Origin of the sequence: Methylobacterium oryzae, assembly GCF_021398735.1 — a bacterium.
Classification (GTDB): Bacteria; Pseudomonadota; Alphaproteobacteria; order Rhizobiales; family Beijerinckiaceae; genus Methylobacterium.
The window spans coordinates 3,305,001-3,361,240 of sequence record NZ_CP090349.1; the positions used below are offsets into that span (position 1 = coordinate 3,305,001).

A 56,240-nucleotide genomic window follows, 5' to 3' on the forward strand; every position below is an offset into this window, starting at 1 on the left:
ACAGGCGTGTGACGCCCGATTCGCCCTCCCGTTGAGCGTGCTCAGGCCTCGAGGCTCAGGGTCATGCCGTCATAGGCGGGCACGATGCCCTCCGGCAGGCGTGCCGCGAGGGCGCCGAAGTCGAGATCCGTGTGCAGGTTGGTCAGGACCGCGCGGCGTGGCTGCACCGACTCGATCAGCGCGAGGGCGTCCGAGACCGAGAAGTGGGTCGGGTGCGGGGTGTCCCGCAGGGCGTCGATGATCAGCAGGTCGAGACCGCGGAGCCGGGCGAGGCTCGCCTCCGGGATCAGGCTGACGTCGGGCATGTAGGCGGCCGCGCCGAAGCGGAAGCCCAGGGCCGCCTCGTTGCCGTGCTCCACCGGGAGCGATTCCACGGTGATCGCCCCCCCCTCCCCCTCTAGGGTCAGGTCGCGGCCGGCGGCGAGGTCGCGCAGGTCGAGGATCGGCGGGTAGGCGCTCCCGGGGGGCGTCTCGAAGCAGTAGCCGAACCGGGCCGTGAGCAGCGACCGCGTCAGGGCGTCGGCGTAGACCGGGATGCGGGCCCGCATGGCGATCACCAGCGGGCGCAGGTCGTCGATCCCGTGGGTGTGGTCGGCGTGGGCGTGGGTGTAGAGCACCCCGTCGAGGCGCGTCACGCCGGCGTCGATGAGCTGCTCGCGCAGGTCCGGAGAGGTGTCGACCAGGAGCGTGGTCCGCCCCGCCCCCGACGCGCGCTCCACCAGGATCGAGCAGCGCCGCCGGCGGTTGCGCGGCTCCGCCGGGTCGCAGGCGCCCCAGCCGCTGCCGACCCGCGGCACCCCGCCGGACGAGCCGCAACCGAGGATGCGCAGGGTCAGGCTCGCCATCCGGATCTCCCGCTCCGACTCGTCACGCAGCGCCCGGGCGCGTTCCGGCGGCCTTGTCGAACAAGGTGAAGAAATTCGCCGTCGTGGTCCGGGCGAAGTCCTCGGCGGTCAGCCCCAGGGTCCCGGCCAGCGACCGGGCGGTGTCGGCCGTGTAGGCCGGCTCGTTGGTCCGTCCCCGGTGGGGCTCGGGGGCCAGGAACGGCGCGTCGGTCTCCACCAGGATCCGGTCGAGGGGCACGGCCCTGGCGATGTCGCGCAGGTCGTGCGAGCGCCGGAACGTGACGATGCCCGAGAAGGACACGTACAGCCCCAGCTCCACCCCGGCCTCCGCCAGCCGCCGCCCCGACGAGAAGCAGTGCAGCACCGCCCGGAACGGCGCCCGGCCCATCTCGTCGGCAAGCACCCGCTCCATGTGGTCGTCGGCGTCCCGGGCGTGGATCACGAGCGGCAGGCCGGAGAGCCGGGCCGCCGCGATGTGGGCGCGCAGCACCCGCTCCTGCACGGCCTCGGGGGCGGCGTCGGCGTAGTGGTAGTCGAGGCCGGCCTCGCCGATCCCGACGCAGCGCGGGCTGGCCTGGGCGAGGCCCGCGATCGTCTCGGCGGCGACGTCCGGCTCCTCGGCGGCCCCGTGGGGATGGGTGCCGACCGTGTGCCAAACCTCGGGATGGGCCTTGGCGATCGCCCGGTAGGTGTCGGCCTTGGCGACCCGGGTGGCGATCGTGAGCATGCCGGCGACGCCCGCGGCCTTGGCGCGGGCGATCACGCCCGGGAGGTCGGCGGCGAAGTCCGGGAAGTCGAGATGGCAGTGGCTGTCGATGAGCATCGGGTCTCGGGGCCGTCGGGCGGCAGGGTCCTTCAAGCGGCAAGGTCCTTCAGGCGGACGGAGTCTCGGGGCGCTCGAAGCGCGGGAAGATCGGCGCGGGGGCGGGGAGCGCCGTGCCGGGCACGAGCCGGCCCCCCTCCCCCACATCGGCGAGGCCGCGCCGGTCGGCCGGCACCGCCAGCAGGTCGAGGAGCTTGGCCGCCGCCCCCGGCACGAAGGGCTGGGTCAGGATGCCGAAGACGCGCAGGGATTCCAGCGTCGTGTAGAGCACCGCGTTCATCCGCGCCGGGTCGGACTTGCGCAGTTTCCATGGCTCCTGGGCGGCGAAGTAGCGGTTGGCCTCGGCCACCACGGCCCAGATCTCGGCCAGGACGGTGTGGAGCGCCAGCTCGCCCATGAGGGTCCGGGCCCGTGCCGGCAGGGCGTCGGCCTGGGCCAGCAGGGCCGTGTCGGCCGCGTCCAGGCTGCCCGGATCCGGCACCGCGCCGTCGCAGTTCTTGGCGACCATCGTGAGCGAGCGCTGGGCGAGGTTGCCGAGATCGTTGGCGAGATCGGCGTTGATCCGGCCGATGATCGCCTCGTGGCTGTAGCTGCCGTCGCCGCCGAACGGCACCTCGCGCAGCACGAAGTAGCGCACCGGGTCGACCCCGTAGGTGTCGGCGAGCTCGAACGGGTCGAGGACGTTGCCCAGCGACTTCGACATCTTCTCGCCCTTGGAGAGCAGGAAGCCGTGGCCGAAGACGCGCTTCGGGAGCGGCAGCCCGGCCGACATCAGGAAGGCCGGCCAGTAGACCGCGTGGAACCGGACGATGTCCTTGCCGATCACGTGCAGGTCCATCGGCCAGAATCTTTTTTGGGGGTTCTCCGCGTCGGGGAAGCCGGTGACGGTGAGATAGTTGGTGAGCGCGTCGACCCACACGTACATCACGTGGTTCGGATGCCCCGGCACCGGCACGCCCCAGTCGAAATTGGTGCGGCTGACCGAGAGGTCCTTGAGGCCGGAGCGCACGAAGCTCGCCACCTCGTTCCGGCGCGTGTCCGGCCCGATGAAATCCGGCTGATCCGCGTAGAGTTCCAGCAGCCGGTCCTGGTAGGCGGACAGTCTGAAAAGGAAATTCTCCTCCTCCATCCACTCGACCGGCGTGTCGGTGGCGAGGCTGCGGCGGCTGCCATCCTCCAGGAGCCGGGTCTCGGACTCGTCGTAGTAGGCCTCGTCGCGGACCGAGTACCAGCCGGCATACTTGTCGAGGTAGATGTCGCCGTTGGCCTCCATCCGCCGCCAGATCTCCTGGGCGGCGGCGTAGTGGTCGGGCTCGGTGGTGCGGATGAAGCGGTCGTAGGCGCAGTCCATCCGGTCGGCCATGGCCTGGAACCGGGCGGCCGTGCCGTCGACGTAGGCGCGCGGGGTGGTGCCGGCCCGGGTCGCGGCCTGCTGGATCTTGAGCCCGTGCTCGTCGGTCCCGGTGGAGAACAGCACGTCGTAGCCGTCGAGCCGGTGGAAGCGCGCGATCGCGTCGGCGGCGATCACCTCGTAGGCGTGGCCGATATGGGGCGCGCCGTTGGGGTAGGAGATCGCGGTCGAGAGACCGAACGTCTTTCGGGGATTCGCCGGGGCGTTGGACGTCACGTCTGTGGTGTTCCGGATGAGCGCGGGAAGCTGCCCGCGTTGTCGCGCGGCCGGCGCCGGGACGCAACCGTCGCCGCCTGCGGGCGCGACGGCGATCCTCCGCGGCGGCCGGCACCGGACACGCGTGATCGTCCGCGCGCGCGCGTGGCGCCGGGGGCATGGCCCGGGAGACGGCACGAGGGACGCGGGACGCCGCGGGAACCCAGGTGTCGGCCAAGTACGCGCGGGATCCGATCCCCGCGGCGCCCCGCGGCATCGACCGGGCATGGTCCCCAGCCGCTGCCGTCTGTCTCGTCGCGGCGTCTCCGACGTCCCGGTCCTGCGACTCCCCGTGAGCGGTCTCGGTCGCGGTGCGCGCACGCCGTGCCCGCACCTCCGGAACCCGCATCGGCGCCGTGGCCTTCCAGCCGTCCCCCGCCTCGTAGTGGGCGGGTCCGCAGGTCGCTCAGGGTCGGCCCAGAGGCGGGTCGGCGCGGGGGCATTTCCTCACCCCGCCGGGCACAGTGCCGCCCGGTCTCACGCCCGCATCCGAGGCACGCCCCGCACCGGTCCGTCGCCCGGGGCGATGGCGGCTGAGAGCCACCGACGCGGGCGCCGCCCCGTCCCCGGACCCGCACGGTCAGCCACCGGGCGGGCCCCCGAAGGACGCCCCGGGATCGCTCCCGGGCCGCCGCGGACAGGTGCGGTCAGGAAGCACAAAATAGGAACATTGTCAAGGGAAGCTGAGCCGCGCGCTGCGGTCGACGCGCACCTCTCCGTCATCGCGAGCGCAGCGAAGCGAGCCAGGGCGGCGCAACATCGGCAAGGTCGCGCTGCTGGATTGCTTCGCTCCGCTCGCAAGGACGTCGGTGCCGAAGACTCATCGGCCGCGGGCACCGTCACATGGGCCGAGCCCTGCCGGCGTTCCGTCGCGCCGCCGGATCGGTGCACCACGCACGGCTGCCATCGACGTCACATCGGCCCGGAATGCCGAGCGCCAGCGGACGCAGATCCGCTCGCTAAGTTATTCTCGGAGCTTGAGGGACGCAGGAGCGTGACATATGAGCGATTCGAATCGGTATTGCGGGGTCTTTGTCGACGAAATGTATATAGAGATCGGACTTATGGCCGTACACGGTTCGATATATTGCGAATAACAGAGACAATAAGTCGATTATTGCTGAATTGGTCGATCGAATATGGGGGCGATGTGATCTATCTTTCGTTGATGTCTTGTCTTCAGGTCACGCTCCGGGGCATCCGGCTCCGCGCAACGGACGGGTTCTCCGGAGGCCGCGCGCCGGCGCCTCTCCGAGCGGCCTGAGCGCCGGGTCTTCTCGACGGCCGGGACACATCCCCGGACGCGCTTCAAGCTCTGGCAGGAGGTCGTCGCCGAACGGATCGGGCCGATCGAGCAGCGCCGGCGCGCCGACGGGCCGTTCGCGGGCGAGATCGAGATCGGCGCCGTCGGCCCGCTGACCTTCAGCCGGATCACCCAGAGCGCCCTCACGACCACGATCACCGCCGATACGGTCCGGCGCCGGCCTGACGGGCTGATCCGCTTGAACTTCCGTCTCGTCGGCGCGTCCACCTTTCAGCAGCACGGCCGCGAGGCGGTGCAGGGGACGGGAGACCTCACCGTCATCGACCATCACCCGGGCGTGCTGGACGCGCGCACGGATGGCCAGACCCTGGTCATGGCCCTGCCGCGGGAGCGCCTCGAGAGCCTGCTCGGACCGGCCCGGCTGTTCGCGGCCCTGACGATGCCCGCCGGATCGGCCACGACCCGCCTGGTGACGACCTTCTTCGGGGATCTGCTCCGGGTGAACCGGCAACTCTCCCCCGAGGCAGCGGAGCGCATGGCGACCATCGGCGTGGATCTGATCGTGGCCGCGCTCGCGGATCGGATGGCCCGGGAGGTGCCGCATTCCCTGCACGGCAGCGTCGTGGTCCAGCGCGCCAAGGCCCATGTCGAGGCGAATCTCGGCGACCAGACCCTCGATCCGCCCCGGCTCGCCGCCGCGATGGGCGTGTCCCTGCGCCGGCTCCAGGAACTGTTCCACGAGCGCGGCCAGCACATCTCCGACTGGATCTGGGAGCGCCGCCTCGCGGCGGCGGCCAGGCGCCTCTCCGATCCGGTCAGCCTGCACCGCCCGATCGGCGTCGTGGCCTACGAGTGCGGCTTCGCGACCCAGGCCCATTTCGCCCGGCGCTTCAAGGACCGCCACGGCCTGTCGCCCCGCGCCTACAGGGAAGCCGCGATCTTGCGCCTGTCCGGCAGCCGGCCGGATCCGTGAGACGCCGCGACTCCGGTGCCGGTCGCGGGCGGCCGGGACGCGGCGCCGGGACGAGGGGCGGTGCCGTGCCCCGGGGCACGGCTCCGACGTCGCGGCCCCCGCCGCCCTCACCCGGCGCAAGCCGCCTCCGGCCGCACCACTTCCCCGGCCGCGCGCCCCGCCGCGTCGAAGAGCGCGCGGCAATACGCGATCAGGCGATCGGTCCGGTCCGCGCCGCTCCGGAAGGCGATGTGCCCGTCCGGGCGCACCAGCACGAGCGCCGGCCGGCCCTCCAGCCCGTAGGCGCCGTGTGCCCGGCCGTCCAGATCCGACAGGACGGGCATCTCCGCCGCGATCAGGGGGCCGGCGAGGACGAGCCGCGGACGCAGCCAGGGCCAGGGCGCCACGGCCTGGACCGCCTCCAGAAGGAAGGGCGCCGCCTCCGGCGACCGTCCGTCGAAGCACAGGAGCGCCCAGCCCGTCGTCCATCCGTCCGGGTTGTAGAGGAACGGGAACAGGCGCGTGCGCACCCCGTCCCGCGTCACCGGCGCGTCCGGCGCGCGCTGGCCCGGCTTCGGCCCCGGCCGCAGCAGGTGCGTCAGGTTCGCGAGGCCCGACAGGTGATCCGCGTTCAGGAGGCTGCCGGGATAGGCGACGCCCATCTGCTGCATGTCGTCCGTCCCCTGCAGCAGGGAGCCCAGGTTCGGCAGCGCCTTCGCGGCCAGCCCCAGCACCGTGTCGGTGACGGGGCCGCGATAGACGGTCCACCGGAACCCGCGCACCTGCTGGGCGCTCAGCCGGGCGTGCTCGCCGCCGCGCTCGCCGTCGTAGGAGTCGAGGATGGCGGGCGCCGCCTCGCCCCGCAGGGTCATGGCCAGCCGCCACGCGATCTCGACCGCGTCGTGGAGGCCGGCATTCATCCCCTGGCCGCCGATCGGCAGGGACAGGTGCCCGGCATCGCCCGCCAGGAACACGCGGCCCCGCGCGTAGCCGGGGGAGACCCCGTAGGCGAAGCGGCTGTGGGTGAGCCATTGCGGGTCGCTCAGGGTGAGGGTCTCGTCGCCGGTGACCTCCCGGGCGAGGGCCTGGATCTCCGCGAGCGTCGGGTCGCGGTCCGGCACGCCGGCGTCGTCGGCCAGGAAGAACAGCCGGTGGTAGCCGCCCCAGACCGGCATGATGCCGGCGAAGCCGCGCGGGTAGTAGAAGAACCAGAGCTGGTCCGGCTCGGACCCGCGGCGCCAGGACAGCCGGGCGTCGACCTGCCGGTTCATGCAGCCCGCGAGCCGCTCGGGCTCGAAATCCAGGCCGAGCCGGGCGCGGACCGTGCTCCGGGCCCCGTCGGCGGCCACGCAGTAGCGGGCGCGCAGCCGCGTCTCCGGCCCGTCCGCGCCCCGCCGGAGGGTCACGGTGACGCCCGCCGCGTCCTGGTCGATGCCGGTCACCGTGCAGCCCCGGTCCAGCCGACCGCCGCGGGCCTCGAACGCGTCGATCAAGGTCCGCTCGATCACGTCCTGCCCGCTGTACAGGACGTCGGGATAGGGGCTGGCGACGTCGGCGATGGGGATCGGCGTCGTCGGCGCGCCGTCGACGAAGAAGTTGATGGTGCGGACCGCGTAGGCGTTCTCCGCCAGGGCGTCGCGCAGGCCGATGCCGGCGAGCAACTCCTGCGGGCGGGCCCAGAGATTGTTGGCCCGCGAGTACGCCCTGACCTCCGCGCGCTGCTCCAGGATCAGGCACGACACGCCGTGATGGCGCAGGGCGCAGCCCGCGGTCAGGCCGACGGGGCCCGCGCCGACGACGATCACGTCGGCGTCGTAGCCCGGGGCGGCGTGGGCGTCGGTCATCGGTCGGTCTCCTGTCGGCTTTCCTGTCGGGTCTCGTGCGGGGTCTCGTGCGGGGTCTCGTGCGGGGTCTCGTGCGGCGTCTCCTGCCGGGCCTCCGCGGCGATGGACGCGATGGCGGCGTGGGAGGCGCCGATCCGCCGCTGCAGGCCCTGCAGCAGCGCGGCGGCGGCCTCGACGGCCTCGGGCGCGAGGCCCTCGGTGAGCCCGTCCGACCAGAGGGCGTTGCGCGCCATCGCCTGCCGATAGGCCCCCGCGCCCCGCGGGGTCATGGCGACGAGGGGCGCGCGGCGGTGGTGGGGGTTGGGCGCGAGCCGGATCAGCCCGTCGGCCCGCATCTCGCCGACGAGGCGCTGCACCGACTGGCGGGCGAGGCCCATGTTGCGGGCGATGTGGGCGACGGGCAGCGGCGCCGGCGCGAGGGCGATGGCCCCCAGCACCTGCCAGCGGGCGCTGGTGAGCCCGAGATCCTGCACCAGCGTGTCGCCGGCCGCGAGCAGGTCGCCGTTGAGGCGGAACACCGCGACCACGAGGTCCGACAGGGCGTGCCGGGTCCGGTCGCGGTCGCGGGCTGTCCGAGGCGGGTCGGGCTCCATGGGGCACGTCCTGACGGCAGGATGTTGTCAGAATGACAGTATGCTGTCATCGCGCGGACAACGGCGCCGGCGCCGGACGGTTCCACGCCGGCGGCGGGCCGGATCCCGATGTCGGATACGGGGACGGGTGCCCGCCGGGCCCTAAGCCACCGCCGCGAGATCCCCGAACAGCGACAGCACGACCGGGCGCCGGTCGAGGTTGTAGATCGCCGCCTCCCGGGCGGCGCGGCCGAACCGGTCGGCGACCTCCACCAGGGCCGCGAGGCGGGCGGGGGGCTCATCCCGGCGCCGGTCGATCTCGGCCGAGACGAAGCGCAGCACCGCGTCCTGGGCGGCCTCGAACCGCGCCTCGGCGTCGCGGCCCGCCAGGGTCTCGGCGAGCTTGAGCACCCGGCCCCAGTCGGGCGTGCGCGCCCGCGCCAGCAGGGTCTCGATCTCGGCCACGAGGCCGGCGGTGACCGGATCGAGCATCGCGAGCGCGCGGGCGACCGAGCCCTCGCACTGGGCCAGTGCCCGGGCCAGGGCGGTCTCGTCGGGCTGCGCGAAGGGCTCGGGCAGGCCGCGCACCACCCGGGCGACGTCCTCGGCCGGGAGGGGGCGCAGCATCAGCGCCCGGCAGCGGGAGCGGATGGTCGGCAGCAGCCGGCCGGGCTGGTGGGACAGGATCAGGAACAGCGCGCGGGGCGGCGGCTCCTCCAGCACCTTGAGCAGGGCGTTGGCGGCGTTGGCGTTCAGGTCCTCGGCGCTGTCGAGGATGCAGACGCGCCAGCCCGAATCCGCGGCCGTCGAGGCGAACAGGTCGAGGGCGCGGCGCACCGCGTCGACCGAGATCTTGGTCGGCAGCGTCTTGGCGCCGGCGCTCCGGTGGCGGCGCAGGACCACGAGGTTCGGGTGCGACAGGCCCGCCACCTTGCCGAGGACGGCGTCGCCCGCCGGCACGGCGAGGCCCATCGGGCCCCCGCCCCCCGGGTAGGCGAGCAGGCGCCGGGCGACCCGGTAGGCCAGGGTCGCCTTGCCGATGCCGGGGGCGCCGCCGATCAGCCACGCGTGGTGCAGGCGCCCCGCCGCGATGGCGGCCGCGAAGGCGTCGGCCGCGGCCGCGTGGCCGACGAGCCCGAGGGTCTCGCGCGGGCGCGGGATCCCGGCGAGGTCCCCGGGCTCGACGTCGTCGGCGGCGCGGTCGGTGGGCTTCACGGGGCGGGTCTCATGGGGCGGGCTTCACGGGCGGGCTTCATGGAGTGGGTCTCACGGCGCGGGCCGGCGGCCTCCGATCTGGGCGGCGCGCCCGCGCGACTGCTTACACGGCCGCCGGCCAGGATGGGACCGGTCGGGACGGGACCGGCCCCGCCCGTACGGCCGCTCACGCGGCGTCGCCGCTCCGGCCCGCCCCCGCCGGCCGGTCGGGCAGGAGCGCCGGCAGCCGGGACGCGACGGCGGCGCGGATCGCCGCCTCGACCGTGTCGGGATCGCGGGACGCGTCGATCACCGCGCAGCGCCCCGGTTCCGCCCGGGCGATCGCCAGGAAGGCCTCCCGCAGCCGGACGTGGAAGTCGAGGGCCTCGGCCTCGAACCGGTCGGCCCCCTGCCCCGTCCGGGCGCCGCGCCCGGCCGCGCGGGCGAGGCCGGACTCGGGGGCGAGGTCGAGGATCAGGGTGAGATCGGGCCGGGTCGGGCCGACGACGACCCGCTCCAGGGCGTCCACGAGCGCGGGATCGAGCCCCCCGGCGGCGCCCTGGTAGGCCCGGGTCGAGTCGATGAACCGGTCGCACAGCACGGTCTCGCCCCGGCGGAGCGCCGGGCGGATCAGCCGGTCGAGATGGTCGATCCGGGCGGCGCTGAACAGCAGGGCCTCCGCGAAGGGGCCGTAGGGCTTGGCGACGCCGTCGAGCAGCGCCGTGCGGATCTCCTCCGCCCGCGGCGAGCCGCCGGGCTCGCGCGTCACGCAGACGGGCCGCCCCGAGCGCGCGCGCAGGGTCGCGGCGAGGCGGGCGATCTGGGTCGACTTGCCGGCCCCCTCCCCGCCCTCGACGGTGATGAAGGTGCCGCCCGCCCCGGCGGGATCCCCGGACAGCGGCCCGGTCACGCGCGCGCCGTCACGACGGGTTGGCCGCCCCGGCAGCACCCTTGTCCCCGCCCTTGTCGGTTCCCTTGCCGGCCCGGTCGAAGGCCTTGCGGACGAGGCCGGTGCCGAATTCCAGCGCCGCGTCCATCGCCCGCTGCGACAGGGTGCCGGGCTCCACCGCGGCGCCGGCGAAGAGCGGCTGGTCGAGGGCGACGGTGTCGCCGCGCTGGACGCGCAGGATCCCGACCCGCTGGCCCTCCTCCACCGGGGCGATGAGCGGCCCGGTATAGATCGCCCTGGCGCTGACCCGGTCGCTGGAGCCCCGCGGCAGCAGCACCCGCACGGGCTTCTTCGCCACCAGCGGCACCGAGCCCGACTGGCCGCCGAACACCGAGGCCTCGGCCACGGTCTCGCCCGGCGCGAAGACCTGCCGGGGCTCGAAGGCGCGGAAGCCCCACTCCATCAGCTTGCGCGACTCGGAGGCGCGGTCCCGGGCGGTCTTGAGCCCCGAGACCACCAGCACGAGCCGCTGGCCGTTCTGCACCGCCGAGCCGGTGAGCGCGTAGCCGGATTCCTCCAGGTAGCCGGTCTTGAGCCCGTCCGCGCCGATGTCGAGGGCGAGCAGCGGGTTGCGGTTCTGCTGGCGGATCTTGTTCCAGGTGAACTCCTTCTCGGCGAAGATCTTGTAGTAGTCCGGGTAGGTGTCGATGATGTGCAGCGCGAGCTTCGCCATGTCCCGGGCCGTGACCTTCTGGTCGGGCGCCGAGTAGCCGGTGGCGTTGCGGAAGGTCGAGTTCGTCAGCCCGATCTCCTTGGCGCGCTGGTTCATCAGCCCGGCGAAGGCCTCCTCGGAGCCGGCCATGTTCTCCGCGATGGTGATGGCCGCGTCGTTGCCCGACTGCACGATCAGGCCGCGCAGCAGGTCCGACATCTTGATGCGGCTGTTCACCTGCGCGAACATCGACGAGCCGCCGCCCCCGGCCCCGCCGCGCTTCCACGCGTCCTCGGTGACGGTGAACTCCGTGTCCATCGACAGGCGGCCGGATTTCAGCGCCTCGAACACGATGTCGGTGGTCATGAGCTTGGCCATGCTGGCCGGCGAGAACCGCTCGTCGGCGGCCTTCTCGAACAGGACCGAGCCGGAATCGGCGTCGATCAGGATCGCGTGCGGGGCCGCGGTCTGGAAAGTCTGCGCGGCGGCGGCGGCGAGGCCGGCGCCCAGCGCGCAGGCGGCCGCGAGAAGGGTGAGAAGGGGTCTGCGCATCACCGTTCCGTCCCGCGCCTGCCGTCGGGCCGGAAGCGTCCCGCCCGTATCCCAATAACAAGCGTGACCATATTACGGTTTCGGCGCCGGATCGAATGCGAAATGCCGCATCGGCCGCCACATCGACCGCCACATGGGCCGCCGGACCCGTCGGGCGGCCGCGGGTCGGCCCGGGCGCCGCCGTCAGTAGATCCCGGCGAGGCGGGCGTGTCCCGCCTTGCCGGCGGTCTTGGTGGCCGGCCCCTTGGCGGCGGGGGCCTTGGGGGCGGTCTTGGCAGAGGTGGTCGCGGAGCCGTTCGCGGCCGGCGCACCGGCCTTCGTGGCCGACGCCCTGGCCGGCACCGCGGCGAGGCGCGCCATGGCGAGCTTGGCCGAGGCCGGCATCGCGGCGGGTATCGCGGCCGGGGACGCGCCGTGCGGCGCGGAGGACGGGCCCGACGACGCCTTGGCGAGCTTCACGGTCCCGGGCGCCGGGACCGCCCGGCGATGGACCTCGGCGAGGGCCGGGCCGGCCTTCGGGCCGGCCTTCCCGGCGGCATGACCGTGCGCTGGCGGCGCGGCCGGGGCGAGGCCGGGGGTGTGGGCCGGGTTGAGACCCGCGACCTTCAGGGGCCCGGCCCCGAGGCCGCCCCTGGCGGCGACGGCCGGCACGGGGGCGGGCCGGAACTCGCGCACCCGCGGGGCGGTGGGCTGCACGGCCGCCGGGACCGTCACGGCGGCCGAGGCCAGCACGATCGGCGCGCGCACCGGCGCCGCCCGCTCGGGCCGGGCGGCCGGGGCCTCGGCGGGCGCCTTCCCGGCCGCCGTCCCGGCCTCCGTCCCGCTCTCCTCCGCCTCCTGGGCGGGCCTGAAGGCCAGAGCCGGGGCTGAGCGCGTGTAGCGCTCGGTGTCCTCCGTCGGGCCGAGATCGGCCATCATCACGGTCGAGCGGCCGGCCGGCCGCCCGTCGGTGCGCAGGCTCGCGAGGAGCTTGCGGTCGTCGCTGCCGGCCACCGAGGCCTTGCCGACATACTCGACGCGCACCCGCGCGGTGCCCCTGCGGTGGAAGCCCAGCGCTTCGGCCGCATCCTCCGACACGTCCATGACCCGGCCGGCATGGTAGGGGCCGCGGTCGTTGACGCGCACCAGCATCGAGTAGCCGTTCTCGAGGTTCGTCACCCGGGCGTAGCTCGGCAGCGGCAGGGTCGGGTGGGCGGCGGCGATCGAGTGGCGGTCGAAGACCTCGCCGTTGGCGGTCATGCGGCCGTGGAAGGCCGAGCCATACCAGGAGGCGAGCCCCTCGCGGACGTAGCCGCTCGGGTTCTCCTTCGGCACGTAGGTCTGCCCGGCCACCACGTAGGGCTTGCCGGTGTAGCGGCGCCCGCCGCCCTTCGGGATCACGTCGCCCTCGTTGTAGAGGCGCGGGCTCGCCTTGACCCCGTATTTCGGGTCGATCCCGTTCCCGGCGGCGAGCTTCTGCTGGGGCGAGGTCGCGCAGTTGGCCGTGGCCAGGGCCACGCCCGAGACGGCGATGAGCCGCAGGGCGAGGCGCGCCGGCCGGGGAAGCGTCGTGCGCACCATCGTGGGGTTCACCAAACTCTACGCGTGAGCGGGGCCCGACCGGACCGGAGCCGGCCGCGTGCACGGGGCCGCGATCGGTCCACCCAGATTTGTAGCGGTCGCGTAAAGGAAGCCTGAACGATGGGCTGCGGCCCGGTTCAGGAAGCAGGCCGCGCGGCCGGTCGGTTCTCGAGCATTGCGCGCGGATCGACGGGCAACATCTTGTTCGGGAACGGATTTTTCAAATTCTTACTGGCGCGCCCGTCCGACCGCCCCCGGGCGCGGCGCTCCACTTTTCCGTGTGGGAGCGGGGCCAGGATCGCGATGGCTCGGGACCGAGCCGGTGCGGAGGCCGCGGGCCGCGCTTGATCCGCGCCGGCCCTCCGCGGCGCCGCGGTCCCGGAGGGCCGGAAGGCGCCGCGCGCAGCAGCGGCACGCTCCGGAGCGGCCGCGCCGCCCCGGGTGTAATAGGCCGAAGGCCGAGTTCGCCCTCAGCGGGACTGCGTGTCGGTGAGCTGCCCGATCGACTGGGCGCCCCGCTGCTTGAACAGCAGGTCGAGGCCTTCCAGCATCAGCGCGTGCATCTTGGTCCGCTCGGCGTAGGCGAGGTCGCGCAGCTGGTCGTAGACCGGCGGCTCCAGGTAGACCGACATCTGGCGGGCGCGCTGCTTGAGCGTGGCCGCCTGCTTCGGCGCCTGGGGCGCGAGGGTGAGCGACACGATCTCGGCGCCCTGCGGCCGGGCCGCCTGGGGCCGGGCCGGCGGGCTCGCCGAGGCCACGATCGCCGCGAGGCTGAGCTTAGGCGGCTTGGACATGCTGGCCCGTCCTCAGGGACTGCGTGCGGCGCTCGATCCACGACCAGAGGCGGCGGACCTCGCCGGCGGCCTGGCCCTTGGGGTTGAACTCGGTGACGCCCTGGCCGAGGCCGATCGCGTCCTGGTGGTCGGTGCGGGCGACGATGTTCACGTCGGGCAGGATGCCGAGCACCGCGAGCCCGTCCGCGGCGTCGCGGACCCGGTAGGAGCGCGGCGGGGTCTGGTTCAGCACGAAGGCGAACTTCTTCTCCAGCCGGTAGACGGCGGCCAGGGTCGGCTTGAACGCCCGCAGGTCCGCGGGGGTCGGCCGGCACGGGATGATGCACAGATCCGCGGCGCGGATCGCCGAGAGGGTGCCGGTGGAATCGACGCCGGGCGTGTCGATGAACACGTAGTCGTAGGCGGAGTCGCGCAGGCGCTCCATCACGGCGTCGATCTGGGTGGCGTCGATCTGCGCCACCTCGGGACCGTCGGCCGTGCGGTGGTCCAGCCAGTCGGAGATCGTGGCCTGCCGGTCCATCTCCAGGATGCAGACCGTGTGGCCCGCCTCCCGGGCGGCCACCGCCAGGGAGATGCACAGCGTGCTCTTGCCGCTGCCGCCCTTCTGCGTGACGAAGGTGATCGCTTTCATCCCGGGCGTCCTCCAGAAGGCCCCATGCATCCGTCCGGGCGCCCGCAACTGCCGGTCGCCGCGCCGTCTGTGCCAACCTCAGGTATGGGATTCGCGGCGTGCCGCGATCCTGTGACCCAAGGATGTCGGGGCACAGGTTGGGGCCGACATGGTTAACGAGCCGTTAAGACAACGGTCCCTCGCGGATATCCCCGCCCAGTGCGGCAGCAGGACAGCAGTCTAAACTTCAAGTTAAGATTCTTGGCATATAGAGGGTTAACAGCCTTTCCAGCGACGCCCGGATACCGTAGCGTGAGCGCGGGTGAGACGAGGAGCTTGGTGGGGGTGAAAACCTCAAGTTTAAAGACAAGGATCGCCCTATCGAGGAATGGCATGTCCGAAGCCCCGATCCCGCAATCCATTCTGGAGGCCTCCGGCGTCGTGGGCACCTGGGCCCACGATTACTGGGCGGGGCAGCTGGCGCTCTCGGCCCCGCTCGCGGATCTGCTCGGCCTGGACCCCGAGGCGGCCGCCGCCGGCGTGTCCCTGGAGGCCTTCCTCGACCGCACCCATCCCGAGGACCGCGTCCGGATCGAGAGCTATCTCCACGCGGTGGCCGAGACCGGCGGTCCCGTCGAGGCGGAGTTCCGCACGAAGGACACCCGCACCGGGATCCGCACGCTGCTGATGCGCGGCCGGATCGAGCGCGACCCCGCCGGCGGGGCGACCCGCGGGCGCGGCATCGCCATCGACCGCACCGAGGAGCAGGCCGCCAACCTCGTGCAGAGCGAGCGGGTGGTGAACCGGATGGCCGAGCACGTCATCGCCCTGCGCGACCTCGCCCGCGCCCTGCACCGGCCGTCGCTGACCGACCGGATCGAGCACCTGATGATCGAGATCGGCTTCGAGCTCGCCCGCTTCCTGCCCGAACCCGAGGACGAGCCGCGCCACTGAGCGCGCCACTGAGAGCGCGACGGGACGCGGAAGCCCCGCCGGACCGATTGATCGCGCCCGTTCCGGCAAGCTACTGTCCCGGCAACACTTTGCCGGGAGGACGGGGATGGCCCGCGACACGATCTACGACCGCGACCTCGACCGCGTCCCGGCCAACCACCAGCCGCTGACGCCCCTGCTCTACCTGGACCGGGCCGCGCGGGTGTTTCCCGACCACGTCGCGGTGGTCCACGGCCCCCTGCGGCGGCCCTACCGGGAGGTCTACGCCCGGGCCCGCCGCCTCGCCTCGGCGCTGGCGGCGCGCGGGATCGGCCGCGGCGACACCGTGGCGGCGCTGCTCGCCAACACCCCCGAGATGATCGAGTGCCACTACGGCGTGCCGATGACCGGGGCGGTGCTCAACACCCTCAACACCCGCCTCGACGCCGACGCGATCCGCTTCTGCCTGCAGCACGGCGAGGCCAAGGTGCTGATCACCGACCGCGAGTTCTCCCGGACGGCCGCCGGGGCCCTGGAGGGGCTGGAGCCCAAGCCCTTCGTGATCGACGTCGACGATCCCGAGTACGACGGCCCGGGCGCCCGCCTGGGCGCGACCGACTACGAGGCCTTCCTGGCCGGCGGCGACCCGGAGCACGACTGGCGGCTGCCGGACGACGAGTGGGACGCGATCACCCTGAACTACACGTCGGGCACCACCGGCGACCCGAAGGGCGTGGTCTACCACCATCGCGGGGCGGCGCTGCTGGCCCTCGGCAACGTCATCACGGGCGGGCTCGGCCAGCACCCGGTCTATCTCTGGACCCTGCCGATGTTCCACTGCAACGGCTGGTGCTTCCCCTGGACCCTGTCGATCGTGGCCGGGACCCATGTCTGCCTGCGGCAGGTGCGGGCCGAGACGATGTACCGGCTGATGGCCGAGCACGGGGTCACGCATCTCTGCGGCGCGCCGATCGTCATGCAGATGCTGATCAACGCCCCCGATGCCGAGCGCCGCGACCTGCCTCGGCGCGTCGCCTTCTTCACCGCCGCGGCCCCGCCGCCGGAGGCGGTGCTAGCCGGCATGTCGGAGGCCGGGTTCGACGTGACCCACCTGTACGGCCTGACCGAGAGCTACGGCCCGGCGGTGGTCAACGCCTGGCACGCCGACTGGGACGCGCTGGCGGCCGACCAGCGGGCGGCCCGGAAGGCCCGCCAGGGCGTGCGCTACCCGGTGCTCGAGGCCCTCGACGTGCGCGACCCGGAGACGCTGGAGCCGGTGCCCGCCGACGGGGCGACGATCGGCGAGGTGATGATGCGCGGCAACGTGGTGATGCGCGGCTACCTCAAGAACCCGGCGGCCACGCAGGCCGCCTTCAAGGGCGGCTGGTTCCGCACCGGCGACCTCGGGGTGAAGCACCCGGACGGCTACGTGCAGCTCAAGGACCGCTCGAAGGACATCATCATCTCGGGCGGCGAGAACATCTCGTCGATCGAGGTCGAGGACGCCCTGTTCAAGCACCCGGCGGTCGCCGCGGCCGCGGTGGTGGCCAAGCCCGACGCGAAGTGGGGCGAGACGCCCTGCGCCTTCGTCGAGCTCAAAGCCGGCGCGACCCCCACGGCCGACGAGCTGATCCAGTGGTGCCGGGGGCGGCTGGCCTCCTACAAGCTCCCCCGCCACGTGGTCTTCGGCGAGCTGCCGAAGACCTCCACCGGCAAGGTGCAGAAGTTCATCCTGCGCGAGCGGGCCCGGCAGGACGGGGCCTGATCCGCGCCCGGCCCGGCACCCGTCGATCGGAGCGGCGGGCCGGTCAGGCCTGCGGCGGATCCCGGCGGTCGACGCGCACCGGCACCGGCACGGGCTTCGGGGCGGACCCGGCGTCGCGGAGGTCGGCCAGGATCTGGGCGACGAACGCCTGGAGCGACACGAGGCTGAACAGGGTGATCGACGCGACCAGGGCGGCGGAGACCAGGGTCTTGGCGGTTTCGGGATCCACGGCGGGAGTCCTTGGCTTCGCCCCGCCGCGGGCGATCCGGGCGGGGGGCGCCGCTGTGGCGCCGGTGCCTCCCCAAAGTGGGCGCGCCGCCCGCGCCGCGCCAGCGCCGCCGCGGTCGCGCCTGGCATGCGCGGAGGGCCGGGCTCGGCCGCGATCCCGGTCGCCGCGACGCTTCGTCCGGCCGGGGATGATCGCGCGGGACCGTGCAGCTTTCCTGGCTGGTGGAACGTTGCGTTTCCCGCAATAAGCGCCGGCGCGGAGCGGCGCGCATCCGGGAGAGACGGCATGGCCGGCAGCGGCATCGCGGGCGGCATCGCGAACGGCACCCGCGCGGCGCTGCTCGCCGTTCAGGGGCTGATCCTGGCCGCCGGGCTGGGGGCCGGGCTGGTTCCCGGCCCCGCCCGGGCGCAGGGGCCCGTCCCGGCCCAGCCCGCGCCCCAGCCCGCCACGCCTCCGAACGCCCCGCCCCGGAGCGCCGCGCCCGCGCCGGGAGCGCCGGGAGCGCCGCCGCAGGCGGCGGAGCCGGGCCTGGCCGAGCCGGTGACCCGCGCCGGCTACTTCTACATCGGCGGCCGCTACCAGAAGCTCGGCGACAAGACCGTGATGGTCGGCCAGATGTTCGTGCAGTCACGCACCCCGGCCCGGGTCACGCAGCCCTACCCGGTGGTGATGGTCCACGGCCTCGCCCAGACCGGCGTGAACTACCTCGCGACCGCGGACGGCCGCCCGGGCTGGGTGCAGCGCTTCGTCGAGAAGGGCTACCAGGTCTACGTGGTCGATCAGGTCGGGCGCGGGCGCTCGGGCACCAACCCGGAGGTCTACGGTCCCTACGACCGGCTCGGCACCCGCAGCCTGGAGCGCACCCACACGGCGCCCGAGGTCTACGACCTCTACCCGCAGGCCAAGCTCCACACCCGCTGGCCGGGCGGGGCCGGCGTGCAGGGCAACGCCGCCTTCGACCAGTTCTTCGCCAGCCAGGTCCCGTTCCTCGCCAACAGCCAGCAGACCGAGGAATGGGTCGACCCGGCCCTGGTGGCGCTGCTGGACAGGATCGGGCCGGCGATCCTGCTCACCCACGGTCAGGCGGCCCTGTTCGGCTGGGCGGCCTCGGACGCGCGGCCGGACCTCGTGAAGGCCCATGTCGCCGTCGAGCCGAACGGCCCGCCCTTCTTCGACGTGCAGTTCCGCGGCGGCAAGGAGTTCTGGGAGAAGACCGGCGACGGGCGCGCCCGCGCCTACGGGCTGACCCGCATGCCGCTGACTTTCGACCCGCCGGTCCGGGCGCCCGAGGACCTGACGGTGGCGCAGGCGGCCAAGGGGTCCGAATCCAAGTCCGACAGGGCCGCGGACGGGCGGATCCGCTGCTGGCTGCAGGGCGAGCCCGTCCGGTCCCTGCCGAACCTCGCCAAGGTGCCGGCCGTGGTGGTGACCGCGGAGGCCTCCTTCCACGCGACCTACGACGACTGCACCGTCGCGTTCCTGACCCAGGCCGGCGCCAGGCCGGACGTGGTCCGGCTGGCCGACCGCGGCCTCCACGGCAACGGCCACATGATGATGCTGGAGACGAACAGCAACGCCGTCGCGGACGTCCTGGCCGGCTGGCTCGCGGACCGGGTGAAGTAGCCCCGCGGGACCGCCCCCCGCCGCACCACCGATACGTGTCGCTACGGCAACAGGCGTCGCCTTCCGCGTGAAGGCCGCTTGCGGCCGCGTCCGGCTGCCCGTAGTCCGGATGGAGAAAGATCAAGTTTTACAGTACTTTATCACAATTCTAAACAGCGCGGCCGAGACGCCGGGGTGGGTCCCGGCGCGCGCGGTCGGCTGCCCGCAGCGTCGCATCCGGCAAGAGACCATGAGAGCCGTCCACCCCCTCCCCGGCATCACCCTGCGCGCCCTGCTCGCCGGGGCCTCGCTCGCCGTGCTGGCGCAGGCCGCGCCGAGCCTCGCCCAGGACGCGCCGCGCCGCGGCGGCGCCGGCCCGACCGCCGGCGGCAGCGTGCAGCTCGAGGAGCTGAGCGTCACCGGCCAGGGCGGCGGCCCGGCCTCCGGGGGCCCCGCCGGCGCGCCCGTGCGCGGCGCGGAGAGCCCGACCGGCCCGATCGACGGCTACGTGGCCCGGCGCTCGGCGACCGCGACCAAGACCAACACCCCGCTGATCGAGACGCCGCAATCGATCAGCGTCGTGGGCCGCAAGCAGCTCGACACCCAGAACGCCCAGACCCTCACCCAGGCGACCCAGTACGTCGCCGGCACCTACGCGGGCACCTTCGGCGCCGACACGCGCCTCGACTTCTTCCAGCTCCGCGGCTTCGTGGTCAGCGATTACGGCCTCTACCTCAACGGCCTGCAGCTCCTGAACTACGGCTTCGCCTACAGCCGCGTGAACACGTTCGGGCTGGAGCGCATCGAGGTGCTGCGCGGCCCCTCCGCGGTGCTGTTCGGCGCCGGCAATCCCGGCGGCCTGATCAACCAGATCAGCAAGCGCCCGACCGAGACCCCGTTCGGGCTCGTCGAGGTCGGCGGCGGCTCCTTCGACCAGCGCTACGCCGCCTTCGACGTCGGCGGCCCGGCCGACGCCGAGGGCCACTGGTTCGGCCGCCTGACCGGCTACGCCCGCAACGGCGGCACGCAGGTCCAGGGCGCGCCGGACGACAGCTACTACATCGCCCCGGCCTTCACCTATAAGCCGGACGGGTCGACCAAGTTCACGGTCCTGTCGAGCTTCCAGCACGACAACACGGCCGTGACGGCGAACTTCCTGCCCTATTACGGCACGGCCCGGCCGACCGTGCTCGGCCTGCGCATCCCGCGCTCGCTCAACGTGGGCGATGCCGGCTTCAACACCTTCCGGCGCGACCAGGCCTTCATCGGCTACGAGTTCGAGCACGTCTTCGACGACACCTGGGCGGTGCGCCAGAACGCCCGCTACGGCTACACGCAGAGCTTCCAGAACTCCTATATCGGCCAGCTCGGCTACACCGACCCGCTCCAGACCCAGCTCGGCCGCTACTTGTTCCGGGATTCCGCCAAGATCGCGCAGCTCGACGTCGACACGCAGGCCGAGGCCAAGTTCTTCGACGGCTTCTTCCGTCACGACTTCCTGATGGGCGTGGAGTACCGGAACTTCCAGATCCACGACAACCAGGCCTCGGGCTTCCCCGGCCCCGACCTCAACATCCTCGCGCCCGCTTACGGCCCGCAGGCGGTCTCGGCCTCGCCCTACCTGATCAACGCCAACTCGTTCCAGCAGGTCGGCCTCTACTTCCAGGACCAGATCAAGCTCACGCCGGAGCTGACCCTGATCCTCGGCGGCCGCCAGGACTTCGTCCAGAACACCGTCTACGACCGCCTGACGCCCGCCAACACCAACGGCCGCAACGACAGCGCCTTCACCTACCGGGCGGCGGCGATCTACAACTTCGACTTCGGCCTCGCGCCCTACATCATGTACGCGACCTCGTTCCAGCCCCAGATCGGCGTGGACATCAACAACCGCACCTTCAGGCCCGATACCGGCGATCAGGTCGAGGGCGGCGTCAAGTTCGAGCCGCCCGGCCAGGGCTACTTCCTGACGCTGGCGGGCTTCGACATCCACCGCAGCAACGTGCTCACCCCCAACCCGGTGAACACGATCTTCCAGACGCAGGTCGGCGCGGTGCGCTCCACCGGCTTCGAGGCGCAGCTCGTCGCCAACGTCGCCGACGGCCTCAACCTCGTGGCGTCCTTCACCAAGTTCGACTTCACCACCGAGCGGGATGCTGATCCGGTGCGGGTCGGCAAGACGCCGGTCAACATCCCCCAGACCCTGGCCTCGCTGTTCGCCGACTACACCATCCCGCTCGGGCCGTGGCGCGGCTTCGGCTTCGGCGGCGGCGTGCGCTACGTCGGCAGCTCCTTCGCGGACGTGGCCAACACCCTGCGGGTGCCCGACTACGTGCTGTTCGACGCGCAGGTGCACTACGATTACGAGAACTGGCGCTTCCAGGTGAACGCCTCGAACCTCGCCGACCGGCGCTACGTCGCCTCCTGCCAGTCGAACGTGTCGTGCTTCTACGGCGACGCCCGGCGGGTGCTGGCGAAGGTCAGCTACAAGTGGTGAGGCGGTCCGGGAGGTTCTTGTTAGCGGCCGCCCGCAGCATGGTGACCAGCCCCGTCATCGCGAGCGCAGCGAGGCGATCCAGGGAAGCGCGCCATCGGCGGGCGTGGCGCTGCTGGATTGCTTCGCTCCGCTCGCAACGACGGCGGCGCTCCGATCAGCCGTCCGCAGCCTCCGCCCCGGTGATCGGCTGCGGCCCGGAGAGCCGGGTCGGCAGGGTGTCGATCCGCAGGGACCGGCGGAGCGCCCGCGAGAACGCGTCGACCGCCATCGTCACCAGCGCGGTGGCGGCGATCAGCACCAGGGCCACGTCGAGGCGCAATTCCGAGATCGCGGCGTCGACATAGAAGCCCAAGGTCGTGACCCCCAGGATGCCGAAGATCGCGCTCTCCCGCAGGATCAGCTCCCAGCGGTAGAGCAGGTAGGCCAGGAACTGCCCGTAGAGCCGCGGCACGGTCTCGTAGGCGTAGAGGTCGAGGCCCCGCGGCGCGTCCACCCGGTAGGGGATCGCGTCGGCGTGGCGGCCCATCAGGTAGGCGACGATGCCGGCATTGTGCAGGGCCAGCGCCAGGATCGCCGGCAGCATCGAGGGGCCGAGCAGCTGCAGGGCGACGTAGGCCAGCATGTATTCCGGCGTGGAGCGCACCACCACGAGGAGCGCCCGCCCCAGCGGCCGCCCGATCGGCCCGGCGAAGCGCCGCGCGGTCAGCGGGAACAGGACGAGGGCCCCGAGGGCGGTGGCGGCCAGGGCGATCTGTGCCAGGATCAGGGTCTGGGCGGTCCCGGGCAGGACCTGCTCGGTCAGGATCGGGCGCAGCCACGACCAGAGCCGCGCCCAGGTCTCGGGCTCGGCGAGCGGCGCGCCCCGGAGCGGCGCCGGCACGACGTCGTGGCCGAGGAAGCGGGCGAGGCTCGGGCCGATCGCCGCGCTGCCGACGGTCGGCGGCAGCGCCAGCACGGCGCCGACGAGGAGGAACGGCAGGGTCCGGGCGCGCACCCAGAGCCGGCGCGTGCCGATCAGCGCGTAGAAGATCAGGAGCAGCGCCCCGGCCTCGGCGTAGCGGCCCTGGCGGAAGGCGGATTCGAAGGCGAAGCCCATGGTCGGCAGGCCGATGAAGCCCAGCACGAGGCTGGAGCGCAGGCCGCATTCGAGGCGATAGAGGGTGTAGTCGCGCATCCGTCCGGCCACTTCGGGCAGGCGCGCGTACAGGAAGGCTGAGACCGCGCCGGTGCCCGCGGGCAGGACGCGGAGCGCCGCGAGGTCGGCCTCCTCGATCAACTCGGCGTAGACCTTGGCGCAGATGCCCGCGTAGGGCAGCGCGATGGCGAGGACGCCGGTGGTCGCCGACAGGCCGAAGACCTGCATCAGCAGCAGCGCCCAGAACAGCTCGTGGACGGCGCGCAGGCCCGCGCAGGCGAGCCGGACGGCGCGCGAGCGGGCGAAGGGGACGGCGAGCAGCAGCCCCGTCCCGGCCCCGAGCCCGACGCCGAGCATCGCGAAGGCCACGGTGTAGAGGACGCTCCAGCCCTCGACCGCGAGAAAATCGGGCCGGATCAGGCCGCCCAGCAGCCGGGCGAGGTCGGCGAAGGGATGGAGGGTCGTGACCTGCAGGTCGGCGACCAGCAGGCCGGCGAGCGCCGCCGCCAGGAACCAGCGGCTCACCGCCGCGTAGCCCGGCCGCGGCAGGAACCCGGCCTTGCCGGCGAGAGCGCCCATCAGGCGGCCTCGTAGAACGGGCTGAGCCGCGCCGGATCGAGGCCGGCCGACGGCGCGTCGAGGACGATCCGGCCGGCCTCCAGCACCACGATCCGGTCGGTGTGGGCGAGGGCCAGGGCCACGTCGTGGAGCGCCAGGATCAGGGTCTCGTGCCCGCGGGCCAGCTCGGCGAGGACCCGGCCGCCCTGCTGGCGGTCCAGCGCCGAGACCGGCTCGTCCGCCACCAGGATCGGCCGTCCGTTGTAGAGGGCGCGGGCCACCGAGACGCGCTGCTGCTGGCCACCGGAGAGTTCCCCGGCCCGGTCCCAGAGCCGGTCCGCGAGCCCGACCCGGTCGAGGACCGCCGCCACGGCGGCGACGTCGGCCCGCGCCGGCCGGACCAGGGTCCGCAGGTTGTGCAGGGTCGAGCGCCGGTCGAGGCGGCCCATGTAGACGTTGTGGAATACCGAGAGCGGCCGCACCAGGGCGGCCGCCTGGGGCACCAGGGCCACCCGCCCGGGGGCCTGCCCGTGGATCAGGCCGATCAGGGTCGACTTGCCGGCCCCCGAGCGCCCCATGAGCGCGACCCGCTCGCCCGCCCGCACGGTCAGGTCGAGGCCCGACAGAACCGGGCGCCCGTCATGGGCCGCGGAGGCGTTCGCCAGGACGATGGCCGCGCCGGACCCCGCGCCCGACTCCTCGCCGGCTGCCGCGCCGCGCGACACGCGCGTCAGTCCAGGAGGCCGGTGGAGCGTCCGACCTCGACGAGGGGCTCGTAGGCCGCGTTGGTCACGGGGATGAACTTCGAGCGCCCGAACGGCTCCAGGATCGCCGGGTCGGCGATGCCTGTCAGCGCGGCCCGCAGCCTGTCGGTGAAGCCGGCGCCGTAGGTCTGCTCCACGTCGCCCCGCACGGTCCACTGGTAATCGGGGAAGGTTGGGCTCTCCCAGATCACCGAGACGGCCTTCGGGTCGACCTTGCCGGCCTTCGAGTCGAGGTCCCAGACCGAGTAGTCGACGGCGCCGACCGCGAAGGCGCCGGACTGGACCAGCTGGATCGTCCGGGTGTGGTCGCCCGAGAAGCCGACCCGGGCGAAGACCTGCTCCGGGGTCTTCCCCGGGAAGGCCTGCCGGACGAAGTACTCGGGCATCAGCCGCCCGGAGGTCGAGGCGCGGGCGCCGAACGTGAAGGTCCTGCCCGCGACGGCCTTCGGGAAATCCTTCTCCGGCTTCAGCCCGGTGGCGGCGTTGGCGATGAGATAGGTCTTGAACGCCGCGTCCTCGGCGCCCTGCGCGATCGCCTGGGAGCCCGGCACGGCCTTGCGCGCCTGGACGCCGGTGAAGCCGCCGAACCACGCGAGCTGCACCTGCCCGTTGGTGAAGGCGGTGACCGCCGCCGGGTAGCTCTTCACCGGGATGTAGCGCACCGGCACGCCGAGCTCGGCCTCCAGATAGGCGGCGACCTTGCCGAAGCGCTCGACCAGCCGGCTCTCGTCCTGGTCGGGGATGCCGGTGAAGACGAGGGGCGGGAGCGCCTTCGCGGCCGGCTTCTCCTGCGCCCGCGCCGGCCCGGCGGCGGCCAGGGCCGCCAGGACGCCCAGGGCGAGCCGCCCCAGCCAGCCCGGTCCCGGCTTCGATCCCGACCTCGATCCCGGCTTGGAGCCCGGCTTGGAGCCCGGCTTCGATCCCAGCGTCGATCCCTGCATCGCGTCCTCGTGGCACCACGCCCACGCACGGTGGGCTCGCAACACGGCGGGCGTAGCAGAAGACGCCGCGCGCGCCAGCCTCGATCCTCGCGATCCCGGCGCCCTGCGGCGCCGGGAGACCGCCGAGACGCCGCCGGGATCCCCCCGGGAATCCGTCTCAGGCGCCGGGCGCCACCGCGATCGCCGACAGGGTGAGGTGCTCCGGCAGGGCGGCGTCCGGCACCGGCACGGCCCGGATCCCGGCCGGGAGCACGCCGCCGAGCAGGTCCAGGAAGTCTCCCGACGCGGCGATCTCGATCTCGGCCGCCTTGGCCTGGGTCTCGATCCGCGCCAGGGCGTTCATCGCCGGGCCCAGCACCGTGTACTCGGCCCGCACGCCGTCGTCGAAGACCCCGACCAGCAGGTCGCCCGCGTGCAGGGCGACCACGACCCGCAGGGGGAACAGATTCTCCCGGGCGCGGGCCGCGTTGAGCGCGGCGATCCGGTCGCGGATCGACAGGGCGCAGGCGAGCGCCGCGCGCGCCTGGACGTCGGGATGGCCGACGACGAACTGCACCAGCACCGCGTCGCCGATATACTTGTCGACGAGGCCGCCCTGCTCCGCCACCGCCGCCTGGGCCGCCGCCCGGACCCCCAGCAGGGCCGTCACCATGGCCTCGGGCGGGTGCTCGCGGGAGAGCCGCGAGAAGCCGCGGATGTCGAGGATCATCAGGCAGGCGTGGCGCCGGTGGATGCCGAGGCCGGAATCGCCGTCGTCGGCGGCGAGGTCGAGGGCGACCGTGTCGGGCACGAAGCGGGCGAGCTGGGTCCGCTCGTGCTCCATGCGCAGGGCCCGCACCACCGCGGCGCGCAGGCGGACCATGCCGTCGACCACCAGGAGGCCCGCCGCCATGAAGGTGGCGAGCCCGGTGAGCTGCGCGGTCGGGAAGGTGTCGGCGTTCGGGAACAGGTCCGGATGGATCAGGCCGACCAGGAAGGCCGCGCTCCAGCAGACGGTGACGAGCCCGCAGAATAGCAGGGTCTGCGCCACCCGCATGCTCAGGCCGGTCTGGAGCAGGAGCAGGAAGGCGGGCAGGCGGCTCACCGCGTCGGCGCCGAGCCCCGCCCCGCCCCCGGCCAGCATGTGCTCGATGATCACGTAGACGGCGAGCCCGGCATTGAGGCCGGTGCCGGCCCAGCTGTAGACGGTGGCCGCGGGGCCGCCGCCCCGCTCCCGCAGCCCGAACCAGATCGTGCCGAGGCCGTACAGGCCGAGGATGAACCAGTGGCTCAGGGCGTGCAGAGAGCCGTCATAGGCCTGGGCCGCCATCAGCAGCACCAGCACGATCACCACCCGGAGGCCGAGCAGGCGCAGGCCGCCGCCGGCCTGCATGGTCCGCAAAACCGCCTCGTCGTCCGATCCGGGATCCGCCCGGCCCTCGGCAGGAGCCCGCGCGGGCCGCAGCGCGGAGAGCGTCGGGTTGCCGGCGCTGCCCGAGGCCATCAACCGCCCCGGCCGAGGCGCCGGGCCGCCGCGAAGCGGTTGAGGAAGCGCGGCTCCTTCTCGGGGGCGATCCGGATCGCGAGATGCAGAGTGCCGTCGGCCTCCGACCGGCGGTCGAGGATCTCGGCGTTCTCGTAGAGCCAGTTCAGCGCCGCCCCGTCCTCCGGCGGCAGCGCCACCGCGAAGCTCGCGCGGTTGCGCCCGATCCGCGCCTCGATCCGGGCCGACAGCGCGGCGAGCCCCTCCCCGGTCACCGCCGAGACCAGGACCGGCGCGGCGCTGTCGCGGTCGTTGCGGGCCCTGGCCTGGCCGCTGAGGTTCAGGAGCCGCGCGCGCTCGTCGTCGTCGAGCAGGTCGGCCTTGTTCCAGACCTCGATGATCCGGTCGGTGCTGGTCTCGATGCCGAGCTCGCGCAGGACCTCGCCGACATCCTCGGCCTGGGCCTCGGAATCGACGTGGGCGACGTCGCGCACGTGGAGCAGCACGTCGGCCTCGATGGCGTCCTCGAGCGTCGCCCGGAAGGCCGCGATCAGGGGCGTCGGCAGGTCGGAGATGAAGCCCACCGTGTCCGACAGGATCACGGTCTCGCCGTGGGGCAGCTTGGTCGCCCGGGCGGTGGGGTCGAGGGTCGCGAACAGCATGTCCTTGGCGGTGACCTCGGCCCGGGTCAGGGCGTTGAACAGGCTCGACTTCCCGGCGTTCGTGTAGCCGACGAGCGCGACGATCGGGTACGGCACCCGGGCCCGGCTCTGCCGGTGCAGGCCGCGGGTGCGCACCACCGCGTCGAGGTCGCGCTCGATCCGGGTCATGCGCTCCTGGATCATGCGCCGGTCGGCCTCGATCTGGGTCTCGCCGGGGCCACCTAGGAAGCCGAAGCCGCCGCGCTGGCGCTCCAGGTGGGTCCAGGAGCGGACGAGGCGGGACTTCTGGTAGGCGAGGTGGGCGTGCTCGACCTGCAGCGTGCCCTCGCGCGTGGAGGCGCGGCGCCCGAAGATCTCCAGGATCAGGCCGGTGCGGTCGATGACCTTGGCGCCCCAGGCCTTCTCGAGGTTGCGCTGCTGCACCGGCGACAGGGCGCAGTCCATCACGACGAGGCCGATCTCGCGGGCGCGGATCAGGCCGGCGATCTCCTCGACCCGGCCCTTGCCGAGATAGGTGGAGGGCCGGATCCGCGGCAGGCTGACGGCGAGGCTCTCGACCACGTCGAGCTCGATCGCGGCGGCGAGCCCGGTCGCCTCGTCGAGGCGGGCCTCCACGGAGCGCGACGGCGCGGCCGGTCCGGGGCCGGCCCCCGCCGCGCCGCGGGCGAGGTAGGGGCCGATCACCAGGGTGTGGGTCGCCGCGGCGATCTCGCCCTCGGGGGCGGCCTGCGCCTGGAGGCGGGCTTCGCCGGACGTCAGCGTTTCGGTCATACGGCCTTCGGCGCCGCCGCCCCGGGCGACGGCTTCGTTGGAGAGGTCGGAGTGTCAGAATGGGGATGCGGGCGGGCCGGGCCAAGATGCCGGCCGCGAACGGGCACAGATATCCGTCGGCGGGCGGGGTATCCGCCCTCCCCCGCCGCGGCCGCGCCGGTCGCGCGGCGTCGCCCGCGCGGCGCATCGGGCCTCCGACCCGCCCGATCCCCGGCTTCCGGCCCGCTAGGCGCCGGGGCCGCCGGCCCTCACGCCTTCTCGGCGGTCTCGTCCGGCTCGAACAGCTGCACCGGGTGGCCCGGCATGATCGTGGAGATCGCGTGCTTGTAGACCAGCTGCGAGTGCCCGTCCCGGCGCAGCAGCACGCAGAAATTGTCGAACCACGTCACCACGCCCTGCAGCTTGACGCCGTTGACGAGGAAGATGGTCAGCGGAATCTTGTTCTTGCGGACATGGTTGAGAAAGGTGTCCTGAAGGTTCTGTGCGCGTTCGCCCGCCATCTTCTTGGCCTTCTTGTTGTCCCGGCTCGCTCGGTCCGGGAGGAGTATGCCGCGGGCCGGATCGTCCGATCATCCGGTCCAGGGCCGTGTATACCAACACCATGACGACGTGAAAGCGTGGGTGCAAGCAACCCCCGTTCCAGCCGATCCGTGACGGATCGGCCCCGCCCTCAACGCGCGCCCCGGCGCCGCGGCCTCACGGGCCGATGCCGAGGGACTTCAACTTGCGGTGCAGGGCCGAGCGCTCCATGCCGATGAACTCGGCGGTGCGCGAGATGTTGCCCGAGAACCGCGCGATCTGCGCCACGAGGTACTCGCGCTCGAAGATCTCGCGGGCCTCCCGGAGCGCGAGGCTCATCAGCTTCTCGCCGCCCGCGCCGCCCGGCGTCGTCGGCACCAGGGCGCCGATCTCGGAGGGCAGCATCTCCGAGGTGACCTCCTGCTCCGGGTCGGCCTGGGTCAGGATCATCAGCCGCTCGACGTTGTTCTTGAGCTGGCGCACGTTCCCCGGCCAGTTGTGCGACTGCAGCACCGCCATGGCGTCCTCGGCGATCCGGCGCTTGGGCAGGCCGGTCTGGGACGAGATGTTGTCCATGAAGAACTGGATCAGCTCGGGCACGTCCTCCCGGCGCTCCGACAGGGCCGGGACCCGGATCGGCACCACCGACAGGCGGTGGAACAGGTCCTCGCGGAAGCGGCCGGCGGCGATCTCCTCCTGAAGGTCCCGGGAGGACGAGGAGATGATGCGGACATCGACGTGGACCCGCGTCGTGCCGCCGACCCGCTGGAAGTTCTGGTCGACGAGGACGCGCAGGATCCGGTTCTGGGTCTCCCGCGGCATGTCGGCGACCTCGTCGAGGTAGAGGGTGCCGCCGTGGGCCTCCTCCAGGGCGCCGACCCGCCGGCCGCTCTCGCCCTCGACCCCGAACAGCTCGGCCTCCATGGTCTCGGGCAGGATCGCCGCCGCGTTGAGGAGCACGAACGGGCCGTTCGAGCGGGCCGAGGCCTTGTGCAGGCTGCGCGCCGCGAGCTCCTTGCCGGCGCCCAGCGCCCCGGTGATCATCACCCGGGCGTTCGTCGGCGCCACCCGGTCGAGGGTCTGGCGCAGCTGGTTGATGGCGAGCGACGTGCCGACGATGCGGTTGGTGGCGCCGGAGCGCGCCGTCAGGTCGCGGACCTCGCGCCGGAGCCGGGAGGCCTCCAGCGCCCGCTCGGCCACCAGGATCAGCCGGTCGGCCTTGAACGGCTTCTCGATGAAGTCGTAGGCGCCCGCCTTGATGGCCGAGACCGCGGTCTCGATGTTGCCGTGGCCCGAGATCATCACCACCGGCAGGTCGGGGTTCGCGGCCTTGATCAGGTCGAGCACCTGCAGGCCGTCGAGCCGGGAGCCCTGCAGCCAGATGTCGAGGAAGACGAGGTGCGGCCGGCGCGCCTCGATGGCGGCGAGCGCCTCGTCCGAGCCGCCGGCCGTGCGGCAGCGGTGGCCCTCGTCGTCCAGGATCCCGGCGACGAGGTCGCGGATGTCGGCCTCGTCGTCGACGATCAGGATATCGGCGCTCATGCGTGCATCTCCGCGATCCGGGGGGCCGTCGGCGCGGCGCCCTTCTCCTCTGTCGTGACGGGACTGGTCTCGGGGGCCGCCGCCGCCGGCTCGGGCCCGTGCTCGCGCGGGACCCGCATCCGGACCTGGCCGCCGCGGCCGGCGGGATTGTCGTTCAGCTCGATCCCGCCGCCGTGCTCCTCGAGCACCTTGCTGACGATAGCAAGCCCCAGCCCGGTTCCACCCTCGCGGGTGGTCATGTAGGGCTCGAGCAGGCGCTGGCGCCCCTCGGCCGGGAATCCCTTGCCGTTGTCGGTGACGGCGATCACCGCGAACCCGTCCTCGACGGCGAGGTTCAGGCTGATCTTGCCCTTGCCGAGCTCGGCCTCCGGCACCTCGGCCACCGCCTCGACGGCGTTCTTGAGGATGTTGGTGATCACCTGGCTGAGCAGCCGGATGTCGAAGGCCGCCACGATCTTCTCCGCACTGCCCGCGCCGCCCTGGGCCGAGAACGCGAAGTCGATGTCCGGGTGCGCGACCCGCATCATGAACAGGTTCTGCTTGGCGATCTCGGTGAGGTCGTTCGGCGCGATGGCGGGCTTCGGCATCCGCGCGAAGGCCGAGAACTCGTCGACCATGCGCTTGATCTCGTCCACCTGGCGCACGATCGTGGCGGTGCACTGGTCGAACACCTCCTTGTCGGCGGTGATGACCTTCCCGTACTTGCGGCGGATCCGCTCGGCGGAGAGCTGGATCGGGGTCAGCGGGTTCTTGATCTCGTGGGCGATGCGGCGCGCCACGTCGCCCCAGGCGGAGCTGCGCTGCGCCTGGACGAGGTCGGTGATGTCGTCGAGCGTCACCACCGAGCCGCGGGACGCCCCCTGCGCCTGCTCGCTCGTGACCCGCACCGTGATGGTGCGCTCGCCCCGGGACCGGGTGAGCTGGACCTGCTGCTGCTGCAGGCTGCGCGGGCGCGCCTCGCTCTCGGCCAGCACCGGCGCGAGCTCCGGCACCGCGCGGGCCAGCGGCTCGCCGACCAGGGCGTCGCTCGCGAGGTCGAGCATCCGCTCGGCGGCGGGGTTGGCGATGGTGACGAAGCCCGCCGCGTCGAGACCGATCACCCCGGGCGAGACCCCCGACAGCACGGCCTCGGTGAAGCGGCGGCGGGTGTCGATCAGGTCGCTCGCGGCGATCAGGCCGGCGTGCTGGCGGCGCAGCTCCTGGGTCATCTTGTTGAAGCTCTCGCCCAGGTGGGCGAGGTCGCCGCTGGTCTTCTTGGTCGGCACCTGGGCGTAGAAATTGCCCGACGCCACCTGGTCGGCGGCGTTGATCAGCCGCCGGATCGGCGCCACGAACCGGTTGGCGAAGTTCATGCCGAACCAGACGGCCGAGAGCAGCGCGATCAGCGCGATCAGCAGGAACACCGACGCGAAGGTGATCTGGATCGAGCGGCGCAGCGAATCGTAGGTGAGGTACTCGGCCGCCGCCGCCCGGGACACGCCGGGGAACTCGATGGCGAGCTGGCTCACCTCCCGCTGCACCATCAGCACGGCGTCGTCGTAGGCCGGCATGCGCAGCAGCGCGGCGAAGACCCGGCCCTCGGTGGGCAGGAGGCAGATCGGATCGGCGGAGTTCGCCGCGTCCTCGAAGGCCGCCGCCGAGGGCAGGCGGTTCGTCTTCAGGACGTCGATCTTGGCCCGGGCCACCACCTCGGTGGGGCCGCGCATGATCTGCGCCACCGGCAGGCCGAGATTGGTCGCCCGGGTGGTCAGGAAGGTCTGGAACCAGTCCCGGTTCACGTCGAAGTTCGGCCGGGCCCGGGTGAGGTCGTCGGCGAGGATGCGGATCTCGCGGGCGAGGCTCTGGCACTGGTTCTCCTGGTAGGCGTCGGCCACCTCCACGGATTTCAGCACCACGTCCCGGACCCGGTCGGTGAAGCCGAGCGACAGGCCCCGGTCGATCGTCACCGAGGCGACCACGGCGAGCAGGATCGTCGGCAGGATCGCGATCAGCGAGAACAGGCCGACGATGCGGGTGTGCAGGCGCGCCACCGCGGCGTTGGCCTTGCGGGCGTGCAGGAAGACCCGCGCCTCCCAGGCGATGATGACCGCGAGGCCGAGCACCAGGGCGGCGTTGATGGCCAGCAGCGTCACGCCGTAGGCCGGCGTCGGCGTCACCCGGATCACCCCGGCCAGGATCAGGAAGGTCGCGAGCGCCGAGACCAGGGCGGTGATCACCATGGCGGCGCCGATCCAGCCGGGACCGCGCGGGCCCGGCCGCAGCGATTCCGCCAGGGGCGTGCCGGACGGCTGGGACGCCTCGGGGCCCGCGGGCGTGCCCGCGTCCCGCTGATCCGCGTCCCGCTGATCCGCGGCCGGCTGGACAGCGTCCTGCTGGACCGCGTCCTGGCCCGCCCCGTCGGCACCCCTCTCGGGGACCGACGCGGGGCCTTCCTCTGTCCGTGAGCGTCTCAGGAACGGCATGACTGGTGCAGGGCCACAACAGTGTGGCGGAATTAATACGAATCCAGGCGTCCGGGCGGCGGATCGGCGGCGCGATCCGCCGCACGCGGCCGGCCTTGACCCCGCCCCGCCCCGCCCGTACCCCCGGTCGCGGAGGCGAACGGGGTCTGGTGGCCCTCCTGGTCTTCAAAACCAGCGGTACGCCAACAGCGTACGGTGGGTTCGATTCCCATCCGCTTCCGCCACGCTTCAGACAATCGAAACCGATGAACCAGTGTTCGCCGATATTCAGGCGACACGTGCGATTAAATTCGCGATACTGCTTCATCGGAACTGTGGGGGTGCCGGCTCGTTTCCCGCGATCGATCCCGCACGGGTGCCCGCGTGAAGAACCGATCCGCCGCCACCGTCCCGTTCCCGCCGGCCGCGGCCGGCCGCGCGCGCTGAGGCCGGCCATGCTGGACAGACTCGTCACGCTCCTCCCGCCCGGCGCCCGCGAGGCGCTGCGAACCCTCGCGGTGCGCCGGCCCGTGCGACTTCCCGCGGGACTTCCCCCGCGTCGGCCGGGCGCCGAGGCCACGATCCTGCCGGGGCTCGACGCGCGGCCCGCCCCGATGGCGCCGCTGCACCCGCCCGCCGCCATCAACGACAATCCCCTCCAGGCCCTCCACGACGCCGTCGAGCGGGACCTGCGCGCCAGCGGCCACCTGCGCTGAGCGCGGGCCGCGCGGCCGACCGTCAGCGCTTGGCCGGTGCGGGGCCTTCGGGAATCGTCCCGGGCGCGATCCAGTGGCAGGCCGTGGTGCCGCGCACGGCGGCGCAGTCGTAGCTCGCGCCGCCCAGCGTCACCTTGTCGACGATGCCGGCGAGGTCCGTGCGCGCCAGCGCCGCGCAGCCGAGATGGTCCGCCTTGGGGTCGGCCAAGTGCGCCGCGGCCGCCGCCGCACCGTCGCGCATCAGCATGCGGTAATTGGCCAGCGACGGGCAGCCGATCACCGGCGGCCCGGCCCGCCGGTCCGGGACGCTCCTGTCGGGGCGGGGCGCGCGGGGCGCCTGCTGGGCCTGGACCTGCGCCGCGCCGAGGCCGAGGGCCAGCGCGACGAGGACGGCGTCGGGGAGGAGGCGGCGTGTCATGGGCCGCTCGTAGCACGGCGCGTCCGGTGTTGCGCATCCACCGCGCCGCTACGCTCAGCCCCCCGGCCGGCCCCCTCGCCCGGCCCCCTCGCCCGGCCGCCGCAGACCTGCGGCGGATTCGGGGCTCGCCTGCGGATGTTCAGGCTTGACCGCGGGCCCGCCATTTGCGAGCGCCGCGCAGGAACGGAGGACGGGCCATGACGACGGAAATCGACAGCGACCAGAGACTGCACTTGGTGTTCGGCGGTGAATTGCAGGATCTCGACGGGGTCCGGTTCCGGGACATCAAGAACCTCGACATCGTCGGCATCTTCCCGGACTACGCCACCGCCCAGGCCGCGTGGCGGGCCAAGGCCCAGGCCACCGTCGACAGCGCGCAGACGCGCTACTTCGTGGTGCACCTGCACCGGCTGCTGGAGCCGCCGGCCCCCTGAGGGGACCGGGCGCGCGGGGATCCGAACCCGGGTCCGGGGCCGGGTCCGCCGCGCGCGTCCGCGGTGAGAGCGGGGTAAGAGCGCGGCCGTGAAGGCATTGTGACACTTCCGGCCCGCTGCTAAGAGCCTCGCCCGTCATCGGATCGTTCCGGCTCCTCGGGAGACCGGTCTGAACAAGAGCGGCGGGAGGTCCGGCCGCGAGCGAGCGGCCGCCCATGAAATCCTCGATCAAGATCATCGCCGGGAATGCCAGCCGGCCCCTGGCCGAGGCGATCGCGGCCTATCTCGAATTGCCGCTCGCCAAGTGCATGGTCCGGCGCTTCGCCGACATGGAGATCTTCGTCGAGCTCCAGGAGAACGTGCGCGGCGAGGACGTGTTCATCGTCCAGTCGACCTCGTTCCCGGCGAACGACCACCTGATGGAGCTGCTGATCATGATCGACGCCGCGCGCCGGTCTTCGGCCCGGCGCATCACGGCGGTGATCCCGTATTTCGGCTACGCGCGGCAGGACCGGCGCACCTCCGGCCGCACCCCGATCTCGGCCAAGCTGGTGGCGAACCTGATCACGGAGGCCGGCGCCGACCGCGTCCTGACCCTCGACCTCCACGCCGGCCAGATCCAGGGCTTCTTCGACATCCCCACTGACAACTTGTTCGCCGCCCCCGTGATGGTACGCGACATCAAGGAGCGGCTGCCGAGCGCCGACCGGATGGTGGTCTCGCCGGACGTCGGCGGCGTGGTCCGGGCGCGCGCCATCGCCAAGCGGATCGACTGCCCGCTCGCCATCGTCGACAAGCGCCGCGAGCGCCCCGGCGAGTCCGAGGTGATGAACATCATCGGCGAGGTCGAGGGCCGCTCCTGCATCCTCGTGGACGACATCGTCGATTCGGGCGGCACCCTGGTCAACGCCGCCGAGGCCCTGCTCAACGCCGGCGCCAAGGACGTCTCGGCCTACATCACGCACGGCGTGCTGTCGGGCGGCGCGGTCTCGCGCATCGCCGCCTCGCGGATGAAGGAGCTGGTGATCACCGACTCGATCCAGCCGACGCAGGCCGTCAAGCTCGCCCGCAACATCCGGGTGGCGACGATCGCGCCGCTGCTCGGCGAGGCGATCGGCCGGACCGCGACCGAATCCAGCGTCTCCAGCCTGTTCGACTGACGGCGCCGTCCGGCCGATTCCGGCCGGCCCTGAGGCGCCCCGCCCCTACCGGCCCGGCACCCAGCCGCCCCGGTTGCCGGTCTCGGTGCCCGGCGCGGTGAGCACCAGGACCGTGCGGCCCGGCAGCGGCACGGCGGTCCCGGCCGCGATCGCCGGCGCGCCGGGGGCGCGGGCGCCCGCGGGCTCGCCCGTGTCGAAGGCCGGCGTCCACGGGCCGCCGATCACCGGGGCGAGGCGGAAGCTGACGGCCTCCGCCCCGGCATTGAACAGCATCAGCAGGCGCTCGCCCGGGTCGCCGTCGTTGCCGATCTGCATGCCGAACACCTGGAGCCCGTCGTCGGACCAGTGCCGGACCTCCATCTCGATGCCCTCGGGGGAGAGCCAGTGCACGTCGCGCAGGGGCTCGTCGGGGTCGATCAGCGCGCCCGTGAAGAAGCGCCGCCGCCGCAGGGCCGGTTGGGCCCGGCGCAGGGCCAGCAGGTTGGCCACGAAGTCCGTGAGGGCCGGATCCGGATCGACGCTCCAGTCCATCCAGCTCGTCGGGTTGTCCTGGGCGTAGGCGTTGTTGTTGCCGCCCTGGCTGCGGGAGCGCTCGTCGCCCATGAGCAGCATCGGGACGCCCTGGGCCAGCATCACCGTCGCCAGCATGTTGCGCTTCTGGCGGGCGCGCAGGGCGAGGATCGCCGCGTCGTCGGTGTCGCCCTCGACGCCGTAGTTGCGGCTGACGTTGTGGTTATGGCCGTCGCGGTTGTCCTCGCCGTTGGCCTCGTTGTGCTTCTCCTCGTACGACACCGTGTCGGCGAGCGTGTAGCCGTCGTGGCTGGCGATGAAGTTGACGCTGGCCAGCGGCGAGCGCCCGGACGGGGCGAACACCTCGCGCGAGCCGGTCAGCCCCTGCGTGACCTTGGCGAGCGTGGCGGAATCGCCCTTCCAGAAGCCCCGGGCGGCGTCGCGGAACTTGTCGTTCCACTCGCTCCAGCCGCGCGGGTAGCCGCCGAGCTGGTAGCCGCCCTCCCCGACATCCCACGGCTCGGCCACCATCTTGACCCGCGCCAGCACCGGGTCCTGCGCCACGGCCTGGAAGAACGCCGCCTGCGGGGTGAAGGCGAAGGGCGCCCGCCCGAGGCTCGAGGCGAGGTCGAAGCGGAAGCCCGCGATGCCGTAGGCGGTGACCCAGTGGCGCAGGGAATCGAGCACGAGCTGCATCACCCGCGGGTGGCTCGCGTCGAAGGTGTTGCCGCAGCCGGTGCAGTCGCGGTTGCGGCGCGGGTCGGCGGGGTCGAGCTTGTAGTAGCTGGCGTTGTCGATGCCGCGGAACGACAGGGTCGGGCCGGTATGGTCGCCCTCGGCGGTGTGGTTGTAGACCACGTCGAGCCAGGTCTCGATCCCGGCGGCGTTCAGCTCCCGGATCGCCGCCTTCAGGCCGCCGAGGCCGCCTTCCCCCAGGTAGCGCGGCTCCGGGGCGAAGTAGCCCAGGGGCTGATAGCCCCAGAAATTGACGAGCCCCTTCTCCACCAGGAAGCGGTCGTCCGCGAAGGCCTGGATCGGCAGCAGCTCCAGGGCGGTGACGCCGAGCTTGACGAGGTGCTCGATGATCGCCGGGTGGGCGAGCGCCCCGTAGGTGCCGCGCTCCGCCTCGGGAATGTCGGGATGGGTGCGGGTCAGCGCCTTGACGTGCGCCTCGTACACCACCGTCTCGGCGAGCGGCCGGCGGACCGGGTTGAGGGCGAGGTCGGGCACCTCCGGCGCGGTGACCACGCAGCGCGGCATGTAGACCGCGCTGTCGCGCCGGTCGATCCGGTCCTCGCGCCCGCCGCCCCGGCGGTGGCCGTAGAGCGCGTCGTGCCAGCGGATCCGGCCGCGGATCTCCCGCGCGTAGGGGTCGAGGACGAGCTTCGAGGCGTTGAACCGGTGGCCCGCCGCCGGGTCCCAGGGGCCGTGCACTCGGTAGCCGTAGAGCTGGCCCGGCAGCACGCCGCGCAGGTAGCCGTGCCAGACGTCGTCGGTCCGGCAGGGCAGCCGCACCGTGCGGGTCTCGTGCCGCTCCCCCGGCTCGAACAGGCAGATGTCGACCGCGGTGGCGTGCTCGGAGAACAGGGCGAAGTTGACGCCGCGCCCGTCGAAATGGGCGCCGAGCGGTGCCGGTACCCCGTCGTCGACGGCGATCATGCGGGGCGTCCGGTCACACGGATGGCGGCGGGCGGGAGCAGCGGGAGGCGCCGGCTATTCGGCGGCCGCGGCGGCGGTGGGCGGCTCGCGCTCGACCGTGCGGAAGTTCTCGAGTTCCGCCAGGAAGTTGCGCGCCCACCAGTCGACGTCCTCGCGGGTCATGCGCTCGACCATCGGCTTCCAGCGCGCCAGCCGCTCGGCCTTCGGCATGTAGAGGGCCGCGCGGATCGCCTCGGCGACCTCGAACCGGTCGTAGGGGTTGATCAGCAGCGCCTCGGGCAGCTGCCGGGCGGCGCCGGCGAATTTCGACAGGACCAGCACCCCCGGATCGTCCTCGCTCTGGGCGACGACGTACTCCTTGGCGACGAGGTTCATGCCGTCGCGCATCGGCGTGACGAGCCCGACCCGGGCGGCCCGGTAGAGGCCGGCCAGCACGGGCCGCGGATAGGCCTTGGTGATGTACTGGATCGGCGTCCAGGCCGGGTCGCCGAGCGAGCCGTTGATCTCGCCGACCTTCTCGTTCACCTCGCGGGCGAGCTGCTCGTATTCCGGCACCTCGCTGCGGGATTTCGGCGTGATCTGGATGTAGGTGACGTTGCCGCGCTGGTCGGGATTCGAGGCGAAGAAGCTCTCCACCGCCTCCATCCGCTCGGGCACGCCCTTGGAATAGTCGAGCCGGTCGACGCCGATCAGCAGCTTGCGGGTGCGCAGGCCCGCGATGGTCTCGCGCACGACCTTGTTGGAATTGGCCTTCTCGGCGGCCTCCTTGAAGCCCGCGACGTCGATGCCGATCGGGAAGGCGCGGATCCGGGTCCGGCGGCCGTCGACCATCAGCGAGCCGCCGCCGAGCGGGATCGCCCGCTGGGTATCGACGAGGTTGCGCTGCAGGTTCTGGACGTCCGCCTCGGTCTGCAGGCCGATCAGGTCGTAGTCGACGATGGCGCGCAGTAGTTCGGTGCTCGCCGGCAGCGAGTTGAACACGTCGGCGGCGGGCCAGGGGATGTGGTGGAAGTAGCCGATCGGGTTGTCGAGCCCGAGTCCGCGCAGCTCGGCGGCGAGCGGCAGCAGGTGGTAATCGTGGACCCAGATGATGTCGTCGGGCTCGACCAGCTTGGCCAGCGCCCGCGCGAAGGTCCGGTTCACGCGGCTGTAGCCGGCATAGTCCGAGCGCGAGAAGGCGCCGAGCCCGAGCCGGTAATGCATGATCGGCCACAGGGCGCGATTCGCGAAGCCGGCGTAGTATTCCAGGTGATCCTGCGGCGAGAGGTCGACGACGGCGTACTGGACCCGGCCCCGATCAATCAGCGTCGGCTCCTCGGACGGCTCGTCCGTGATGGTGCCGCTCCAGCCGAACCACAGACCTTCGTAGGCCGTGAAGGCCTCCTTGACCGCGACGGCGAGGCCGCCCGCCGCCACCGCCTTGCCGCCCTCCTCCGGGACGGCGACGCGGTTCGATACGATCACAAGGCGTGCCACGCGGGTCGGCTCCGGATCAGGGGCGCGGGTCGGGTCGAGGATATCGCCGCGCCTGCATCGGGACGTCACTACTATGTCAGAACGCGCGGAGGCCCTGCGCGATCCTTTGTCGGTCGTCCCGCAACCCAAGCGTGAAGCCGGGCGCGGGTCAAGTCGAGGCCCTGCCGTTCCGGGACAGGGCGGCCGCTCCGTCCCGGTCGGGCGCCCCGGTCGGGCGCCCCGTACGAGCGTTGTACAAGCGTGGCGGTTCTGGCAGATCTTGCCTGAACGGCGCGTGAGCGGTGCCGCCCGTCGCGCCGGACCCCGCGCACGCATCGGAAGGGCGCACAGGGACCGGAACCCGCGACAGCCGAGTCGGTTACTCAGCCATCGCGGGGCCCGCGGCCGCCGCGAGCGGCCCCGTTCCCGCGCCGCGAGGAGTGTTTTCGAGATGGCCGGCAACGAGTTACCGCAAGGCACCCCCGCGGATCCGATCGCGGATCCGCACCGCGAGGGGCCGCACGCCGCGCCGCACGACGCGCCCCACACCGCCGGGGAGGAGCGCGCGCAGTGGCGGGCCCTCCAGGGCGACGTCGAGGGGCTCGCCGACGTGGCGGCCGAGCGCGGGCGCGGCCTGCTCGACGCGGCCCGGCTGCAGGCGCAGAGCTACGTCGAGCAGCGCAAGAGCGACGCCGCGCAGTCGGTCCACGACCTGGCGCAGACGATCCGCAATTCCGGCCGCGATCTCGGCGACAAGCCGAACGTCCGCGCCTTCTTCGACAGCGCCGCCGACGGGCTGGAGCAACTCGGCTCCTCGATCGAGCGCCGCAGCCTCGGCGAGTTCTACAGCGAGGCCGAGTCCTTCGCCCGGCGCGCGCCGGTGGCGGTGGCCGTGGGGACCTTCGTGGCCGGCCTGATCGCCGCCCGCTTCATCAAGTCGTCCAGCCTGCCGCCGGAGGCGCCGGACGGCGACGCCCGCGACAGCTTCCGGGCCTGACGCCATGACCTACGGCTCCGACCCGCGCCAGACGGGCCCATCCACGGGTTCCTCCACGGGCCCCTCCAGCATCCAGAGCCTGATCGGCGACGCCCTGCGGGAGACCAACGAGCTCGCCCGCAAGGAGATCGCGCTGTTCCGGGCCGAGATGGCCGGCAACGTCCGCCAGCTCATCGTCGGCCTCGCCTGCATGGTCGGCTCGGCGGTGTTCGCCGTGGTCGCCCTGCTGGTGCTGATCGGCGCCTTCGTGAAGTGGCTCGCCACCATCGTAGGCTCCGAGTGGCTCTCGGCCCTGATCGTCGGCGGCGTTCTGCTGCTCCTCGCCCTCGGGATGGCCCTGTGGGCGCGCAGCGTCCTCTCCCTCTCGACCCTGGCCCCGAAGCGCACGACGCGCCAGGTCCGCCAGGATGCCCAGGCCCTCTCGGAGCGCGTGTCCGGATGAGTACGATGAACGACCTCGAGAAGGAGATCGAGGAGAGCCGCGCCCGGCTCGACGATACGATCGACCGCATCCAGGGCCGGCTCTCGGTGCCGAATCTCGTGGACGAGATGCTGGGCAATGCCCGGCGGGTGCCGGCGCTGAACACGACCTACGATTCGGCCCTGGAGGCGGTGCGCCGCAATCCCGTGCCGGTGCTGCTGATCGCGGCAGGCGTCGGCCTGCTGTTCAACCGGATGGCCCGCGACGCCCAGCGCCGCCGCACCGAGGTCTCGGCCGAGCGCGTGCCCACCCTGAACACCGGCGCGGCGCGCGGCTACGACCCCGACCGCCCGACGGTCCGCCCGGCCCGCGATCCGCTGGACACGACCGAGATCTGAGGACCGGACCCGTCCGGGTCCGGCCGGATCCGGGACGAGACACCGTGCCGCCCGGCCGGACGACCGGGCAGACCGGCACCGAAGGCGGGCCGGCGAGACCGACATCTGAGGACAGCGCCATGACCGACAAGCCGGGTATCCCCTCCAGCACCCCCGAGCAGCTCGCCGCCGCGGCGGGGATGCCGCACGGCGCCGACGACAAGAGCCTGCGGCCGGATCCGACCGGCCTCGGCGACCCGGGCGCGCCCGGCACCGCCGCGGGCGACTTCACCCTCCGGCCGGATCCGCGCGGCCTGCACGACCCGCTTCGGCCCGGCGCGGCGACGGGCTCGCACGACGCCGCCCATGACACTGCCCAGGACGCTGCCCAGGACGCTGCCCAGGACGCCGCTTCGGCCGCGAAGGACGGCATCCGGGTGGCGGGCGACCGGGCCACCGAGTTCGCCGGGCAGGCGCGCCGCACCGTCTCGGGCCTCGCCGACGACATCAACGACCGCCTCGGCGGGGCGGCCGATCAGGCGCGCGACCGCGCCACCGCGGCCTACGACGAGGCCCGGGAGCGGGCCGGCGCCCTCCATCGCCGCAACATGCGGGCGCTGGACGACCTGACCAACCAGGGGATCGAGGGGATCAACCGCGGGCGCACCGCCGTCGAGCGCTTCGTGGACGACAACCCGCTCCTCGTCGGCGTCGTCGGCGTGGCCGCGGGCCTGCTCCTCGGCGCGCTGCTGCCGCGCACCCGCCAGGAGGACCGGAGCATCGGTCCCTGGGCCGACGAGGTCCGCGACCAGGGCCTGCGCTACGCCCGCGAGGTGACCAATATCGGCCGCGAGTTCGTCCAGACCGCCCTCGACCCGGACAATCTCAACGCCGCCGCCCGCAAGGTGGTCGATCCGGAGAGCCACACGCCGCCCGCGGGCGAGCGGACGCAGCACAATCTCTGATTCGGTGGCCGAGGCCCCTCCGTGGGGGCCTCGGCGCCGTCATCCCGGGCGAGGCGACGTGCCCCGGAGTTGCGCGACGTCGAGCAGCGTGGCGCCGCCTGGATTGCTCCGCTCGCAGCGACGCGGTGGCCGGATCCTCGCTCCGTCGACCCTCCTGACAGGACGGCGCGTCAGTCCCGGTACAGCCCCGCATGCGCCTCGCGGAGCAGGTTCTTCTGGACCTTGCCCATCGTGTTGCGCGGCAACTCGTCCACGAACAGGACCCGCTTGGGGCACTTGAACCGGGCGAGGCGCCCCTCCAGGGCGGCCTGCACGCCGGCCTCGTCCGGGCAGCCGGCGCCGCCCACCACCACGGCGGTGACGGCCTCGCCGAAATCCGGGTGCGCCAGGCCGATCACGGCGGATTCGACCACGCCCGGCAGGGCGTCGATCTCGGTCTCGACCTCCTTCGGGTAGACGTTGAAGCCCCCCGAGATGATCAGGTCCTTGCCGCGCCCGACGATGTGGACATAGCCCCGGCCGTCGACCTTGCCGAGGTCGCCGGTGATGAAGAACCCGTCGGCCCGGAACTCGGCGGCGGTCTTCTCGGGCATGCGCCAGTAGCCCTGGAACACGTTCGGGCCCTTCACCTCGATCATGCCGACCGCGTCGGGCCCGAGGGCCGCGCCGGTCTCGGGATCGACCACCCGCAGGGACACGCCCGGCAGGGGGAAGCCCACCGTGCCGGCGACCCGGTCCCCCGCGTAGGGGTTCGAGGTGCTCATGTTGGTCTCGGTCATGCCGTAGCGCTCGAGGATGGCGTGACCCGTGCGGGCCTGCCATTCCCGGTGCGTCTCGGCGAGCAGCGGCGCCGAGCCCGACACGAACAGGCGCATGCCCCGGGCCGCCTCCGGCGTCAGGCCCGGCTCCTTGAGGAGCCGGGTGTAGAAGGTCGGGACGCCCATCAGGGCGGTCGCCCGCGGCATCAGGCTCAGGATCAGCTTCGGGTCGAGCCGGGGCAGGAACAGCATGGAGCCGCCGCTCGCCAGCACCGTGTTGGTCGCCACGAACAGGCCGTGGGTGTGGAACACCGGCAGGGCGTGGATCAGCACGTCGTCGGCGGTGAAGCGCCAGTACGCGACCAGCGTCCGGGCATTCGACGCGAGGTTGTCGTGGGTCAGCATGGCGCCCTTGGAGCGCCCGGTCGTGCCCGAGGTGTAGAGGATCGCCGCGAGATCCTCCGGACCCCGGGGCACGTCCGCGAAGGCGGCGCCCGCATCGGCGGCCCGGTCAGCAGCCTCCGCGGCGCTGCCGCCGCCCGCCGCGTCGAGGGTCCAGACCTGCCGGACGCCGGCGGCGGCCTCGGCGAGCGCGTCGCGCCGGCCCGGGTCGCAGACGAACACGGTCGGCTCGGCGTCGCCCAGGAAGTAGCCGATCTCCGCCGGGGTGTAGGCGGTGTTGAGCGGCAGGAACACGGCGCCGGCCCGGACCGCGCCGAGATACAGGAAGATCACCTCGGGGCTCTTCTCGACCTGCACGGCCACCCGGTCGCCGGGCGCGACGCCCGCCGCCCGCAGGGCCGCCGCGTAGGCGCCGGAGCGGGCGATCAGGTCCGCGTACGCGTAGCGGCGCCCGTCCGGCGTCTCGATCACGGTCTTGGCGGGATCGGCGGCGCCGTCCCGCACCAGGGAGAAGAGGTGGTTCGTCATCGTGAGGCTGGGCTATCACGGGCTATGGGTCGCGCGCACCCATAGCCGCCCGGAGGCCCCCTCGGCGAGCCCTTTCCGGCGGCGCGTCGTCCGCGCGGCCCGGTGAGTCGCGACGCCTACGCCTCGGCGAGCACCACGGCCCGGGGCGGCGGCAGCTTGGCGCGCAGTTCCCGGGTCACCGCCGGCGCCGCCACCACGGTGCCGAGATTGGCGTAGGTCTCGTGGTTCCGCTCGATGGCCGCGAGGTCGTAGAGGTAGTTGACCATCAGCCCGTGGGACTGCGCCAGCCCCTTCTTGGAGGTGTCGCCCAGGAAGTTGATCCGGTCGAGGCGCGCGCCGTTGCCGAGATGGAACCGGGCCACCGGGTCGAGGGGGCGCCCGCGCTCGTTCTTGGCGCGCAGGAAATAGGCGGCCGCGGCCGGGATCAGCGCCCGGCGCACCGTCTCGGCCCGGGCCTTGTCGGCCGGCCAGGCCGGGTCGTCCAGCGCCCGCAGGGTCTCTACATCCTCGGGCAGCAGGCCCTGCGGGCTGTCGGCCCGGCGCTCCCGCGCCAGCCACGCCGCGAAGCCCGGCACCGGCGAGAGCGTCACGAAGGTCTTGAGCGTGGGGACCTCGCGGGTCAGGTCCTCGACCACCTGCTTGATCAGGAAGTTGCCGAAGGTCACGCCGGCGAGGCCCTTCTGGCAGTTCGAGATCGAGTAGAACACCGCCGTGGTGGCCGCCTGCGGCTGCAGCGGCTTGCGCTCCTGCGACAGGATCGGGGCGATCGCCGGGGCGATCTGGTCGGTGAGCGCCACCTCGACGAAGATCAGCGGCTCGTCGGCGAGCGCCGGGTGGAAGAACGCGAAGCAGCGCCGGTCCGGCGGCTCGATGCGGGCGCGCAGGTCGTCCCAGCCGGAGATGGCGTGGACCGCCTCGTAGCGGATGATCTTCTCCAGGATGTGCGCCGGCGTCGTCCAGTCGATGTGGCGCAGCACGAGGAAGCCGCGGTTGAACCACGACGCGAACAGGTGCTCGAAGTCGCAGTCGAGGCTGTCGACGGCGTCCATCAGGGCGGGGTCGGCCTCGTCGCCGGCGCGCAGGGCCCGGCGCAGGTCGAACAGGTCCTCGCGCATCCGCACGAGGCTGAGCGTGCCGCCGCGGGCGAGGTTGAGGCGGCGAATCAGCTCCTGGCTGCGCGGCTCGGCGGCCTCGTGCAGGCTGCCCAGGCGGGCGCGGGAGGGGGCGGCGCGGTAGGCGGCGATGGCCTCGTCGACGGCGGCGTGGTCCGCGTCGAAGTCGAGGGCGATGGCCCGCAGGAAGGCGTGGCGCTCCGCCTGACCGAAGCTCGCGTAGCGGTCGAGGATCAGGCGGGCCAGCGCCACCCCGGAGGCCTCGCCGCGCCGGGAGATCAGGTCCTCGCAGAGCTTGACGAGGTCGCCGGCACTCGCCCGGGACGCGATGTCGCCGCGCCCGATCCCGATCAGGTCGCGGCCGCGCTCGCTGATGGTCTGAAGCAGGTCGCCGAAGAAGGAGATCGCCGCCATGACCTTCGCACTGACCCCCGATGACCCGGATTCGAGACGTGTCCGGTCCCGCGACGCCGGCTCGTCGGTCGGGCGCGGACGGAACGGGATCCGGACGCCGGCGGGCGTCCCGATCCGCCCGCCATTCTACGGCGCCGCGGCCGCCGCGACCAGAGCTTGACCGGTCGCCGACGCGGGGATCCCAGAGTGCGGGAGCGGCACGAAGATCGTGTGACGGGTGGGGCCGCGCGACGGGTCCGGCCGGGCGGTCGTCAGAGCCGCTCGGCCACGGTGGCGAGGTCCGCCCGCTCGCGCCAGTCGCCGACGCCGTGCTGGCGGGCGAAGCGCAGCTCCGCGGCGCGGCGGGCGCGCTCGGGATCGCGGGCCCGCGCGATCGCGACCGAGCCGATCGTGAACGGCACCCCGAGGATCTCCTTGGCGAAGTCGACGCGGTAGTTCGGCATCCCGTACTCCCTGCTGCGGCGGCCCCGGCGCCGTTCGCACGGAACGAAACCGCCCACTCGTTCGTAGTCCGGTCCATAAACCTCGCGAGGCCCGGCGCCCGGCGCATCGGTCGCGGCGCCCGCTGGCATGCGGGCGCCGCCGGCTGCGTCTGTTGCATATGGTGCGCCGCCGGCTCCGGTGAAGGGGCCCGGGGCGTCCCGGCAGGGATGCATCGCCGCAGCTTGCCCGGCGGCGCGCTCCGCCCGTATCGCTCGCCGCTCCGATCGCCCTCCCCACACGGACCCGACCATGGCTCTCCCGCGGCGGCCCACCCGCCTGCCCCCGACCCGGCCGTGACCGCACCCCTCGACGCGAAGGCCCGGCTCGGCCTGACGCTGATCGCCGGCGGGGCCGTGGCCAACATCTACTACAACCAGCCGCTGCTCGGCCTGATCGTGGCCGAGTTCGGCGACCGCGCCGCCCTGTGGGTGCCGACCACGGCCCTGGTCGGCTACGGGCTCGGCATCGTCGGGCTCGTGCCGCTCGGCGACGCCCTGCCGCGCCGCGCCCTGATCGTGGGGCAGTGCCTCGGCCTCGCCCTGGCCCTGCTCGCCGTGGGCCTCGCGCCGAACCTCGCCTGCCTCGCGCTCGCCCATCTGGTGGTCGGCGTGCTGTCCTGCGCGGCCCAGCAGGCGGTCCCGTTCGCGGCCGAGCTCGCCCCGGACGCGAGCCGCGGGCGGATCGTCGGCCAGGTCATGACCGGGCTCCTCACCGGCATCCTGCTCGCCCGCACGGCGAGCGGCTTCCTGGGGGCGCATCTCGGCTGGCGGCCGGTCTTCCTGGTCGCCTCCGTGCTGGCGCTCGCCATGGCAGGCATCGCGCGGGCCACCCTCCCCCACACGGTGCAGACGCACCCGCTGCGCTACCGCGCCCTGATGCTGTCGATCCTCCACCTCGCCCGCACGCAGCCGGTGCTGCGCACGGCGAGCCTGTCGCAGGCGCTGCTGTTCGCGGGCTTCAACGCCTTCTGGGCGACCCTGGCCCTGTTGGTCGAGGCGCCGCCCTTCGGCCTCACCGCCGCCGGGGCCGGGCTGTTCGGCGTGATCGGCGTCTGCGGGGCCTTCGTGGCGCCGATCTCGGGCCGCTTCACCGACCGCCGGGGCGCGAAGCCCGTGGTCCTCGGCGGCAGCCTGCTGGTCGCCCTGTCCTTCGTGGTCCTGTGGGGCGGGGGCACGTGGTCGCTCGCCGCGGTGGCGCTCGGCGTGCTGCTCATCGACATCGGCATGAACGGCGCGCTCATCGCCAATCAGACCCGGGCCTACGCGCTGGTCCCGGGCGCGCGGGGCCGCATCAACACCGTGCTGTTCACCACCCTGTTCGTGTTCGGGGCGCTCGGCGCCTATGCCGGTTCGCAGGCCTTCCTGCTCGTGGGCTGGCCGGGCGTCTGCGCGGTCGGCCTCGCCTTCTCGGCGCTGGCCGTGCTCGTGGCGGCCCGCGACCCGCACCCGCCGGGGGCTCGGCCTACTTGAGCACCCGCGACAGCCGACACCAGCCCGCCCTGTCGGGCGGAAGCCCGAAGCGCAGGCGCTCCGGGCGCCCGGCGAAGCGCCGCACCGCGATGCCGGCCGCCGCCAGCCGCCGGTAGAGGTCCGGCCCGTCGGGGAAATCGGCGGTCCGGAACAGGCAGGTGCCGCCGACGACCCGGCCGCCGGCCCGGGCGATCATCCGGTCGAGGCGGCCCGCATCCGCGGCCCGGGCCCGGGCGGCCTCGACGCGCCAGCCCGCGTCCGACAGGGCCGCGCGCCCGATCGCCAGGGCCGGGCCCGACACCGCCCAGGGTCCGAGCGCCGCGGCGATCCGGGCCGCCGTGCCGGGCTCGGCGACCGCGAAGCCGAGGCGCAGGCCGGCGAGCCCGTAGGTCTTGCCGAAGGAGCGCAGCACCACGGTGCCGGGCCCCGAGTCCGGTGCGGAGACGTGCGGGCACAGGCTCTCCACCGGCTCGAGGTCGGCGAAGGCCTCGTCGGCGACGAGCAGGCCGCCGCGCCGGCCGAGCGCCGCGGCGAGCGCCCGGCGCTCGGCCAGGGGATGGGTCCGCCCGTCCGGGTTGTTGGGATCGACGATCACCGCCACCCGGGCCGCGCCGAGGGCGTCGACGCTCGAGACCTCCGCCACCGCGTGCCCGGCCCGCGCCCAGGCGGCGGCGTGCTCGGCGTAGGTCGGCCCGAGAACCGCGACCCGGGTCGGGGCCAGGAGCCGGGGCAGGGTCTCGATCAGGACCTGCGTGCCGGGCGCGGGCACGACGTGGTCGGCGTCCGGCGCGCCGTAGGCCGCGGCGGCGGCCTCCCGGAGCGCGCGGACCTCGGCGGCCTCGGGCAGGCGCGCCCAGGCGCTGGCCTCCAGCGCGGGCACGGGATAGGGGACCGGGTTGATCCCCGTCGAGAGGTCGAGCCAGGGCTCCGGCGCGTCGGGAAAGGCTTGTCGGAGCCCGCCGAGATCGCCGCCATGCGCGATCGGGGCGGCCTCACGCGCGGGAACGCTCCACACCGAATGGTCCATCTGCCCGGTACGTTCGCCGACACGCTCGCCGTCCTCGCCGTCGCCCTCGGGATCGAGGCGGCGGCCGGCTATCCCGACGCGCTCTACAGGGCGGCCGGTCACCCTGTCACCTGGATCGGCCGGCTGATCACCGCCCTGGAGCGCGGCCTCAACCGCGGCTCGGCGCGCCGGCGGCGGGTCGCCGGCTGCCTCGCGCTGGCGCTGCTCCTCACCGCGGTGGGCCTGGCCGCCCTCGCCGTCGCGGCGCTGGCGGGGCTCGCCGGCCCCCTCCCCGCTCTGCTCCTCCTCGGCCTGCTCGGCGCGAGCCTGCCGGCGCAGCGCAGCCTGCACCAGCACGTCGCCGCCGTGGAGACGGCCCTGCGCGCGGGCGGCCTCGAGTCCGGGCGCCGGGCCGTGGCGATGATCGTGGGGCGCGACCCCGACCGCCTCGACGAGGCGGCTGTCTGCCGGGCCGCGATCGAGAGCCTGGCGGAGAACTTCTCCGACGGGATCGTGGCGCCGGCCTTCTGGATCGGCTGCCTCGGCCTGCCGGGGGGCGCCCTCTACAAGGCGGTCAACACCGCCGACAGCATGATCGGCCACCGCAGCCCGCGCTACGCCGCCTTCGGCTGGGCGGCGGCCCGGCTCGACGACGGCGTGAACCTGCCGGCCTCCCGGCTCGCGGGCCTGCTGATCGCCGGGGCGGCGGCCCTGCGCGGCGCCGACGCGCGCGGGGCGCTCCGGGCCATGGCCCGGGACGCGCGCCGGCACCGCTCGCCCAATGCCGGCTGGCCCGAATCCGCCATGGCGGGGGCGCTCGGCCTGCGGCTCGCGGGGCCGCGGGTCTATGACGGCACCCTCGTCCCGGACGCCCATATGGGCGACGGCCGGGACGCCGCCACGGCCGACGACATCGCCCGGGCGCTGGCCCTCTACCGCACCGCCTGCTGGCTGCAGGGCGGGCTCGTGCTGGCGCTCCTCGCGCTCTGCCTGTCGCTCACCGGCTGAGCCGTCCTCGCGAGCGGAGCGAAGCGCGCCAGGGCCGCGCGACCTCTGAGATCGTGGCGCCGACGGGATCGCTTCGCTCCGCTCGCAGAGACGGCGGCAATTCCCGATCGGGCCTTGGCACGGCCCGCGCACCGGACGCATCGTGGCCGGACGGGGCAGGATGAGGGAGACGCCGATGCGTGCCGTGTTCGTGGATGCCAGCGAGACCCTGGCGGCGGTGGCCCGGCGGCTGCTGCGGCCGGACGATCCGCCCTTCGCGGTCCACGCGGATCCCGGAATCGCGCCGCAGGACCTGCCCGCGATCCTCGACGGCGCCGAGACCGCGGTGATCGACCACACCGCCCTCCCCCTCGACGTGGCCCGGGCCTGCGCGGGCCTGAAGCACGTCGTGTTCCTCGGCACCGGCGCCCGCAGCTACATGGACCCGGAGGCGCTCCGGGACGCCCTCGGCGTCACCGTCCACACCATCAAGGGCTACGGCGACACCGCGGTCGCCGAGTGCGCCTTCGCGCTGATGTGGGCCGCCGCCCGCGGCCTGCCCGAGATGGACCGGGCGATGCGCGCCGGATCCTGGCTGCGCACCGAGGGGATCCAGCTCACCGGCAAGACCGTCGGCCTCGTCGGGTTCGGCGGGATCGCGGCCGAGATGGCGCGCCTCTGCCGGGGCGTGGGCATGCGGGTGCTCGCCTGGAACCGGACCCCGAAGACCCATCCCGGCGTCGACTTCGTCCCGCTCGACCGCCTGCTCGCCAAGAGCGACGTGGTCTCGCTCCACCTGCTCCTGACCGACGCGACGCGCGGCTTCCTGTCGGCCGCGCGGATCGCCGCGATGAAGCCCGGCGCGATGCTGATCAACACCGCCCGCGGGGCGGTGCTCGACGAGGACGCCCTGGTCGCGGCCCTGCGCACCGGCCACGTGGCGCGGGCCGGGCTCGACGTGTTCACCGTCGAGCCCCTGCCGCCGGATCACCCGCTGGCGCACCTGCCCAGCGTCACCCTGTCGGCGCACTCGGCGTTCCGCACGCCCGAGGCGAGCGACAACCTGATCGGCGCCGCCCTCGACCATTGCCGGCGGATCGCCGCCGGCTGACAGCTGCGCCGCGGGAGCGGCCGCCCCGGTGCTCGGCTCTCCTAGTGCTCGGTGCCCTGCATGTTCGGGCGCGGCTCGCCGCCGTGGTGGTGGATCACGCTGGAGCGCTCCGGGCTCCCCTTCGCGTCGGCGACCTGCTTCCGGGCCGCGGCGGCCAGGAACCAGATGCCGCCGAGCGTCCCGAAGGCGAGGATCATGAGCGGAAATCCCTGACTCATCGCGGTGCCCTCCTCGACGATGGCCCGCGGGCTTGCGGGTCTGCATCATCCTGCCGGTCATGCCGGCCTGAGGAAGGATAACGCACGAATCCGGACCGTGTTCAGGCCGGTCTCGCGGCCGTCGGCACCGCCCGCCGCGCCGCGTCGCGGCGCAGGGCGGAGAGCACCACGAACATGAGGCCGGCCCCCACGGCGAGGCAGGCGGCCAGGAACAGCATCGGCACGAGGTCGCTCTGGGTCTGGTCGCGGATGAACGGTACGGCGTTCTGGGCGACGAAGCCGCCGAGATTGCCGACCGAATTGATCGCCGCGATCCCGGCGGCCGCCGAGGCACCGCGCAGGAATGTCCCGGGCATCGACCAGAAGACCGGCTGGGCGGCGAAGGTCCCGGCCGCGGCCACGCACAGGCAGGCGAACTTCACGGCGTTGCCCGGCAGGACGACGGAGAGCGCGAGGCCCGCCGCCCCGACCAGCGCCGGCCCGACCACGTGCCAGGTCAGGGCGTTGCCCTGCGCCCCCGTGCGGGCGGCGTGGCGCGGCACCCACCACAGGGCGAAGGCCGTGGCGAGCCACGGGATGATGTTGAGGAAGCCGTTGGTGAGGTTCGAGACGCCGAAGCCCTTGACCACGGTGGGGAGCCAGTAGCCCAGGCCGTAGGCGGCGAGCGGCAGGGAAACGTAGACCCCGGCGAGCATCAGCACCCGCCGGTCGAGGAGCGCCGCGAACGGGTTGCCGTGGTCGACGTGGCCGCCGTCCTCGCGCTCGGCCCGGAGCGTGCGGGCGAGCCAGTCGCGCTGGGCCTGCGACAGCCAGGGGGCGGTCTCGGGGCCGTCCGGCAGGACGAACAGCACCACCGCGGCCATGAGGATCGCCGGCGCGCCGGTGGCCAGGAACACCCACTGCCAGCCCTGGAGGCCGAGGAGCCCGTCGAGACCCAGCAGCGCGCCGCCGATCGCCGCACCGACCGCGTTGGCGATGGCGCTGGCGATCATGAACCAGCCGATCATCCGCGCCCGGTGCGCTTGCGGGAACCACAGGGTCAGGGCGAACAGCACGCCGGGGAAGAAGCCGGCCTCCGCGGCGCCGAGCAGGAAGCGCAGCACGTAGAACATCGCCGTGCCCTGGGTGAAGCCCAGCAGGACGGTGACGATCCCCCAGGTGATCATGATCCGGGCGAACCAGATCCGCGCGCCGACCCGCTCCAGGAAGACGTTGGCCGGCACCTCGAACAGGAAGTAGCCGAGAAAGAACAGCGAGGCCCCGAGCCCGTAGGCGGTCTCGGAGAGGCCGAGGCTGCCGACCATCTCCAGCTTGGCGTAGGAGACGTTCTGCCGGTCGATATAGGCGATCAGGTAGAGCAGGCCGAGGAGCGGCATCAGCCGCAGGGTCACGGTCCGGACGGTGCTCGCGGCGAGATCCTCCCCGGCGGGGGACGGCGTGGGCGGCATGGGGCGTTCCTCCGGGGGCGTGCGGCCCTTCGTGGCGGGGCCGGCATAACACAGAGTAATCCCTGGCCCGCGCCCCGCCTACCGGGCAAGCGCCAGGAGGCGGTCGCAGTCGACATGGGCCGCGATGTGTCGCGCGAGGCCGTCCAGCGCCGCCTCGACCCCGGCCTCGTAGCCGGCGCCCGCCGAGGCGGTGCCCAGGCGCGCGAGCCACGCCGCCCGCTGGGCGTCGTCGGCGAAGAGGCCGTGCACGTAGGTCCCGGCCACGCGCCCGTCCGCCGAGACCGCCCCGTCCGGGCGCCCGTCGGCGAGGCGCAGCAGCGGCCGGTCCGCGTCGGGGCCCTCCGTCGCGCCGATATGCATCTCGTAGCCGGCGAACGGCACGCCGTCGGGCAGGCTCGTGCCGGTGACGGCGGCGAGGCGCTTCTCCGGCGTCATCACGGTGTCGACGGCGAGGAGCCCGAGGCCCGGCACCGTCCGGGGCGCCCCCTCGATCCCGTGCGGGTCGGCGAGGCTGTTGCCCAGCATCTGGTAGCCGCCGCACAGGCCGAGCACCCGGCCGCCCCGGCGGACATGGGCGCGCAGGTCGACGTCCCAGCCCTCCCGGCGGAAAGCCTCCAGGTCGTCGATCGTGGTCTTGGAGCCCGGCAGCAGCACGAGGGCGGCCCCGGCGGGGATCGGCGTTCCGGGCCGGACCAGCACCACCGACACGTTCGGCTCCGCCCGCAGCGGGTCGAGATCGTCGAAATTGGCGATGCGCGGCAGCACCGGCACCGCCACCGTGACGGAGCCGGCCCCGCGCGGGTCCGAGCCGGCGAGGCCCAGCACGTCCTCGGCCGGCAGGCGCGCGGCGTCGGGGAAGTGCGGCACGAGGCCGAGCGCCGGCCAGCCGGTCCGCTCGGCGATCAGCCGCATCCCGTCGGCGAACAGGCTCGGATCGCCGCGGAACCGGTTGACGAGGAAGCCGGCGACCATCGCGGCGTCCGCCGGGTCGATCACCGCCTTCGTGCCGACGAGGCTCGCGATCACCCCGCCCCGGTCGATGTCGCCGACCAGCACCACCGGCGTGTCGGTGGCCCGGGCGAAGCCCATATTGGCGATGTCGCCCGCGCGCAGGTTTATTTCCGACGCCGAGCCCGCGCCTTCGACCAGAACCAAGTCGGCCTCGTCCGCGAGCTGGGAGAAGCTGTCGAGGACGGCGGACATCAGCCGGGGCTTCCAGGCTTGGTAGTCGCGCGCCTTCACGGTGGCGACCATCCGGCCCTGCACGACCACCTGGGAGCCGACCTCGCTCTGCGGCTTCAGCAGGACCGGGTTCATGTGCACGGAGGGTGTCACCCGGGCGGCCCGGGCCTGGAGCGCCTGCGCCCGGCCGATCTCGCCGCCGTCGGCGGTGACGGCGGCGTTGTTCGACATGTTCTGCGGCTTGAACGGCCGGACCCTCAGGCCCCGCTCCGTGAAGGCGCGCGCGAGCCCCGCCACGATCAGGGACTTGCCGACATCGGAGCCGGTGCCCTGGATCATCAGGGCCTTCCTGGGCGCCGTCGCGCGCGGCGGGCTCAGAACTCGATCCCTTCCTGCGCCTTCACGCCGGCGGCGAAGTGGTGCTTGACGCTGCCCATCTCGGTGACGAGGTCGGCGGCCTCGATCAGGGCGGGCTTGGCGTTGCGGCCGGTGACGACGACGTGCAGGTCCGGCCGGCGCGCGCGCAGGGCGGCCAGCACCGCGCCGAGGTCGAGATAGTCGTAGCGCAGCGCGATGTTGAGCTCGTCGAGGACGAGCAGGCGGATCGCGGGATCGGCCATCAGGCCCTCGGCGACTGCCCAGGCGTGGCGGCAGGCGGCGATGTCCCGGGCCTTGTCCTGGGTCTCCCAGGTGAAGCCCTCCCCGAGGGTGTGCCACACGACCCTCTCGCCGAAGGCCGCCACGGCGTGGCGCTCGCCGGTGTCCCAGCCGCCCTTGATGAACTGCACCATGCCGACCCGCCAGCCGCGGCCGAGCGCCCGCAGCATCAGCCCCAGGGCCGCCGTGCTCTTGCCCTTGCCGGGGCCGGTATGGACGAGGAGCAGGCCCTTCTCGAGGGTTTTGCCCGCGACCTCGGCGTCCTGGACCGCCTTGCGCTTCTCCATCTTCTCGCGGTGGCGCGCGGCGTCGTCGCTCATGCGGAGGCTCCTGTCTCAGAGGTTCGCGGCTTCACCACCAGCGGCAGGCCGGCCACGGTCAGGACGACCCGGTCGGCCCGCGCGGCGAGCTGCTGGTGGAGGCGGCCGGCGGCGTCGCGGAATCGCCGGGCGAGGGCGTTGTCGGGGACGATCCCGAGCCCGACCTCGTTGCCGACCAGCACGAGCGGGCCCGGGACGTCGGCGCAGGCAGCGATGAGCCGCGCCGTCGCCTCCGCCACGTCGGCCTCCGCCAGGATCAGGTTGGTGAGCCAGAGCGTGAGGCAGTCGACCAGGACCGGTCCCTCGGCCTCGGCGACCGCCTCCGGCAGGGCGAGCGGCACGTCGCGGGTGCGCCAGGCGCCGCCGCGCCGCGCGCGGTGCTGGGCGATGCGGTCGACCATCTCGTCGTCGAAGGCCTGGGCGGTGGCGAGATAGAGCCACGGGCCGGGGCAGGCTTCGATCAGCCCCTCCGCGTAGGCGCTCTTGCCAGACCGCGCCCCGCCGAGGACGAGGGTCATGCGAGGGGTGGGCTGGGGCATGGCTCTCCATCGCCCCAACCCGGTGCGCGGTCAAACCCAGGACCGACAGTGTCAGGGTCTGTGACCTCAGGACCTGCAAACTCGGGACCTGTGGCACCTGTGCCGCGCCTGGACGGTTGCCGGGCGTCTCCGGTCCGACTATAGAACCCCGGCCCAGCCAGAGCGCCCTTCGTCTAGCGGTCCAGGACGTCGCCCTTTCACGGCGAAAACACGGGTTCGATTCCCGTAGGGCGCGCCAACAAAATCAAGCGCTTGGCTGCATCTGGCGGCCTGCCTAGCTTCTCTTGGGAAAAATTCGCGGCGAAATGGCTCCTGCCGTGTCCCCGTGGCTTGGCCTGTTCCTCATCGCCCTTGAATGCGCAGGCCGATTTCGCTGTTGCGGCCTTGCGCCCACTCTCGCAGCCTGATTTTCACCAACGGGCGGTTGCAGAGGGCCGGTGCAGGGCACCGGTCGAACGGCTTTGTCCCTGACTCTCGGCAATGCGGGCGCACTTCTGCTTCCCCGCTCCCGGCTTCAGTCCCTCACGCGGGCGATGACCGCTACCGGGCCGCCGCCATCCGGCCCCTGATGCTCAGCGCCGCCGGAGACGAAGAGGTCCGTCCGGCCGATCGCCGCGGCGGCCACGCCGCCGACCAGGGCGCGGGCGTGCCGGGTGGCGTTGATGTCGCTGTCGTCGTTCATGATGTGGCGCCGTCCCCGGATCAGGCCGTCATGGGAGGGCTCCGCTTTGGCGAGCAGGGCGATCACGCGCTCCGCCTCAGGAGGCGGCAACTGCCCCGCCTCCAGGAAGCCGAGGTCGGTGAGCACCCGCCGAATCGCGGACAGGTCGATGCCGTCGTCCATGACCCGGTGGGCGATGGCGAGCGGGCCGGTCCAGCCCTGGGCGTTGCCGAGCACGATGATCTCGTTGCGCATCAGCTCGATCCCCGCCGAGCAACTGGCGCGGCCGGAGAAGAGATCGCGTCGGGTGCCGATGGCGGAATCCGCGAGATGTTCGCGGTCGACCTCTCCTAGGGCGAGCGCGATGCCGAGCGCCGAGGCGCCGCGGGATAAGCCCATCGAGGCGTAGGTGTCGTGTGTGGCGACGCCGTGGCCCCGGGCGGCCGCCTCGGCGATCCGAGCGCTCGTCAGGAGCGGGCACTTCACCTGCACGAAATGCACGTCCGCGGGATCGGTGAGCCCCGCCTCTGCCATGGCCCGGCCGACCGCCGCCGCAGTCGCCTCGACCTGCGCCATCCGGCCGATCTCCTCCGCGCGGAACTCCTGGGTGAAGGCCGTGCCGATGGCGAGCGCCTTGCCCTCCGGCACCGCGGGGCCTTCACGCCGGGCGAGGACGAGGAAGTGCGGCGACAGCCCGCCTTCGGTGCCGCCGGACATGACGAGGGCGATCCGCGCTCCGACCTCCGCCGCCGTACAGCCGAGGGCGGTGGCGAGCGCCGTCTCCAGGGCCATCACCGCGAGCTGCCGGGTGAAGTCATTCACGCAGCCGTTGCCCTCGGTCTTGCCGAAGATCGCGACGATCTCGGTCGCGTCCACCGCCCCGGAGGCGACGAGGCCCATCACCTCGGAGACGTCGGCGGGATGCTGCGCGGGCACGCGGAAGACGAGGCATTCGGGCATGGGGGGACCGGGGTGGAACAAGAAGGGGCGCCGCCCTTCCATTCGGGCGATCCCGTCGTCTGTCCGCGTCCCGCGACGACAGAAACCGGCACGATCGGGTGGCCAGCACGGGCAAGCACAGACCGGACCATCTTCGGAGAATCCCCGAGCCTTCTACTGAGCGGGAGAAGCAACGCGTTGATCGGCTCCCGACGCCGAACCAGCAGGATGGCCCAATCTGTGGTAGAAGCAGATCGTCGCTAGACCACTCCATGCCGCCGTTCCGGTCGCGACCCTGGCTGTGTCGAAACCTCGATGGTGGTAGCTCTGTCCGGCACGCCCGGGGGGCGGCATGGAACGGTTCGTTGTCGGCGCCGAGCGCGATCAGACGACGCTGTTCCCGCCTTATCTCGAAGATCGGATCGCCGAGGACAACCCTGTCCGGGTCGTCGATGCCTTTGCTGCCTCCAGGGGCACCCAAACGGAAAGGTGGCTCAGGGACCGAGAGGCGTGAGGCTACGAGCTACACCGCGTCTTCGCGGGCGCTACCGGCCTCCCGTCCCAGGCGAACCATGACCTCCCGCAGCCAGCGATGGGCGGGATCGCGGTCATAGGAGGCGTGCCACAGCATGGAGATGACGATCTCCCCGGTCGGCACCGGGACGGGGCTCGTCGCCAGGCCGAGTTGGGTCGCGAAGGTGGTGGCCAGCTCGTCGGCCATCGTGGCGATCAAGGGCGCGGCCTGCACGTGAAACGGCACGGTGGCGAAACGCGGCGTCGTCGCCGCCAGCCTCCG

General features: G+C 73.1%; 49 protein-coding genes, 2 tRNA genes and 1 pseudogene (1 of these 52 only partly in view). 18 read left to right on the forward strand and 34 right to left on the reverse strand.

Features of this window, described 5'->3' with window-relative positions; all coding sequences use genetic code 11:
* Positions 1-41: 41 nt before the first annotated feature.
* From LXM90_RS15725 to metG, 3 genes are read right to left on the reverse strand one after another with little or no spacing between them, the layout of a single operon-like run.
* Positions 42-845 carry an MBL fold metallo-hydrolase gene (locus LXM90_RS15725; RefSeq protein WP_020095550.1) on the reverse strand — a complete coding sequence of 268 codons (804 nt, stop codon included), beginning with the start codon at positions 843-845 and terminating at the stop codon, positions 42-44.
* Between the two features lie 22 nt (positions 846-867).
* Entirely contained in the window at positions 868-1,668 is an 801-nt protein-coding gene (locus LXM90_RS15730; RefSeq protein WP_020095551.1) for a TatD family hydrolase, read from the reverse strand.
* 49 nt (positions 1,669-1,717) lie between these two features.
* On the reverse strand, positions 1,718-3,295 hold the full coding sequence (metG, locus tag LXM90_RS15735; protein WP_234080768.1) for a methionine--tRNA ligase: 1,578 nt from the start codon (positions 3,293-3,295) through the stop codon (positions 1,718-1,720).
* A gap of 1,310 nt (positions 3,296-4,605) precedes the next feature.
* Between metG and LXM90_RS32095 the strand changes: the two are divergent.
* Positions 4,606-5,571 (forward strand): annotated as a pseudogene (locus tag LXM90_RS32095) (helix-turn-helix domain-containing protein); the annotation flags it as partial.
* A 107-nt stretch (positions 5,572-5,678) separates the two neighbouring features.
* On the opposite strand, the gene LXM90_RS15745 reads toward LXM90_RS32095, so the two are convergent.
* The 8 genes from LXM90_RS15745 to LXM90_RS15780 form a co-directional block, all read right to left on the reverse strand.
* Entirely contained in the window at positions 5,679-7,394 is a 1,716-nt protein-coding gene (locus tag LXM90_RS15745; RefSeq protein WP_020095554.1) for an FAD-dependent monooxygenase, read from the reverse strand.
* Positions 7,391-7,987, reverse strand: coding sequence for a MarR family winged helix-turn-helix transcriptional regulator (locus LXM90_RS15750; protein WP_234080769.1), 597 nt, complete (start codon positions 7,985-7,987; stop codon positions 7,391-7,393). The genes LXM90_RS15745 and LXM90_RS15750 overlap by 4 nt, the downstream gene beginning before the upstream one ends.
* A 141-nt stretch (positions 7,988-8,128) precedes the next feature.
* On the reverse strand, positions 8,129-9,181 hold the full coding sequence (locus tag LXM90_RS15755) for a DNA polymerase III subunit delta' (RefSeq protein ID WP_234080770.1): 1,053 nt from the start codon (positions 9,179-9,181) through the stop codon (positions 8,129-8,131).
* A 166-nt stretch (positions 9,182-9,347) separates the two neighbouring features.
* Entirely contained in the window at positions 9,348-10,070 is a 723-nt protein-coding gene (tmk, locus tag LXM90_RS15760; protein WP_234080771.1) for a dTMP kinase, read from the reverse strand.
* A 10-nt stretch (positions 10,071-10,080) separates the two neighbouring features.
* Positions 10,081-11,313 (reverse strand): D-alanyl-D-alanine carboxypeptidase family protein, encoded by a 1,233-nt coding sequence (locus LXM90_RS15765; RefSeq protein ID WP_234080772.1) that lies wholly within the window; start codon positions 11,311-11,313, stop codon positions 10,081-10,083.
* A gap of 183 nt (positions 11,314-11,496) precedes the next feature.
* On the reverse strand, positions 11,497-12,873 hold the full coding sequence (locus tag LXM90_RS15770) for a septal ring lytic transglycosylase RlpA family protein (RefSeq protein ID WP_234080773.1): 1,377 nt from the start codon (positions 12,871-12,873) through the stop codon (positions 11,497-11,499).
* A 470-nt stretch (positions 12,874-13,343) separates the two neighbouring features.
* Entirely contained in the window at positions 13,344-13,667 is a 324-nt protein-coding gene (locus LXM90_RS15775; RefSeq protein WP_234080774.1) for a ribbon-helix-helix domain-containing protein, read from the reverse strand.
* Positions 13,651-14,298: a ParA family protein gene (locus LXM90_RS15780; RefSeq protein ID WP_012318487.1), complete on the reverse strand. Its 648-nt coding sequence runs from the start codon at positions 14,296-14,298 to the stop codon at positions 13,651-13,653. Before LXM90_RS15780 ends, LXM90_RS15775 begins: the two co-directional genes overlap by 17 nt.
* Positions 14,299-14,670: 372 nt before the next feature.
* On the opposite strand from LXM90_RS15780, the gene LXM90_RS15785 reads away from it, so the two are divergent.
* Positions 14,671-15,231 carry a PAS domain-containing protein gene (locus LXM90_RS15785; RefSeq protein ID WP_020095561.1) on the forward strand — a complete coding sequence of 187 codons (561 nt, stop codon included), beginning with the start codon at positions 14,671-14,673 and terminating at the stop codon, positions 15,229-15,231.
* Positions 15,232-15,337: 106 nt separating this feature from the next.
* Positions 15,338-16,975 carry an acyl-CoA synthetase gene (locus LXM90_RS15790; RefSeq protein WP_056524616.1) on the forward strand — a complete coding sequence of 546 codons (1,638 nt, stop codon included), beginning with the start codon at positions 15,338-15,340 and terminating at the stop codon, positions 16,973-16,975.
* Between the two features lie 43 nt (positions 16,976-17,018).
* Here LXM90_RS15790 and LXM90_RS15795 read toward each other — a convergent pair whose 3' ends face one another.
* A complete protein-coding gene (locus LXM90_RS15795) occupies positions 17,019-17,204 on the reverse strand; it encodes a hypothetical protein (protein ID WP_056524620.1) in 186 nt (61 codons plus the stop codon).
* Positions 17,205-17,489: 285 nt separating this feature from the next.
* Here LXM90_RS15795 and LXM90_RS15800 point away from each other — a divergent pair, with 285 nt between their 5' ends.
* A complete protein-coding gene (locus LXM90_RS15800) occupies positions 17,490-18,827 on the forward strand; it encodes an alpha/beta hydrolase (protein ID WP_234080775.1) in 1,338 nt (445 codons plus the stop codon).
* Positions 18,828-19,056: 229 nt separating this feature from the next.
* A complete protein-coding gene (locus LXM90_RS15805; RefSeq protein ID WP_234080776.1) occupies positions 19,057-21,303 on the forward strand; it encodes a TonB-dependent siderophore receptor in 2,247 nt (748 codons plus the stop codon).
* 154 nt (positions 21,304-21,457) lie between these two features.
* Here LXM90_RS15805 and LXM90_RS15810 read toward each other — a convergent pair whose 3' ends face one another.
* The 8 genes from LXM90_RS15810 to LXM90_RS15845 all read right to left on the reverse strand — a co-directional run bounded on the left by LXM90_RS15810 (position 21,458) and on the right by LXM90_RS15845 (position 32,119).
* On the reverse strand, positions 21,458-23,017 hold the full coding sequence (locus LXM90_RS15810; protein ID WP_234080777.1) for a PhnE/PtxC family ABC transporter permease: 1,560 nt from the start codon (positions 23,015-23,017) through the stop codon (positions 21,458-21,460).
* Entirely contained in the window at positions 23,017-23,721 is a 705-nt protein-coding gene (locus LXM90_RS15815; RefSeq protein ID WP_234080778.1) for an ATP-binding cassette domain-containing protein, read from the reverse strand. The genes LXM90_RS15810 and LXM90_RS15815 overlap by 1 nt, the downstream gene beginning before the upstream one ends.
* Before the next feature lie 5 nt (positions 23,722-23,726).
* Positions 23,727-24,701: a putative selenate ABC transporter substrate-binding protein gene (locus tag LXM90_RS15820; protein WP_234080779.1), complete on the reverse strand. Its 975-nt coding sequence runs from the start codon at positions 24,699-24,701 to the stop codon at positions 23,727-23,729.
* Between the two features lie 157 nt (positions 24,702-24,858).
* Positions 24,859-26,184, reverse strand: a complete 1,326-nt coding sequence (locus LXM90_RS15825) for an adenylate/guanylate cyclase domain-containing protein (protein WP_020095569.1) — start codon at positions 26,182-26,184, stop codon at positions 24,859-24,861.
* Positions 26,184-27,596: a GTPase HflX gene (gene hflX, locus LXM90_RS15830; protein ID WP_020095570.1), complete on the reverse strand. Its 1,413-nt coding sequence runs from the start codon at positions 27,594-27,596 to the stop codon at positions 26,184-26,186. Before hflX ends, LXM90_RS15825 begins: the two co-directional genes overlap by 1 nt.
* 248 nt (positions 27,597-27,844) lie before the next feature.
* Entirely contained in the window at positions 27,845-28,096 is a 252-nt protein-coding gene (gene hfq, locus LXM90_RS15835; RefSeq protein ID WP_007563033.1) for an RNA chaperone Hfq, read from the reverse strand.
* A 196-nt stretch (positions 28,097-28,292) separates the two neighbouring features.
* Positions 28,293-29,657 carry a sigma-54-dependent transcriptional regulator gene (locus tag LXM90_RS15840; RefSeq protein WP_020095571.1) on the reverse strand — a complete coding sequence of 455 codons (1,365 nt, stop codon included), beginning with the start codon at positions 29,655-29,657 and terminating at the stop codon, positions 28,293-28,295.
* A complete protein-coding gene (locus LXM90_RS15845) occupies positions 29,654-32,119 on the reverse strand; it encodes a sensor histidine kinase NtrY-like (protein WP_020095572.1) in 2,466 nt (821 codons plus the stop codon). The genes LXM90_RS15840 and LXM90_RS15845 overlap by 4 nt, the downstream gene beginning before the upstream one ends.
* A 131-nt stretch (positions 32,120-32,250) precedes the next feature.
* On the opposite strand from LXM90_RS15845, the gene LXM90_RS15850 reads away from it, so the two are divergent.
* Both LXM90_RS15850 and LXM90_RS15855 read left to right on the forward strand, forming a co-directional pair.
* A tRNA-Sec gene (locus LXM90_RS15850) sits at positions 32,251-32,343 on the forward strand.
* Positions 32,344-32,553: 210 nt separating this feature from the next.
* Complete coding sequence (locus LXM90_RS15855) at positions 32,554-32,814, forward strand: hypothetical protein (protein WP_020095573.1); 261 nt, start codon at positions 32,554-32,556, stop codon at positions 32,812-32,814.
* A 22-nt stretch (positions 32,815-32,836) separates the two neighbouring features.
* On the opposite strand, the gene LXM90_RS15860 is transcribed toward LXM90_RS15855, so the two are convergent.
* The gene (locus tag LXM90_RS15860) at positions 32,837-33,232 is read right to left on the reverse strand and encodes a hypothetical protein (RefSeq protein ID WP_020095574.1); all 396 of its coding nucleotides are present in this window, start codon (positions 33,230-33,232) and stop codon (positions 32,837-32,839) included.
* 197 nt (positions 33,233-33,429) lie between these two features.
* On the opposite strand from LXM90_RS15860, the gene LXM90_RS15865 reads away from it, so the two are divergent.
* Positions 33,430-33,666, forward strand: a complete 237-nt coding sequence (locus tag LXM90_RS15865; protein WP_020095575.1) for a DUF4170 domain-containing protein — start codon at positions 33,430-33,432, stop codon at positions 33,664-33,666.
* Positions 33,667-33,881: 215 nt separating this feature from the next.
* On the forward strand, positions 33,882-34,826 hold the full coding sequence (locus LXM90_RS15870; protein ID WP_012318471.1) for a ribose-phosphate pyrophosphokinase: 945 nt from the start codon (positions 33,882-33,884) through the stop codon (positions 34,824-34,826).
* 45 nt (positions 34,827-34,871) lie between these two features.
* On the opposite strand, the gene glgX is transcribed toward LXM90_RS15870, so the two are convergent.
* Together glgX and LXM90_RS15880 are read right to left on the reverse strand one after the other, a co-directional pair.
* On the reverse strand, positions 34,872-36,995 hold the full coding sequence (gene glgX / locus LXM90_RS15875; RefSeq protein ID WP_091683145.1) for a glycogen debranching protein GlgX: 2,124 nt from the start codon (positions 36,993-36,995) through the stop codon (positions 34,872-34,874).
* A 54-nt stretch (positions 36,996-37,049) separates the two neighbouring features.
* Positions 37,050-38,471, reverse strand: a complete 1,422-nt coding sequence (locus LXM90_RS15880; protein WP_026605310.1) for an alpha,alpha-trehalose-phosphate synthase (UDP-forming) — start codon at positions 38,469-38,471, stop codon at positions 37,050-37,052.
* Between the two features lie 430 nt (positions 38,472-38,901).
* Between LXM90_RS15880 and LXM90_RS15885 the strand changes: the two genes are divergently transcribed.
* From LXM90_RS15885 to LXM90_RS15900, 4 genes are all read left to right on the forward strand, one after another.
* Positions 38,902-39,447, forward strand: coding sequence for a hypothetical protein (locus tag LXM90_RS15885; RefSeq protein ID WP_020095578.1), 546 nt, complete (start codon positions 38,902-38,904; stop codon positions 39,445-39,447).
* A 4-nt stretch (positions 39,448-39,451) separates the two neighbouring features.
* Entirely contained in the window at positions 39,452-39,889 is a 438-nt protein-coding gene (locus LXM90_RS15890; RefSeq protein WP_234080780.1) for a phage holin family protein, read from the forward strand.
* Positions 39,890-39,894: 5 nt separating this feature from the next.
* Positions 39,895-40,266, forward strand: a complete 372-nt coding sequence (locus LXM90_RS15895; protein WP_020095580.1) for a DUF3618 domain-containing protein — start codon at positions 39,895-39,897, stop codon at positions 40,264-40,266.
* 119 nt (positions 40,267-40,385) lie between these two features.
* Positions 40,386-41,210: a hypothetical protein gene (locus tag LXM90_RS15900; RefSeq protein WP_020095581.1), complete on the forward strand. Its 825-nt coding sequence runs from the start codon at positions 40,386-40,388 to the stop codon at positions 41,208-41,210.
* Between the two features lie 170 nt (positions 41,211-41,380).
* Here the strand turns inward: LXM90_RS15900 and LXM90_RS15905 are convergent, their stop codons facing one another.
* The 3 genes from LXM90_RS15905 to LXM90_RS15915 form a co-directional block, all read right to left on the reverse strand.
* Entirely contained in the window at positions 41,381-42,898 is a 1,518-nt protein-coding gene (locus LXM90_RS15905; RefSeq protein ID WP_020095582.1) for a malonate--CoA ligase, read from the reverse strand.
* 116 nt (positions 42,899-43,014) lie between these two features.
* The gene (locus tag LXM90_RS15910) at positions 43,015-44,424 is read right to left on the reverse strand and encodes a malonyl-CoA decarboxylase (protein ID WP_020095583.1); all 1,410 of its coding nucleotides are present in this window, start codon (positions 44,422-44,424) and stop codon (positions 43,015-43,017) included.
* Positions 44,425-44,675: 251 nt separating this feature from the next.
* Positions 44,676-44,867, reverse strand: a complete 192-nt coding sequence (locus LXM90_RS15915) for a hypothetical protein (protein WP_012318462.1) — start codon at positions 44,865-44,867, stop codon at positions 44,676-44,678.
* Positions 44,868-45,200: 333 nt separating this feature from the next.
* On the opposite strand from LXM90_RS15915, the gene LXM90_RS15920 reads away from it, so the two are divergent.
* Positions 45,201-46,376 (forward strand): MFS transporter, encoded by a 1,176-nt coding sequence (locus LXM90_RS15920; RefSeq protein WP_020095584.1) that lies wholly within the window; start codon positions 45,201-45,203, stop codon positions 46,374-46,376.
* On the opposite strand, the gene cobD is transcribed toward LXM90_RS15920, so the two are convergent.
* Positions 46,369-47,403, reverse strand: coding sequence for a threonine-phosphate decarboxylase CobD (gene cobD / locus LXM90_RS15925; protein WP_051123785.1), 1,035 nt, complete (start codon positions 47,401-47,403; stop codon positions 46,369-46,371). The two genes, LXM90_RS15920 and cobD, sit on opposite strands and share 8 nt — an antisense overlap.
* Here cobD and cbiB point away from each other — a divergent pair.
* Both cbiB and LXM90_RS15935 read left to right on the forward strand, forming a co-directional pair.
* Positions 47,395-48,390, forward strand: coding sequence for an adenosylcobinamide-phosphate synthase CbiB (cbiB, locus tag LXM90_RS15930; RefSeq protein ID WP_020095586.1), 996 nt, complete (start codon positions 47,395-47,397; stop codon positions 48,388-48,390). The two genes, cobD and cbiB, sit on opposite strands and share 9 nt — an antisense overlap.
* Positions 48,391-48,565: 175 nt before the next feature.
* Entirely contained in the window at positions 48,566-49,480 is a 915-nt protein-coding gene (locus tag LXM90_RS15935; RefSeq protein WP_020095587.1) for an NAD(P)-dependent oxidoreductase, read from the forward strand.
* 41 nt (positions 49,481-49,521) lie between these two features.
* On the opposite strand, the gene LXM90_RS15940 is transcribed toward LXM90_RS15935, so the two are convergent.
* The 5 genes from LXM90_RS15940 to cobU all read right to left on the reverse strand — a co-directional run bounded on the left by LXM90_RS15940 (position 49,522) and on the right by cobU (position 53,844).
* Positions 49,522-49,698 carry a hypothetical protein gene (locus tag LXM90_RS15940; protein ID WP_010687019.1) on the reverse strand — a complete coding sequence of 59 codons (177 nt, stop codon included), beginning with the start codon at positions 49,696-49,698 and terminating at the stop codon, positions 49,522-49,524.
* Between the two features lie 101 nt (positions 49,699-49,799).
* A complete protein-coding gene (locus LXM90_RS15945; protein ID WP_020095589.1) occupies positions 49,800-51,146 on the reverse strand; it encodes an MFS transporter in 1,347 nt (448 codons plus the stop codon).
* A 78-nt stretch (positions 51,147-51,224) separates the two neighbouring features.
* Positions 51,225-52,667, reverse strand: a complete 1,443-nt coding sequence (locus LXM90_RS15950; RefSeq protein ID WP_020095590.1) for a cobyric acid synthase — start codon at positions 52,665-52,667, stop codon at positions 51,225-51,227.
* 35 nt (positions 52,668-52,702) lie between these two features.
* Positions 52,703-53,305, reverse strand: coding sequence for a cob(I)yrinic acid a,c-diamide adenosyltransferase (gene cobO / locus LXM90_RS15955; protein ID WP_020095591.1), 603 nt, complete (start codon positions 53,303-53,305; stop codon positions 52,703-52,705).
* Positions 53,302-53,844, reverse strand: coding sequence for a bifunctional adenosylcobinamide kinase/adenosylcobinamide-phosphate guanylyltransferase (cobU, locus tag LXM90_RS15960; RefSeq protein WP_026605311.1), 543 nt, complete (start codon positions 53,842-53,844; stop codon positions 53,302-53,304). Before cobU ends, cobO begins: the two co-directional genes overlap by 4 nt.
* Before the next feature lie 162 nt (positions 53,845-54,006).
* Here cobU and LXM90_RS15965 point away from each other — a divergent pair.
* Positions 54,007-54,082, forward strand: a tRNA-Glu gene (locus LXM90_RS15965).
* A 276-nt stretch (positions 54,083-54,358) separates the two neighbouring features.
* On the opposite strand, the gene LXM90_RS15970 is transcribed toward LXM90_RS15965, so the two are convergent.
* A complete protein-coding gene (locus tag LXM90_RS15970; RefSeq protein ID WP_026605312.1) occupies positions 54,359-55,465 on the reverse strand; it encodes a ring-opening amidohydrolase in 1,107 nt (368 codons plus the stop codon).
* A gap of 331 nt (positions 55,466-55,796) precedes the next feature.
* On the opposite strand from LXM90_RS15970, the gene LXM90_RS15975 reads away from it, so the two are divergent.
* Positions 55,797-55,958, forward strand: a complete 162-nt coding sequence (locus LXM90_RS15975; protein ID WP_020095594.1) for a hypothetical protein — start codon at positions 55,797-55,799, stop codon at positions 55,956-55,958.
* Positions 55,959-55,967: 9 nt separating this feature from the next.
* Here the strand turns inward: LXM90_RS15975 and LXM90_RS15980 are convergent, their stop codons facing one another.
* Positions 55,968-56,240: the 3' portion of a LysR family transcriptional regulator gene (locus tag LXM90_RS15980; protein WP_020095595.1), read on the reverse strand. 672 nt of this gene lie beyond the right edge of the window; the window shows 273 of its 945 coding nt (coding positions 673-945); the start codon falls outside the window, past its right edge — the gene reads right to left on this strand; the stop codon is at positions 55,968-55,970.

Coding starts and splice junctions, on each gene's coding strand:
- LXM90_RS15745 (WP_020095554.1), bottom strand. CDS start 7,394: ATGACCGACGCCCACGCCGCCCCGGGCTACGACGCCGACGTGATCGTC.
- LXM90_RS15825 (WP_020095569.1), bottom strand. CDS start 26,184: ATGGCCTCGGGCAGCGCCGGCAACCCGACGCTCTCCGCGCTGCGGCCC.
- LXM90_RS15975 (WP_020095594.1), top strand. CDS start 55,797: ATGGAACGGTTCGTTGTCGGCGCCGAGCGCGATCAGACGACGCTGTTC.
- LXM90_RS15940 (WP_010687019.1), bottom strand. CDS start 49,698: ATGAGTCAGGGATTTCCGCTCATGATCCTCGCCTTCGGGACGCTCGGC.
- LXM90_RS15840 (WP_020095571.1), bottom strand. CDS start 29,657: ATGAGCGCCGATATCCTGATCGTCGACGACGAGGCCGACATCCGCGAC.
- LXM90_RS15765 (WP_234080772.1), bottom strand. CDS start 11,313: ATGCGCAGACCCCTTCTCACCCTTCTCGCGGCCGCCTGCGCGCTGGGC.
- LXM90_RS15820 (WP_234080779.1), bottom strand. CDS start 24,701: ATGCAGGGATCGACGCTGGGATCGAAGCCGGGCTCCAAGCCGGGCTCC.
- cbiB (WP_020095586.1), top strand. CDS start 47,395: ATGGTCCATCTGCCCGGTACGTTCGCCGACACGCTCGCCGTCCTCGCC.
- LXM90_RS15915 (WP_012318462.1), bottom strand. CDS start 44,867: ATGCCGAACTACCGCGTCGACTTCGCCAAGGAGATCCTCGGGGTGCCG.
- LXM90_RS15775 (WP_234080774.1), bottom strand. CDS start 13,667: ATGTCCAAGCCGCCTAAGCTCAGCCTCGCGGCGATCGTGGCCTCGGCG.
- LXM90_RS15805 (WP_234080776.1), top strand. CDS start 19,057: ATGAGAGCCGTCCACCCCCTCCCCGGCATCACCCTGCGCGCCCTGCTC.
- hflX (WP_020095570.1), bottom strand. CDS start 27,596: ATGACCGAAACGCTGACGTCCGGCGAAGCCCGCCTCCAGGCGCAGGCC.
- cobO (WP_020095591.1), bottom strand. CDS start 53,305: ATGAGCGACGACGCCGCGCGCCACCGCGAGAAGATGGAGAAGCGCAAG.
- LXM90_RS15935 (WP_020095587.1), top strand. CDS start 48,566: ATGCGTGCCGTGTTCGTGGATGCCAGCGAGACCCTGGCGGCGGTGGCC.
- LXM90_RS15780 (WP_012318487.1), bottom strand. CDS start 14,298: ATGAAAGCGATCACCTTCGTCACGCAGAAGGGCGGCAGCGGCAAGAGC.
- LXM90_RS15845 (WP_020095572.1), bottom strand. CDS start 32,119: ATGCCGTTCCTGAGACGCTCACGGACAGAGGAAGGCCCCGCGTCGGTC.
- LXM90_RS15750 (WP_234080769.1), bottom strand. CDS start 7,987: ATGGAGCCCGACCCGCCTCGGACAGCCCGCGACCGCGACCGGACCCGG.
- LXM90_RS15785 (WP_020095561.1), top strand. CDS start 14,671: ATGTCCGAAGCCCCGATCCCGCAATCCATTCTGGAGGCCTCCGGCGTC.
- LXM90_RS15730 (WP_020095551.1), bottom strand. CDS start 1,668: ATGCTCATCGACAGCCACTGCCATCTCGACTTCCCGGACTTCGCCGCC.
- LXM90_RS15950 (WP_020095590.1), bottom strand. CDS start 52,667: ATGATCCAGGGCACCGGCTCCGATGTCGGCAAGTCCCTGATCGTGGCG.
- LXM90_RS15865 (WP_020095575.1), top strand. CDS start 33,430: ATGACGACGGAAATCGACAGCGACCAGAGACTGCACTTGGTGTTCGGC.
- LXM90_RS15970 (WP_026605312.1), bottom strand. CDS start 55,465: ATGCCCGAATGCCTCGTCTTCCGCGTGCCCGCGCAGCATCCCGCCGAC.
- LXM90_RS15855 (WP_020095573.1), top strand. CDS start 32,554: ATGCTGGACAGACTCGTCACGCTCCTCCCGCCCGGCGCCCGCGAGGCG.
- LXM90_RS15905 (WP_020095582.1), bottom strand. CDS start 42,898: ATGACGAACCACCTCTTCTCCCTGGTGCGGGACGGCGCCGCCGATCCC.
- LXM90_RS15900 (WP_020095581.1), top strand. CDS start 40,386: ATGACCGACAAGCCGGGTATCCCCTCCAGCACCCCCGAGCAGCTCGCC.
- LXM90_RS15800 (WP_234080775.1), top strand. CDS start 17,490: ATGGCCGGCAGCGGCATCGCGGGCGGCATCGCGAACGGCACCCGCGCG.
- LXM90_RS15810 (WP_234080777.1), bottom strand. CDS start 23,017: ATGGGCGCTCTCGCCGGCAAGGCCGGGTTCCTGCCGCGGCCGGGCTAC.
- LXM90_RS15945 (WP_020095589.1), bottom strand. CDS start 51,146: ATGCCGCCCACGCCGTCCCCCGCCGGGGAGGATCTCGCCGCGAGCACC.
- LXM90_RS15910 (WP_020095583.1), bottom strand. CDS start 44,424: ATGGCGGCGATCTCCTTCTTCGGCGACCTGCTTCAGACCATCAGCGAG.
- cobU (WP_026605311.1), bottom strand. CDS start 53,844: ATGCCCCAGCCCACCCCTCGCATGACCCTCGTCCTCGGCGGGGCGCGG.
- LXM90_RS15885 (WP_020095578.1), top strand. CDS start 38,902: ATGGCCGGCAACGAGTTACCGCAAGGCACCCCCGCGGATCCGATCGCG.
- LXM90_RS15895 (WP_020095580.1), top strand. CDS start 39,895: ATGAACGACCTCGAGAAGGAGATCGAGGAGAGCCGCGCCCGGCTCGAC.
- LXM90_RS15860 (WP_020095574.1), bottom strand. CDS start 33,232: ATGACACGCCGCCTCCTCCCCGACGCCGTCCTCGTCGCGCTGGCCCTC.
- LXM90_RS15790 (WP_056524616.1), top strand. CDS start 15,338: ATGGCCCGCGACACGATCTACGACCGCGACCTCGACCGCGTCCCGGCC.
- LXM90_RS15870 (WP_012318471.1), top strand. CDS start 33,882: ATGAAATCCTCGATCAAGATCATCGCCGGGAATGCCAGCCGGCCCCTG.
- cobD (WP_051123785.1), bottom strand. CDS start 47,403: ATGGACCATTCGGTGTGGAGCGTTCCCGCGCGTGAGGCCGCCCCGATC.
- LXM90_RS15770 (WP_234080773.1), bottom strand. CDS start 12,873: ATGGTGCGCACGACGCTTCCCCGGCCGGCGCGCCTCGCCCTGCGGCTC.
- glgX (WP_091683145.1), bottom strand. CDS start 36,995: ATGATCGCCGTCGACGACGGGGTACCGGCACCGCTCGGCGCCCATTTC.
- LXM90_RS15725 (WP_020095550.1), bottom strand. CDS start 845: ATGGCGAGCCTGACCCTGCGCATCCTCGGTTGCGGCTCGTCCGGCGGG.
- hfq (WP_007563033.1), bottom strand. CDS start 28,096: ATGGCGGGCGAACGCGCACAGAACCTTCAGGACACCTTTCTCAACCAT.
- LXM90_RS15890 (WP_234080780.1), top strand. CDS start 39,452: ATGACCTACGGCTCCGACCCGCGCCAGACGGGCCCATCCACGGGTTCC.